We start from the raw sequence: 57,671 nt of genomic DNA, 5'->3' as shown, positions 1-57,671 counted from the left end.
AGGACTCGGCGCGGCGGACGAAGGCCGCGGCGTGGTCCGGCCAGTGGTGGCGCAGCCGCGCCTGGGCGTGCCCCAGCGCGCCCAGCCTGGCCCGCCGCGCCGGGTTCTCCTTCAGGTCCAGGACGGCGTTGAGCACGGCGTCCACGTCCAGCGGCACCACGAGCCCGCAGCCGGCCTCCTCGACCAGCGAGGCGCCCTGCGGGGTCGTGATCACCGGCAGGCCCCGGCCCATGTAGTCCATGATCTTGGTGGGCAGCTCCCGGACCGTGTCGTCGGCCAGCGACAGCCCGGCCAGCGCGCCCTCGGCCATGCGCAGCGCGTGCCGGTTGGGCACGTACCCGAACCAGTCGAGCAGGCCCACCCGCTGGGCGTCGCGCAGCAGGGGCCGCACGTCGCCGGCCGCGGCGCCGATCAGGTCCAGCCTGATGCCGTGCGGGACGAGGCGCTCGGCCAGCCCGATCAGCTCCGTGACGCCGCGCTCGGCCGACAGGCGGCCGATGTGCACGACCCTGGTGTCGCCGGGAGGGGGCGGGTCGGCCGACACCAGGGTCGCTTCGGGGACCACGGCGGGCGTGATCACCTGGTGGCGCCTTCCGGCGCGGGCCAGGCGCTTGGGCGGCACCTGCTCGCGGACGTCCCAGACGACCGGAGGGCGGCGGTAGGGCAGGGCGCGCAGCAGCCGCTGGTCGTGCACGATCAGCAGGTCCGCGCCCCGCAGGCCGCGTCTGAGCGCGCCGCGCGCCCGGCCGTAGGAGGCCTGGCGGGGCACGTCGATCGCGGTCAGCCCCATGGCGGGGGTCACGTTGTAGAAGGTGAACGGCGCGACGTAGGTCACCTCGTGGCCCGCGTCGAGCAGCGCCCGGATCTGCCGGTGCATGATCCGGGCGTCCTCGGGATGATGGACGGTCGTGGCGACACATGCGCGCATGTGTCGATGCTCCGCGCTAACCAGGTCAAAGGCGTTAATGCGGGTGGAACGGCTGCTTAACTTCGGGAGGGGCGGCGATAGAGCCAGGTCAGGCGCGGCTCCAGCACCCACTTGAAGACCGTGCGGGTCTCCGGCAGGCACAGGATGATGGCCAGCGCGAAGCAGCTCGCGCTGATGGCCAGCACGCCCAGCGGCCCGTAGAGCCACGGGAACGACAACCAGCCCATCTCCTTGGCGATCAGCACCGGGATGCCGTGCAGCAGGTAGCAGTAGAGCGTGCGGGTGCCGAGGTCGGTGTACCAGGTCTCCTTCCTGGGCACCAGCGCCAGCACGGCGAAGCACATGGCCAGCGCGCACACGAGCAGCCCGACGCGCAGGCCGAGACCCATGTACCAGGACAGGTCGAGGTCCTGGTAGCTGTTCTTGTAGTAGAACGGGCCGAGCTTGGCCATGGGCGCGATGAAGATGGCCACCGCCGCCGCGCCGAGGATGATGAAGACCGAGACGACCTTGATCCAGCGCCGGTTGAGCAGCTCGAAGTGCTCGGGCTGCAGCACCAGGCCGATCACGAAGAAGGGCAGCAGGCCGAAGAACCGGTCCATGCTGAAGTCGCCCGAGATCTGCGAGAACCCGGCGAACAGGTAGATCGCGATCGCCACCGGGACGGGATATTTCATCCGCTTCCACACCGGGGTGGACAACCGCCAGAACAGCAGCGCCAGCAGGTACCAGTTGAGCCAGGCCGGGTCGATGATCGTCAGGCTCCACTTCTGCCCGAGGGCGAAGCGGAGCGCGGCGTAGCCGACCTCGACGATCACGTACGGCACCAGGAACGTGTCGACCAGCTTGTTGGTCTTGGCGTTGGAGTTCCAGAAATTCCTGGACAGGTAGCCGCTGATCACCACGAACAGCGGCATGTGGAAGACGTAGATGAAGATGTAGGCCGCCCGCGCGGAGTCGGCGGCCAGGGTGGGCACCAGGGAGTGCCCGATCGGCACCAGCGCGATCAGGATGAACTTGACGTTGTCGAGGAACGGGTCGCGCTTGCGCTTGGCGGGCTCGGCCTGCCGCTGCGGCTCCGGCTGCTCCTGACCCCGCTCGCCGGACGCCGGGGCCGCGGTCACCGCCGCCTGCGGCGCGGTGAGCTCGCCGGGGGCGACGCCGGGGACAACACCAGGGGCGACACCCTGGGAGACGCCGGGGGCGACACCGTGGGGATCTGTCGACTCACTCCAGAACGCCTCCTCCGGCAGCGGCCACCGCGCTCCCGTGTTGGCGGGTCCTTGCTCCTCCGGGCTGCGCGGGGGCGTGGCCTTTGGGGAGAATCTGGTGTCAGACACTGGGGAGTCGCTCAGCTTCGCTCGGGGCCGGGGAAGGAGACGGCATCACGCATCCGAAACCTCCCGGGGCCCCGTGTCGCGCTTCGTCGCCGACCCGCAACAGACTATCCGCCCGCGCGGGTCCTGTCGCTCGGAGTGACGCAGAATGCCCGGTTACACAGGGAACTTGGAGCCTCAGGTGCACACGTTCTTCTGCTCGGAGGCGGTGATCGTGTCCTTGTTGACGCTGTCGGGCAGCTTGGTCACCTTGACCGAGTCGAAGTCCTCGCCGACGACGAGCTGGACGATCGGCGTGCCCTTCGTCCCGGCCCCCGCGGTGACCGCGGCCGTCGTGGACGTGTACGGCTGCGCGCCGACGGCCTTCACCTTGCCCGCCGCGGGCTGCGGCTTGGGCAGCACGGAGCCGGCCAGCGCGTCGGCGTAGTCGGGCGCGGTGTCGATCGACTTGGCGTAGCGGATCTCGCTCTTGGCCAGGCTCGCGCCGCCCGTGGCCTCGTAGTTGCCCACCCCGACCACGTTGAAGCCCTGCTTGGCCAGCTCGTCGGCGACCTCGCGGGCCTTGCCGACGGTCTTGGTGCCGTTGAGCACCTGCACCTTCACCTGCTCGGGCTTGAGCGTGACCTTGGGCCTGGCGCTGGCGCTGGCGCTCGGCTGGGCGGTGACCGTGACCTCGGTGTCGGTCCTGATCGAGGTGAACAGCTCGTTGGCGTCGGGCTGCTTCCAGACCACCCGGTTCGGGTCCTCGGGGTCGGGCCCCCACGGCACGGTGGTGAACTTGACCCCGCCCGCGGTCATCTCCCTGGCGCTCAGCGCGATCTGGATGAGCTGCTCGGTGTCGTTGGCCAGCTCGGGGTCCATGGTGACCGACTGGCCCGCCGCCGAGATGAACTCCCTGAGCCGGCCCACGTCGGTGAGCAGGTCGGTGCTGGTGGCCTTGGCCACGACCTTGCTGAGGAAGATCTGCTGGCGCTTGATGCGCTGGATGTCGCTGCCGTCGCCGTATTTGCGCAGGCGCACGTAGCCGAGCGCCTTCTCGCCGTTCAGCAGGCTCTTGCCGGGCGGCAGCACCAGCTTGGAGGCCTTGTCGTTGACGCCCGACTTCAGGCAGATCTCGATGCCGCCCAGCGCGTCGACGATGTTCTTGAAGCCGCTGAAGTCGACCTCGACGAAGTGGTTGATGCGGATGCCGGTGAGCGTCTCGATGGTGGACATCGTGCAGGCGATGCCGCCCGTGTTGTACGCCGAGTTGATCATGTCGCGGCGGGGGGGCATCTCCTGCTTGGTGGTCTCGTTCTTGCAGCGGGGGATCTGCACCATCGAGTCGCGCGGGAAGCTGATCAGGCGGGCCTTGTCCCTGTTGGGGGAGATGTGCATGAGGATGATCGTGTCGGTGCGCTTGCCGCCGGCGTCGGCCGTGCGGGCGAGCTGCTGGCCGTAGCGCGCGTTGCCCGCGCCCGCGCGCGTGTCGGAGCCGACGAGCAGCACGTTGAGCGCTCCGGTGTCGGGCGGGCGCGGGTTGATGATGTCCTTCTTGGCGTCTTCCTGGTTGATGTTGCCGAAGGCGTCGCGATAGGCGGTGTACGCCGTCAGCGTGCCCCCGACCATCACCGTGGTGAGGCCGATGCTGACCCAGGCCAGCACGCGCATCTTCGTCTGGCCGTTCTGCCCGCCGCCCGAGCGGTGGCCGCGCGGCGGCAGGTCCTCCGGCGGCGGTGGCGGCGGCGCGGCGGCGGCCGCCCTGCGGGCCATCCTGCTGCCGGGCTGTGTGACGGCGGTGCGGCGGTCCTGCGTGGAATCGACTACCGGCACGCTCCTGTAGTCAGTCATACGTCCCCTAGCCTCACTCCTTGTGCCGCCGGCTCGGTCGCTCCGCGCCACGAGACTAGGTCACGCACGGCGTGCCCCGAGCCATGATCGCGGGGAACGACCGTGACCCAGGCGTGATGTTTCCGCGGCAAAGCATACTCAGACCCGGACAATGGGTGGAATATCATCGCCAACTCTTTCTAGCTCCCGGACTGTCGTCGCACGTCAGGCCTGATGCTCAGAGCCGCCGCCAGGCAGGCCAAGGGCACGGCCGGCAACACGTACCGGTAGTCGAACTCGGCGGCCGCCGCCGGTGTGATCAACAGCACAACGGCCGTCGACCAGGGCACCAGCCACGCGGGAGCCGCAGCCGGAGTCGCGGTCGCAGCCGCGCGCGGTCCGCCGCGCCTGCGGAGCGCCGCCGCCACCGGCGGCACGAGCAGCACCCCCAGGAGCGCCAGGCCGGGCAGCCGCACCATGCTCTGGTAGGCCCGCAGCCATCCGGAGTACGGCTCGACGATCTCCGTGCCGATCGCACCTTGCTCATAGAGCTTGGCATATTCGGCGCCGACCTGTGCGGGATAGCGGCCAGGCGGTTCCGGCGGGGCCGCCGGGAACTGGTAGTAGCCGTAGATCTCCGCGTCGGGGTAGACCGGCCGGTCCCAGCGGAACGTCCTGCCCAGCTCCGCCAGCACCGAGGCGGCGTAGTCGAGCGGCTGCCTCCTGATCGCCAGCATCGCGAACCTGCCGGCCAGGTCGTCGTTGGCCTTCGAGAACGTGATGCCGGGCAGCAGCACCAGCGGGGAGTCCTCGGCCCAGATGTACTCCTGCGAGGGCGGGCGGCGGTCCGGCGGGCGCGGGTCGCACAGCACCCTCAGGTCGGGCGGCGGGTCCATCCGGGCGCAGTCGGCGAAGGACATCGTACGCGCGTACAGGAAGACGCCGTTCGCGCCCACCAGGCCGACCCGCTGGTAGGTGGCGTGGAACCAGGCGGCGTAGGCCACGATCGGCACCAGCGCGGCGGCCACCAGCAGCCCCGTCCACCTGATCCGGCGGCGCAGCACGAACCAGGCCGCCAGCACCACGATGAGCGGCTGGCCCACCGTCCTGGTCAGCGTGGCGGCGGCCAGCAGCAGCCCGATCGCCACCACCGTGGCGGGCCTGCGCGTGGTGCTCAGCGCCACGGCCGCGACGACCAGGAACATGAACAGCGTGTCCGAGACGAGCAGGTGCTCCAGCTCCACCTGGTACGCGTCGAGCAGCACCGGCACCGCGGCCAGCGTCGCCGCCCACCTGGGGGCCCGGCGCGCGGCCCGGTAGACCAGCACGCCGGTGGCCAGGCCGAGCAGGTGCTGGACCGCCGCCACCGCCAGGAACGAGTGCAGGGGCTCCAGCAGCTTGAGGAAGATCGAGTAGCCGGCCGGGCGCACCAGGTCGGGGCGGGGCCTGAAGACGGTGACGATGTAGGTGTAGGAGTCGGGGAACCACAGGGCCGGGCGATAACCCAGCATGGCCAGGACGCGCAGGGCCGTGCCCAGCGCCAGGACGGCCAGGAACCAGCGGTGCCCGCGCAGCCGGCGCGCCCATTCCCGCGGCAGGCGGCGCAGGCCGCTCCGCGCGGGCTCCGGCTCACCTGGCGCCGACCCCGCCTGTGGTCGGTGGCGCCGGTCGGTCCGCGCGGGCTCCGGGTCACCTGGCGCCGGCCCCGCGTGTGGCTGGTGGCGCCGGTCGGTCGCGGGGTCCGGCTCGCCTGGCACCGACCCCGCCCGCATGTCCTCCCGCTCTTCCGGCACGTCGGTACGCTACCGGCGATCGCCCGCCGCCCGCGCCTCCGTCCCCACCGCCCCACCCGCCCGCGCCGGCGGGCGGGCGAGGTGGACGGAGGGCGGGCCCGGGTTGGATACGCTCGCTCTCCGATGGAACTCGATCGACCCGGCCGGGTGCTCGCCGCGCTGTCCGTGCTGCCCGCGCTGGCGGTGGCGGGCTGGCTGCTCGCGGGGCTGCCCCTGCTGCTGCTCGGCCGGTTCGCGCCGGCGCCCGCCGCGCTGCTCGGGCTGCCCGTGATCGCGCTGCTGTGCTGGGCCGGCACCCGCCGGCTGCCGGGGGTCACGGCCGCCCCGTGGCAGGTCGCCGGGGTGGTCGCCGTCGCCCTCGGGTCGGGCGTGTTCAACCTGGTCATGCACAGCGAGCAGCTCGCCGTCAGGCGCGATCCGGCGACCTACGCCCAGTACGCCGCCTGGATCGCCGGCCACGGCTCGCTACCCATCCCCACCCAGGCCGAGGCGTTCGGGGGCCCCGACCCGGCGCTCGACTTCGCCGGCGTGGGCTTCTACGCCGTGGACGGCGGGGTGGTGCCGCAGTTCATGCCGGGCCCGCCGCTGCTGTTCGCGATCGGCAACTGGCTGGGCGCGCCGTTCGCGGTCCCGGCCGTGCTGGGGGCGCTGGCCGTGCTCACGGTGGCCGGGGTGACGGCCCGGCTGGCCGGCAGCCGGTGGGCGGTGGTGGCGGCGGGGGCCTTCGCCGTGTGCATGCCGATCCTCTACACCTCGCGCACCACGTTCAGCGAGATCCCGTCGCTGATCCTGCTGTTCGGCGGCCTCGCGCTCACCCACGACGCGCTGACCTCCCCCGCCGCCTCGGCCCGGGACAAATGGATGAAGGGGCTGCCGGCGGGGCTGGTGTTCGGGCTGGCCGTGCTGGTCAGGGTGGACGGGCTGCGGGACGTGCTGCCGGTGCTGGCGTTCGCGGGCGTGCTGATCGCGATGCGCCGCTTCCGCCGCCCGGAGGGGGTGGTGGGGCCGCCGCTGCTGGCGGGGCTGCTCGTGGGGGCCGGGATCGGGCTGCTGGCGGCGTACACGCTGGCCCGGCCGTACCTCTCCTATCTGTCGGGGTCGGTGCGGCCGCTGCTGGCCATCTGCGCCGGCGTGCTCGTGCTCACCGCCGCCGGCACGGCCGCCGCCCCCGCCCTGGCCCGCCTCCGCCTGCCCGGCTGGGCCCCCGGCGCGGGGGCGGGGCTGGTCGTGCTGGTGATGGCCGCCCTGTACGCGCGTCCCTGGTTCCAGACCGTGACCCGTGTGCCGCAGACCCCCGAAGACGCCCGCACGGCCCAGATGATCGCCCAGATCCAGCGCGCCAACGGCCTGCCGATGGACGGTCACCGCCTCTACTTCGAGAACTCCCTGCACTGGGTGGCCTGGTACGTCGGCCCCCCGGCGATCCTGCTGGCCACGGTCGCCGCCGCGCTGCTCGTCCGCAGGATGCTGCGTGACGGCGCGTCGTTCGAGTGGCTGCTGCCCCTGGCGGTCGTGGGCTGGACGACGGTCACGACGCTGCTGCGGCCCGAGATCACCCCCGACCATCCGTGGGCCGCCCGCCGCCTGGTCCCGGTGGTGATCCCGGGCATGATCCTGCTGGCCGCGTACGGGCTGGCCAGGCTGCGCCGGCTCTCCGACCGGCACGGCCCGCTCGTGCTGCGCTGGGGCATGGCGGCGGCCGTGCTGCTGGTGATCGTGCCGCCGGCCGTGACGTCGATCGGCACCGCGTTCACGCCGGTCGAGCGGGGCGAGGCGGCGGCCGTCGCGGCGATGTGCGCCAAGCTGCCGCCCGACGCCTCGGTGCTGTCCGTGGAGCGGGTCACCGGCGAGCGGTTCACCCAGGTCGTCCGGGGCATGTGCGGCAGGCCCGCGGCCCTGGTGGAGCGCGGGGGCGCGGGTGACCTCGCGCCGGAGGACGAGGTGCGCCGCCTGGTGGAGCGCGTGCGCGCGGCCGGCCGGGTGCCGGTGGTGCTGGGGGCCGAGGCGGGGCAGGTGTCGCCGTACGGGCCGGCCACGCAGGTCCTGAAGCTGGTCACCCGGCAGGACGAGCGGTCGCTCCTCGAAGCCCCCGACGGCACGTGGTCGTTGCGGATGAACGTGTGGATGGCGGTCGCCTGACCCGGTTCGCGACAGTCGTGCCATGCCGCGCGAAAGCTCCGGCGCGGGCCGCCGGCCTGGCCGTGTTCCAGATGCCGGTCGTCGCATGGGGCAGACTGGTGAGGTGATCCCGGAATCGGGAGCTCCCGCGGGGTCGATGTGGACCCGCCTTTGTGCGGGGCAGAGTACCCTCGACCCCCGTGAGCACGCTTGAGACCCCCAAGAGTGGAACTGCCGTGGAAGAAGCGCCGTACGTCACGATCGTCCTGCCCTGCTACAACGAGCAGGATCATGTCATCGACGAGGTGGAGCGCATCACCAAGGCGATGGACTCAAGCGGCTACACCTATGAGCTGGTCGCCGTCGACGACTGCTCGACCGACGCGACGCTGGAGAAGCTGCGCGAGGCCGCTCCACACTACCCCCACCTGCGCATCCGCGCCTTCCACCGCAACGGCGGCTCCGGCACCGTGCGGCGCATCGGCACGCAGGAGGCCAGGGGCGAGATCGTCGTCTGGACCGACGCCGACATGTCCTACGCCAACGAGCGCATCCCCGAGCTGGTGCAGATCCTGGAGAAGGACCCCACCGTCGACCAGGTGGTCGGGGCGCGCACCAGCGAGGAGGGCTCGCACAAGCTGCTGCGCGTGCCGGCCAAGTGGGTGATCCGCAAGGTGGCCGAGATGCTGGCCGGGCAGAAGATCCCCGACCTCAACTCGGGCCTGCGGGCCTTCCGCAAGTCGGTGGCGCGGCCCTACCTGCGACTGCTGCCTCCCGGGTTCTCGTGCGTCACGACGATCACGCTGTCGTTCCTGATGAACCAGCACGACATCTACTACCTGCCGACCGAATACGCCAAGCGGGCCGGCAAGTCGAAGTTCAGCTTCGTCTCCGACGCCTACCGCTACATCCTCCAGGTGCTGCGGATGATCATGTACTTCAACCCGCTCAAGGTGCTCATGCCGCCCGCGCTGTGGCTGGTGGGCATCGGGTTCGTGAAGGGCGTCTGGGACATGATCCGGCACCCGTTCTACTTCCCGGAAAACACGGTCATGATCTTCCTGTCCGGGCTGCTGATCGGCTCCGTGGCGCTGCTGGCCGACCTGATCGTGCGCTCGCGGGGAGAGTGACGTTGCGCATCGCGATCGTCGGCCCCACCTACCCGTACAAGGGCGGCGGGGCCCAGCACACCACCGAGCTGGCGCACCGGCTGGCGGCGCGCGGGCACGACGTGGTGATCGAGTCGTGGCGGGCGCAGTACCCGTCCTTCCTCTATCCGGGGCAGCAGACGATCTCCGCGCCCGAGGGCACGCCCTACCCGAGGACCGCGCGCCGGCTCGACTGGCGGCGGCCCGACGGCTGGCTGTCCGCCGGGCGGCGGCTGCGCTCGGCCGACCTGGTGGTGCTGGCGGTGCTGAGCCCCGTGCAGGTGCCCCCCTACCTGGGCATCCTGTACGGCATCGGGCGCCGGGCCAGGACGATCGCGCTCTGCCACAACGTGCTGCCGCACGAGCGCAAGCCCTACGACGAGCCGCTGATGAAGGCGCTGCTCAAGCGGGTCGACGGCGTGCTGGCCCACTCCGAGCAGCAGGCCGGGCTGGCCAGGGGGCTCACGGGCAAGCCCGTCAACGTGGCGGCGCTGCCGCCGCACCTGCCCTCGACCTCCGGCGAGAGGTCCGCCGAGCCGGTGCGCCGCAGGTTGCTGTTCTTCGGCATGGTGCGGCCGTACAAGGGGCTGGACCTGCTGCTGCGGGCGCTGCCCGAGGGGATCGGGCTGACGGTCGCGGGCGAGTTCTGGGGCGGGCTGGAGGAGACGAAGGCGCTGATCGCGGAGCTGGGCCTGGGCGACCGGGTGGAGCTGCGGCCCGGATACGTGCCGGCCGGGGACGTGCCCGGGCTGTTCGCCGCCGCCGACGCGCTCGTGCTGCCCTACCGCAGCGCCACGGCCAGCCAGAACGTCTGGCTCGCGCACGAGCACGGCGTGCCGGTGATCGCCACCCGGGTGGGCGCGCTGGCCGACCACGTCACCGACGGCGTGGACGGGCTGCTGGTCGAGCCGGGCGACGCCGGGGCGCTGCGGGCGGCGATCGAGCGGTTCTACGTCTCGGGGGAGCCCGAGAGGTTGCGGTCGGGGGTCAAGGCGGTCGATCCCGAGCCGTTCTGGTCGGCGTACACCGAGGCGCTGCTCGGCGCCTGACGGCCCAGCAGGAACGCGATCCCGGCCGCCGCGGCGTCGGCCAGCGTGAACGCCAGCCGCGACACGATGGCCACCGCGAGCGCGGCCGGCGTGCCGATGACCGGGCCGAGGGCGAGCACCAGCGCGCCCTCCCTGACGCCGACCCCGGCGGGCACGACCACGGTGAGGATGCCGGTGGCCCAGGCGAAGGCGTAGGCCCCGGTCGCCAGCACGTAGAGGTCGGCGCGGCCGGCGACCAGCCAGATGTGCACGCCGTACACGAGCCAGCCCAGCAGCGTCCACGCCACCGCCACGACCACCGTGCGGCCCGGCAGCACGCTCTCCAGCGGCTCCTTGCGCGCCACGCGCAGCGCCAGGTTGAGACCCCAGGTGAGCACCTTGGGGTGCAGGCACACGACGATCACCGGCACGAGCAGCCCGATGTACCACGCCTGCCGCACCGCCTCCAGCGTGCCCAGCGTGGCGGCGGCGATCGAGATCGCCACCCCGAGGCTGATCACCAGCCCGAGCGAGATCGTCGCGAACGTGCGCCGCGGCGGGCTCCCGTGGTCGCGCCCGAGGTCCATCATCGCCGCGTACGCCCACACCGCCCCCGGGATGTACTTCCCGAGCTGCCCCACGAACATGATCCGCCCGGCGATCCGCACCGGCACCCGCGTGCCGAGCCCCGCCAGGATCTCCCGCCAGGCCAGCAGCATGCAGAACTGCCCGGCCAGCACGGCGGCGAACGACCCGAGCACCGCCCACGGCGACATGGCGGCCACGGCGGTGGTGGTCTCGTGCCAGTTCACGGCCAGCCCGTAGCCCAGGAAACCGAGCGCGACCAGGGCGAGGACGATGCGGAGCAGGCGGCGGAACATTGGCTCAGGTTACGCGTGGTCCTCCCGGTGAGGCCAGCTGCTCGTGGGTCCCGGCCGCCGTACCGGAGCCGCGTTTGACGTCGGAGTGGCGCGGAGGTCGGTACGGTGGGGAACCGTGGTGAAGCAACGGGTCGCGCAGCTCGAATACTCGGAGTTCCAGTCCGCCATGCTCGACGAGGCGAAGCGGCGGCGGAAGGCGGCGAAGATCATCGCGGTGCTGGAGCACTTCCACGGGCCGCTCGCCGGGCTGACGGTGGGCGACGTGGGCTGCTCGGCCGGGTTCATCGCCGACGAGCTGGCGCAGGCCGGGGCCGGGCACACGCTGGGCATCGACATCGACGTGCCCGGGCTGCGCAAGGCGGCCGACCGGTTCGGCGAGCGGGTGGCGTTCGTGTGCGGCGACGGCACGGCGCTGCCGTTCCCCGACGGCTCGATCGACGTGCTGGTGTTCAACCACATCTACGAGCACGTGGTCGACCCCGACGCGGTGGTGGCCGAGATGCACCGGGTGCTGTCCGACGACGGGGTGCTCTACCTCGGGCTCGGCAACCGGCTCGGCGTCATGGAGCCGCACTACAAGCTGCCCTTCCTGTCCTACCTGCCGCCCGCGCTGGCCGACCGCTACGTCCGGGCGTTCGGGCGGGCCGACCACTACTACGAGCGGTTCAGGACGCGGCGCGGGCTGCGCAGGATGCTGCGCGCCTTCCACGTGTGGGACTACACCTTCCCCGTGCTGGCCACGCCGACGAAGTTCGCCGGGGGCGAGCTGTTCCCCGGGCTGCCGGGCAAGGTGGTCAAGGCCGTGTTGTCGCGCATGCCGCGCGAGCTGCTCAGGCTGCTGCTGCCGGTCGTGCCGACCTACCTGTGGGTGGCCACCAAGACGCCGCGCCGCCCGGTGGGCGCGCACCTGCCGCAACCTCCCGAGCGGGTGCGCCCCCTGTGAGTCCCCGGGAACCGGCCGTGAACGAACCGACAGCGGACGAACCGGCAGCGCACGAACCGGCGGCGGGCGAACCGGCGGCGGGCGAACCGGCAGCGGGCGGAGGTGGCGCCGAGGCGGTGGGGCGGCGGCGGCCGGTCGGTCGCCGGCTGATCAGATACGGCTTCCTGGCCGTCGCGCTCGGCTTCGGCGTCTACGCGGTGGCCGCGCAGTGGGACGCGGTGGTGGCGGGGTTCGCGAAGCTGTCGTGGCAGGCGCTGGCCGGCTCGCTGGCCGCCGTGGTCGCCGCGCTGCTCGGCGCCATGCTCACCTGGCGCACGCTGCTGGCCGACCTCGGCTCGCCGCTCAGGCCGCGCCCGGCGGCCAAGGTGTTCTTCGTGGGCCAGCTCGGCAAGTACATCCCCGGCGCCGTCTGGCCCGTGCTGGCCCAGATGGAGCTGGGCCGCGAGCTCGGCGTGCCGCGGCCGCGCAGCGCCGCCGCGTTCTTCCTGATGATGCCGATCCAGATCGCCACCGGCCTGCTGGTCACGCTGGTGACGCTGGGCTGGGACCGCTACGGCTGGCTGCTGCTGCTCATCCCGCTGCTGCTGGTCCTGCTGGAGCCCAAGGTCATCAACGCCGTGATCGGCTACGCCCTGCGCCGGCTCAAGCGCGAGCCCCTCGAACGCCCCCTCACCCGGCGCGGCATGCTGACCGCCCTCGGCTGGGCGCTGGCCGGCTGGCTCGCCTACGGCGTGCACCTCTACTTCGTCGCCCCCCAGGGCGGCCTGATCTTCGCGATCGGCGCCTTCGCGCTGTCGTGGTGCCTGGGGATCGTGACCTTCGTCATCCCGGCGGGCGCGGGCGTCAGGGAGCTGGCCATGGTGGCCGTCCTGGCGCCCCAACTTGACGCCGGTGCCGCAATTGCGGTCGCACTTTCGTCCCGCATTGTCATCATCGTGGGCGATCTGGTCTGCGCCGGACTGGCGGGAATTGCGGCGCGTCGCGACTCGGTGTGATTTGGACCACGATTTAGGGGAGGCTGGTCATAAGCTGAACTTTAGAGGGGGACGTACGGTCCCACGTTGATCTTGAGGGGAGAAGATCTTCGTAATGCCTCGAGTGCTCGTCGATGCGGCGGCGGTCCCCGCGGACCGCGGCGCGTTGATCAGATATGTGGACGGGCTCGTGGCCGCGCTCGACCGGGCCGGCGCCGACCTGTCAGTGGTCTGCCAGCGCGCCGAAGCGGAGCGATACCGGCGCCTGGCGCCCTCGGCCCGGGTGATCCCCGGGCCTGTCGCCATCACCAACCGGGCCACCAGGCTGGCATGGGAGCAGACGGGCCTGCCGCTGCTCGCCCGCCAGGCCGGCGCGGAGGTGATCCACGCTCCCTACTACTCCATCCCGCTCGGCTCGGGCCTGCCGACCGTCGTGACGGTGCACGACGCCACCTGGTTCACCGAGCCCGAACAGCACGGCTCGCGGGCCGCGTTCTTCCGCGGCGCCACCCGCACGGCCGTGCGCCACGCCCGGCGCGTGATCGTGCCGTCCAAGGCGACCAGGGACGAGCTCGTCCGCGTGCTGTCCGCCGACCCCACCCGCATCGACGTCGCCTATCACGGCGTCGATCTGGCCCAGTTCCATCCGCCGAGCGAGGCGGAGATCCGCCGGGCCGCGCTGCGGCTGGGGCTGCACGGCCAGCCCTACGTGGCCTTCCTCGGCGCGCTCGACCCGCGCAAGAATGTGCCCAATCTCATCCGCGGCTTCGCCGCCGCCGTGAAGCGGCTGGAAGAGCCGCCCGCGCTGGTGCTGGGAGGCGGGGTGCACGAGGACGACGTGGACGCCGCCTGCCGCGAGGTCGAGGCCACCGTCAGGGTCATCAGGCCCGGCTACCTCGGCGCGCCCGACCTGCCCGGGTTCCTGGGCGGGGCGCTCGTGGTGGCCTTCCCCTCGCGCGGCGAGGGGTTCGGCCTGCCGGTGCTGGAGGCGATGGCCTGCGGCGCGCCGGTGCTGACCACCTACCGCACGTCGCTGCCCGAGGTGGGCGGCGACGCCGTCGCCTACACCGAGCCCGACGCCGACAGCATCGCCGCCGCGCTGGGCCAGCTGCTGGCCTCCCCCGAGCGCAGGCGCCAGTTGCGGGAGGCCGGGCTGGCCCGGGCCCGCGAATTCACCTGGGACGCCTCGGCGGAGGCGCATCTCAGCTCCTATCAACGCGCCATCGAATAGTTCGGTAACCTCACGGAGTGATGGAGAGCTCTTTGCCAGACCTCGAGGCGATCCTCCTGGTCGGGGGGCAGGGCACGCGCCTGCGTCCGCTGACACTGGGCACGCCCAAGCCGCTGCTGCCGACCGCCGGGGTGCCGTTCCTGGCCCACCAACTGGCCCGCGCGCGAGCGTTCGGCGTGCGCCGGATCGTGTTCGCGACCTCGTACAAGGCGTCGATGTTCGAGCCCGCCTTCGGCGACGGGGCGGCTTTCGGGCTCTCGCTCGAATACATAACGGAAGAGACGCCGCTGGGCACCGGCGGCGCGATCCGCAACGCCGCGGAGGCGCTGACCGCCGGTCCGGACGACCCGGTCCTCATCCTCAACGGCGACATCCTGTCCGGCCACGACATCGGCGAGCAGATCCGGGTCCACCGCGAGCGGCAGGCCGCTGTAACGCTCCATCTGACCGAGGTGGACGACCCCTCCCGGTTCGGGTGCGTGCCCACCGACGAGGCGGGGCGGGTGACGGCCTTCCTGGAGAAGACGCCCAACCCGGTCACCAACCGGATCAACGCCGGCTGCTACGTGTTCACCCGGTCGGTGATCGACTCGATCCCGCGTGACGAGGTCGTCTCGGTCGAGCGCGAGACGTTCCCCGGGCTGATCGAGTCGGGGCAGCTCGTGCTCGGCTACGCCGACCGCACCTACTGGCTCGACGTCGGCACGCCGGCCGCCTTCGTGCGCGGCTCGCGCGACCTGGTGCTGGGCCGCCTGTCCTCGCCCGCGCTGCCGGGGCCGACCGGCGAATACCTGGCGCTCGAAGGGGCCAGCGTCTCGCCCGAGGCGAAGGTGCGGGGCGGCACGGCGGTCGGCGCGCGGGCCGTGGTCGAGGCCGGGGCCTCGGTGGTCGGCTCGGTGCTGAGCGACGACTGCGTCATCGAGGCCGGGGCCGTGGTGACCGACTCCGTGGTGGGCTACGGGGCGCGGGTCTGCGCGGGCACGGTGGTGCGCGACGCCGTCATCGGCGACGGCGCGATCGTGGGGCCGGGCAACGAGCTGCAGCACGGCGTGCGCATCTGGCCGGGCGTCGAGCTGCCCGAACGGGCGCTGCGTTACTCCAGCGACGTCTGACGGCCTCCGGCGACGTCTGACGGCTGGCGTTCGGCGCGTTTCGCGCAGCGGTCCGGTCCGGCCCGAGCAGGGGAGGTGTCGGGGCAGACTGGACGCGTGATGGAGCGCAGGTGGGTGCCCGGATGGCCGCTGGACGTGGGGCTGGCCTTGCGGCCCCACCAGCGCGGCGGCGGCGACCCCGCCTGGCGGCGGACCGCCGACGGCGCCGTCTGGCGCACCACCAGGACACCCGACGGGGCCTGCACGCTGCGGGTCAGCGTGCGGGGCGGCGAGGTGTACGGGCACGCCTGGGGGCCGGGCGCCGGCTGGGCCCTGGAGACGCTGCCCGCGCTGCTCGGGGCCGGCGACGACGTCTCGGGCTTCCGCGCCGAGCACGAGGCGCTGGCCGAGGCCGCCAGGAGGCACCCCGGCCTGCGGATCGGCCGCACCGGGCGGGTGATGGAGGCCCTCGTGCCGGCCGTGCTGGAGCAGAAGGTGGTCGGGCGGGAGGCCTGGCGGGCCTGGCGCTGGCTGCTGGCCCGCTACGGCGAGCCCGCCCCCGGCCCGGCCCCCGAGGGCATGCGGGTGGTGCCCGAGGCCGAGGTGTGGCGGCAGATCCCGGCCTGGCACTGGCACCGCGCGGGCGCCGAGGCCGTGCGCGCCAGGACGATCGCCACCGCCGCCTGGCACGCCGGCAAGCTGGAGGCCGCCGCCACGACGCAGGAGCTCGACCGGCTGCTGCGCGCGCTGCCCGGCATCGGGGTGTGGACGTCGGCCGAGGTGCGCCAGCGCGCCTTCGGCGACCCCGACGCGGTCAGCATCGGGGACTTCCATCTGGCCAAGCTCGTGGGCTACGCGCTGACCGGGGAGAAGACCGACGATCAGGGGATGATGCGGCTGCTGGAGCCGTACACCGGGCATCGGCACCGGGCGACCGTCTACGTCGCGCTCAGCGGCCTGCCCCCGCCCGCGCGCGGGCCCCGGATGCCAGCGCGCGACTACCGGTCGTTCTGAGCCGTGGGGGCGCCCCGCCCGCGTCGCGGAGGCGGGGCGCCGCTCCGCGGGTGAAGGGTCAGGTCAGCCCGCGCAGGGTCGTGGCCAGCAGCTCGGGCTCGCGCAGCGGGATGTCGTGGCCGGCGCCCGGTACGCGTACCACCGCCTACCACGCCCCTGAGTGCGGCCGGTGAACTCAGCCCGTCGTACTGTGCCCCTATGAGTTCTGACTCCGCGCTCCGCCGCGCCCTCGCCCGCGCCCGGGACGGCAAGACCCTTGACGTCACCGAGGCGACCGTCCTCCTGCACGCCCGTGACGGACACCTCGACACGCTCCTCGACCACGCCTCCCGCGTCCGCGACGCCGGGCTGCGGGCCGCCGGGCGCGAGGGGGTCATCACCTACAGCAGGAAGGTGTTCATCCCGTTGACCCGGCTGTGCCGGGACCGTTGTCACTATTGCACGTTCGCGACCGCGCCGAACAAGCTGCCCGCGCCGTTCCTGAGCCCCGACGAGGTGCTGGAGATCGCCCGGCAGGGGGCGGCGATGGGGTGCAAGGAGGCGCTGTTCACGCTGGGGGACCGGCCGGAGGACCGCTGGCACCAGGCCAGGGAGTGGCTCGACGCGCACGGCTATGACGACACCTTGTCCTACGTGCGGGCGATGGCGATCAGGGTGCTGGAGGAGACCGGGTTGTTGCCGCACCTCAACCCCGGGGTGCTGAGCTGGCGTGACCTCCAGCGGCTCAAGCCGGTGGCGCCGTCGATGGGGATGATGCTGGAGACGACGTCGCGGCGGCTGTTCGAGGAGAAGGGGCAGCCCCACTACGGCTCGCCGGACAAGGACCCGGCCGTGCGGCTGCGGGTGCTGGAGGACGCGGGCCGCACGAACGTGCCGTTCACCACGGGCATCCTGATCGGCATCGGCGAGACCCTGGAGGACCGGGCCGAGTCGATCTTCGCCATCCGGCGGGTGTCCAGGGAGTACGGCGGCATCCAGGAAGTCATCGTGCAGAACTTCCGCGCCAAGCCCGACACCGCCATGCGCGGCCTGCCGGACGCCGATCTGCAGGAGCTGGCCGCGACCATCGCGGTGGCCCGGCTGGTGCTCGGCCCCCGCGTACGTCTCCAGGCCCCGCCCAACCTGGTGGACGCCGAGTACGAGCTGATGATCCGGGCCGGCATCGACGACTGGGGCGGCGTGTCGCCGCTGACGCCCGACCACGTCAACCCGGAGCGGCCGTGGCCGCAGATCGACGACCTCGCGGCCCGTACCGCGGAGGCCGGCTTCCGCCTGCGCGAGCGCCTGACCATCTACCCCGAGTACGTCAGGGCGGGGGAGCCCTGGCTCGACCCGCGGCTGATCGCCCACGTCTCGGCCCTGGCGGACCCGGAGACCGGGCTGGCCCGCGAGGACGCCGTCCTGGAGGGCCGCCCGTGGCAGGAGCCCGACGGCGGGTTCGCCGCGTCGGGGCGGGTGGACCTGCACGTCGAGGTGGACACCACGGGCCGCACCAGCGACCGGCGCGACGACTTCGACCACGTCTACGGCGACTGGGACGCGCTGCGCGAGCGCCTGGGCGGCACGGCCGCCGCCACGCCCGGCGACGTGCGCCAGGCGCTCAGGCGGGCCGAGGCCGACCCGGCGGGGCTGACGGACGCCGAGGCCGTCGCCCTGCTCGGGGCCGAGGGGGAGGCGCTGGACGAGCTGGCCGCGATCGCCGACGCGCTGCGCAAGGAGGCCGTGGGCGACGAGGTCACCTACGTCGTCAACCGGAACATCAACTTCACCAACGTCTGCTACACCGGCTGCCGCTTCTGCGCCTTCGCCCAGCGCAGGACCGACGCCGACGCGTACACGCTGAGCGTGGAGCAGGTCGCCGACCGGGCGGAGGAGGCGTGGGCGGCCGGCGCGACCGAGGTGTGCATGCAGGGCGGCATCCACCCCGACCTGCCCGGCAGCGCCTACTTCGACATCGCCAGGGCGGTCAAGGCCAGGACGCCGGACATGCACGTGCACGCATTCTCGCCGATGGAGGTCATCAACGGCGCCAGCCGGATGAACCTGCCCGTCCGCGACTGGCTGGAGGCGGCCAAGGAGGCGGGCGTGGACTCGCTGCCGGGCACGGCGGCCGAGATCCTCGACGACGACGTGCGCTGGGTGCTGACCAAGGGCAAGCTGCCGGCCAAGGAGTGGATCGAGGTCATCACGACGGCTCACGAGGTCGGCATCCCCACCACCTCGACCATGATGTACGGGCACGTGGACAACCACCTGCACTGGGTCAGGCACATCAAGCTCATCAGGTCGCTGCAGGAGCGCACCGGCGGCTTCTCGGAGTTCGTGCTGCTGCCGTTCGTGCACACCAGCGCCCCCATCTACCTGGCGGGCGTGGCCAGGCCGGGGCCGACGGCGCAGGAGAACCGGGCCGTGCACGCGCTGGCCAGGATCCTGCTGCACGGCTCGATCAGCAACATCCAGTGCTCCTGGGTCAAGCTCCAGGACGACCTGTGCCGCCAGGTGCTCCAGGGCGGGGTGAACGACCTCGGCGGCACGCTGATGGAGGAGACGATCAGCAGGATGGCCGGGTCGGAGAACGGCTCGTACAAGACGATCAGCGAGCTGCGCGCGATGGTCGAGGTCACCGGCCGGCCGGTCAGGCAGCGCACCACCGAGTACGGCGTGCCGGACGCGGAGCGGCTGGCTGCCTCGGCCGCCAGCGACGGCGTCTGCCAGAGCGTCAGAAGGGTCCTGCCGCTGGCTTAGTTGTAACGTGTTCTAACAAGCACTTGCGCCCGCCCCGCGAGGCGCTGGGAGAATCGTCACTCCCCCGGAGAGAGGGTCCACCGTGCGGTTGGGTCGACATCGCGCAGCGCTCTCCCCCGAGCAGCGCCGCAGGAAGGCGCTGCGGCGCGGCATGCTGGCGGGGCTGGCGGCCGTGGCCATCGTCGCGGCCGGCGGCGTCGTGATCTTCGGTGGCGGCGGCGTGCTGTGCAGCACACGAGAGCCTGTTCTGGTGAACGTGGCCGCCGCCGTCGACGTGGCCCCGGCGGTCATGGAGGCGGCGGGCCGGTTCAACGAGTCGAAGACGGCCGCGGGCGGCCGGTGCGTGCTGGTCCAGGTGACCGAGCAGCCGCCGGCCACGGTCCTGCGCACGCTCATCGGCGACCGGGCGGGCGTGCTGGACGAGCGGCCCGACGGCTGGATCGCCGACTCCTCCGCCTGGATCAGGCTGGCCCGCCAGCAGGGCGCCAGCGCGCTGCCGGCGGAGGAGAGCGTGGTGGCGACCTCGCCGCTGGTCTTCGCCACCCGCGCGTCGCTGGCCCGGCGCTTCTCGGTGGGCGACACCGAGATGAACTGGCGGATGGTCTTCCCCTCGACCGTGCGCGGGCGGCTGACGCCCAACGCCGACGAGCCCGACGTCGTCCGCGTGCCCGACCCGTCGCTGGCCGGGGCGGGCATCGCGACCGTGGCCGCCGCCAGGGACGTCGTCGGCACCGGGCCGGACGCCGACAAGGCGCTGACCGCGTTCGTCCGGTGGGCGCAGGCCGGCTCGGCCCCCGACTACCGCAGCATGCTGGCCGCGGTGGACGACCGCACGTTCTGGCAGCGGCCGGTCGTCATCGTCCCCGAGCAGTCGGTGTGGAACCACAACCTGCGGCCCTCCGCCGACCCGGTCGTGGCCCTGCACCCGCGCGAGGGCACGATCAACCTCGACTACCCGTACGTCGTCACCGCCACCGACCCCGACGTCGCCGAGGCGTCGGCCGCCTTCGCCGGCTGGCTGAAGGGCCCGCGGGCGCAGGAGATCGTGCGGCGGGCGGGGTTCAGGTCGGGCGACGGCGCGCAGGGCCCGATCTCGCGCGGCCCGCAGGTCCCGGCCGCCGCGCCGCGCACCCGGTCGTCGGTGTCGGCGCAGGACATCGACGAGGCGCTGCGCGCGTGGAGCAGGCTGGCCCCGCCGACCAACATCCTGGTGCTGGCCGACACCTCCAAGCACATGGCCGAGCCGCTGGACGGCCGGACCCGGGTGAACGTGGCGCTGGACGCGGCCAAGATCGGCCTGCGGCTCTTCCCCGACTCCACCCGCATGGGCCTGTGGGAGTTCGCCGACAAGGCCGGCGGCATCAGGGGCTACCGCGAGCACGTCGGGCTGGGCCCGATCAACGAGCCGGAGACCGGGCAGGTGATCCGCAGGAGCCGCCTCGACCAGCTCACCAGCACGATCACCGCCCATCCCCGGCGGGACAGCTCCCTGTACGACGCGATCCTCAGCGGCTTCCGCGAGGTCACCACCGAGTACCGCGAGGAGATGAACAACACGCTGCTGGTGATCACGGCGGGCCGGGACGACGGCAAGGGCTCGGACCTGGCGCAGCTCCTCGACCGGCTGCGGCGCGAGTGGAACCCGGACCGGCCCGTGCAGATCATCGTCATCGCGTTCGGGAAGGTGGTGGACCGGGAGAGCCTGGCGCAGGTCACGGCGCTGACGAACGGCTCGCTGCACGAGGCGCGGGAGCCGGGGGAGATCATCGACGTCTTCCTCGCGGCCCTGGCGCGCCGCCTGTGCCACCCCACCTGCAAGCCGACGACCTGAGGAGGCGCGCCTCAGGCGGGCTACGGCGTGAGGAAACGCTCGGGGGTGCGGCGTGAGGAAACGCTCAGGGGTGCGGCGTGAGGAAACGCTCAGGGGTGCGGCGTGAGGGGACGCCGTGCGGGTGTCCCCTCACGTCGGGGTCACGCGCGCTGCCAGAGCGCGGGGACGTTCGGCGGCTCCCAGCCCGCCAGCGCGGTGTGCGACTGGAGGCAGCGGTAGGTGGCGCCGTTGTAGGTGACGGTGTTGCCGGGCGTGTAGGCGGTGCCGGCCTTCCACGTGCCCGAAGGCGTCGTGGTCGTCGGGGTCGGCGTGGGGGTGGGCGTGATGGTCGGGGTGGGCGTCGGGCTCGGCTGGCCGTTGCCGCCACCGATGTTCAGGTCGATGCAGGAGTAGAAGGCGTTGGCCGTGTCGGAGATGTTCCAGATGGCCAGGACCTTCTGCCGGCCGGAGAAACCGGAGAAGTTGACGGTGTGGGAGATGGTGGGCGGCGGCTGCTGCCCGTTGCCGCTGAAGACGGCCACCCGGGTGTTGCCGATGTAGTACTCGTAGTTCAGCGTGGCGTGCCGGGCGGTGAACGTCCAGGTGAAGGTCACCGAGGTGCCCACCGAGGCGACCGGCCAGGGCTTGCTCTCGTCGCTGAGCTGCGCGAACTGCCCGAGGTTGGCGTGGCAACTGCGCAGGCCCTTGGGCCCTTCCACGCTCTGCGGCTCGTAGATGATGTTGCCGCAGTTGGACACCTTGCCCTGGGCGCAGTTGGCCTGACGGCTGGGCGGCGTGAGCACGTAGCCGTGCGCGAACGCCGGGGTGGTGTTGAACACCGTGGTGGCGACCGCCATCACCACCACGGCGACTAACGTGAGGGTCCTTCTCATGAAGTGCTCCTCTACATGGGGGGATGCCTCCAATGTAAAGGAAAGTTTCCTAACGGTAAACGCCCGGTTCACTCCCGGTCAGCGCGTGAGAACGAAGTCCCCCGGGTCGCGCGGGGCCCGCTCGCGCGGCGGCGCGGCCGCGTGGCCGATCGCCACGCAGCCCATCGGGTCCCAGCTCTCGGGCAGGTCGAGCACCTCGCGGACCACCGGCCGGCAGAACATCGTGGACGACACCCACGCCGAGCCCAGCCCCTCGACGGCGAGCTGGATGAGGAAGTTCTCCACCCCGGCGCCCGTCGCCACGACGAACATCTCCCGCTCCGAGGCGTTGCGCCGGTCGTCGCGGTAGGTGTGGGAGCCCTCCATCACCAGGCACGGCACCACCAGGTAGGGCGCGTTGCGCAGCACGTCGCCGCGCCTGATCCGCTTGGCGATCGACTCCTCGGAGAACCCGTCGCCCCGGAGGTCGTCGATCCACGCCTGCCGCATCGCGTCGAGCAGCTTGACCCTGGTCTCGGGCGACTCCAGCAGCACGAACCGCCACGGCGTCGTGTGGTGCGGCGCGGGCGCCGCGATGCCCGCCGCGACCGCCCTGCGCACCGCCTCGGGATCGACCGGGCGCTCCGAGAACTCCCTGATCGTCCGGCGGGCGAAGACGACGTCGCGCGAGCCGTACCGGAACAGGTCCTCGTCGGCCGGTCGCACCAGGGGCGCGACGCCGGGGCCGTCGTCCTCGGTCACCAGGTGGGACAGCCCGCGCACGATCGCCGCGGGCACCCCGCCGAGCTTGCCCTTGACCAGCTCGGCCGCCGCCGCGATCTCGTCGGCCAGCGCCGTGACGGTCGCGCTGAGCGGGTTGCCGTAGGAGTCGGAGGCGCCGCGGAAGTCGTCGAGCGGCCGCACGCCGGCCGCCCCGATCGCCACGTCGGTGAGCCCGTTGCGCCACGGCCGCCCGAACGTGTCGGAGACGATCACCCCGACGCGCCCGCCCAGCCCGGCCCTGATGCGCCGGGCCGAGGCGTCGGGGTCGAGGGGGAGCAGCAGCACCGTGCCGGGCTCGGTGTTGGAGGCGTCGACCCCGGCGGCGGCCATGACGAAGCCGTGCCTGGTCTGGCTGATCACGGTGTCGCCGCGCCTGGCGACCACGCGCTCGGTCTCCTCCTCGATCGCCCGCGTGCGGTCGGGGGCCTGCCGCACCCGGCCCTCGGCCTTGCTCACGATCTTGGAGGTGACCACCACGATGTCGCCGTCGCGCAGCCCGGCGCCGGACAGCAGCGCCGCGATGTCGTCGCCGGGCCGGACCTCGCCGACGCCGGTCACGGGGATCACTTCGACATGGGTCACTTGGCCAGCTCCTGGGCGAGGTCGAGGGCGGTGCGGGCGATGTCGGCGGCGGCGCCGGCGTCGTGCATGAGGATCGGGCGGGCGACCACGCGGACCCCGTCGAGCGCGACCCCGGCGTCCTCCTCGGCCACCAGCCAGCCGTCGATCAGCTCCGAGCCGTAGAGCTCCAGCACGGCCTGGGCGGTCGTCTCCACCCCGATGGCCGTCAGGCAGGCGTCGGCCATGCCGCGCAGCGGCGCGCCCCCGATGATCGGCGAGACGCCCACCACGGTCTTGGGCAGCAGGGCCTCGCGGATGCCGGGGACCTGGAGGATCGTGCCGATGCTGACGACCGGGTTGGACGGCGGCAGGATGACCACGTCGGCCTGCTCGATGGCCTCCAGCACGCCCGGGGCCGGCTTGGCGGAGTCGACCCCGACCAGGGCGAACGACTGGGCCGGCACGGAGGCGCGCAGGCGTACCCACCACTCCTGGAAGTGGATCGCGCGCTTGCCGCGCTCGTCCTCGATCACCACGTGGGTCTCGCAGCGGTCGTCGCTCATCGGCAGCAGCCGCACGCCCGGCTGCCAGCGGGCGCAGAGCGCCTGGGTGATCTGCGAGAGCGGGTAGCCGGCCTCCAGCATCTGGGAGCGCACGATGTGGGTGGCGAAGTCGCGGTCGCCCAGCCCGAACCACTGCGGCTCGACGCCGTACGCGGCCAGCTCCTCCTTGACGACGTGGGTCTCCCCGGCCCGGCCCCAGCCCTGCTCCTCGTCGATGCCGTTGCCCAGGGTGTACATGACGGTGTCGAGGTCGGGGCAGACCCGCAGGCCGTAGAGGGTGATGTCGTCACCCGTGTTGCCGATGACGGTGATCGAGGCGTCGGGCGCGGTGGCGCGCAGGCCGCGCAGGAATCGGGCGCCGCCGATGCCGCCGGCGAGTGACACGATGTGCATGCGGCCCAGTCTTTCACCGGGCCCTGACTTCCCTGTCTCGGGACCTGTTTTGTGCCTTTTGTTGGGGGTGTACTTCCAGGTATAGGGCGATTTGTTAGAGAAGAGGTTGCTGGGACTCCCGGCAGCGGAGTCAGTGATGTGGCAAACTCCCTTCGGGCTAAAGGGTCCGATGGGGGTAGTTGTGAGCAAACTTGACGTCGCCCGGCTGAAGGAGCCGGCCGCCTGGATCATGCTCGTCACCGGGTTGATGAACGTGGTGCTGGCGATCGGCCACGTGCTGATCGGGTCGTCCGGCTCGTCGTCCTTCACGGAGCGCGCGGCCTCGAACTTCTCGGGCCTGACGAGCCCGCTGCTGACGGCGCTGCTGCTCGGCTCCGTGCTGCTGGTCACCAAGGTGGGCGAGCCGTCGCCGAAGGCCAAGCCGATCACGTACGGCGCCGCGGGCGGCCTGCTCCTGGCCACGGTGTTCGGCATGCTGGCGCTGCTGTCCGGCCTGTTCGCCGGCGCGGGCGCGCGCGCCACCATCGAGTACGTGCTGCTCGGCGTGCCCACGCTCGCGCTGACCGCCATCGCGCTGGTCTACCTGCTCCCGCAGGTGCTGCCCGAGCGGCCGGCCGCCCAGGTCTACCACGGCCAGTTCGGCCCCCAGGGCGGCTTCTTCGGCGAGCAGCCCCAGCAGCAGCAGTACGGCCCCCAGGGCCAGCCCCAGCCGGGCCCCGGCTACGGCGGCCCTGGCGGCCCCGGTGGCCCCGGCGGTCCCCAGCCCGGCTTCGGCCAGCAGCAGCCCGGTTTCGGCGGTCCCCAGGACCAGCAGCAGCCGGGCTACGCACAGCAGCCCCCCACGGGCCAGGGCTTCGGCCAGCCCGACCAGCAGCCCGGCTACGGCCAGGCCCCGGCCGACCAGCAGCCGGGGTACGGCCAGCAGCCCCCGTCGGGCGTGCAGGACCCGCAGCAGCCCCACGGCCAGCAGCCCCAGCAGGCCCCCGGCTACGGCCAGCAGCCGCCCTCCACCCCGGGCTACGCGCAGCAGCCGCCCTCCACCCCCGGTTACGCGCAGCAGGCCCCGCAGGCTCCCGGCCACGACCAGCAGCAGCCCGCGGCCTACGCCCAGCAGCCGCCCTCCACCCCCGGGTACGGCCAGCAGCCCCCCAGCTTCGGCGGCGCGCCCGAGCCGCAGGCCGCGGCGGCCTACAGCCCGCAGCCGCAGATCCGGGGCGCACTGCCCGCCGCACCCTCCGACCAGCAGCAGCCCGAGCCCGAGCCCTACGCCCCGCAGGGCTACGGCCAGGGATACACCCCGTCGGACACCTCGCCCGCGACCGCCACGATGCCGCCGGTCCAGGAGTACACCACCCCGCCGGCCGGCGAGTACACCCCGGCCCCGTACGTCCCGGCCGACAGCCAGCCGAACCTGTACGGTCAGCCCAGCCCGAACCCGTACGCGCCCCCCGCGAACGATCAGGCGTTCCCGGCGGCGGCCGCGAGCGAGCAGGCCAACCCGTACGCGCCGCCCCCGGTGAACGAGCAGGCCAACCCCTACGCCCCGGCGTCCGACCCGTACCCCACGGGCGAGACCGCGCCGAACGTGCCCTACCCCCCGGCCCCGGAGCCCCAGTTCGGCCAGCAGCAGCCGTCGTACTACGGCCAGAGCGCCTTCGACCAGCAGCAGGGGGCCCAGCAGCAGCAGGCCGGCCAGCCGTTCACCGGCTACTCGGGCCAGGAGTACGCCGCTCCGCCGGCCTACCAGGAGCCCGACCCGCCCGTGGACCCGCGCTCGCAGCAGCTGATGGACGCCTACCAGCAGGCGGAGACGTACCAGTCGAGCGCCGGCGCCCCCGAGTACGGCGCCCAGCCCGCCGCCAGGCCGTACGACGACCCGTTCGGCCACCCGCAGCAGCCCGCCCAGCCCCAGCACCAGGCCCCGCAGCAGCACCAGCAGCAGCACGGTGGCTACGAGCCGCAGCAGGGCCAGTACCAGCCCACCCACCAGGCCCCGCAGCACCAGCAGCAGCCCCAGCAGCACCAGCAGCAGGGCGGCTGGCCGGAGCAGCAGGGCGAGTCGACGATGCGCCTGGACCCGGCGCAGTTCGGCGGGGGCGCCTTCGGCGACCAGCGCGGTCCCGGGGACGACCCGATCGACCCAACAGCCATATACACCCCCAACGAGCCACGCAGGTAACGGACCGGCAATGAACGGCTAGAGAGAAGGTGGGCCACGGGCGGGCGTCTATCCCGCCCTGGTACGGTTCCGACCGCTGACAGCGTTGAACGAGCCAGGCCGATGCCCTGCCCGTAAGGCGTCGGCCCGGTGCGAACTTGACATGCCGAGCACACCGGGGCGAGATCTGGTCTTTCCCCGGATAGCTGCATGCCGCTTGACGGCACGTGCGGCACACGCGTGTAATTACAACCATGTTGTTACGCCTTCCCGTGGGTGGGTAGTAAGGAAGGCGTCCATGGGGGGCTCCATTGCGGGCGGGCGGCAGGGAGGTGTGCAGTGACCGATCCGGTCATCGCACAGGATCAGCTTGACGCTGAAGAACTCGGCTGGCAGGAGCGTGCGTTGTGCGCGCAGACTGATCCGGAGGCGTTCTTCCCGGAGAAGGGCGGCTCCACCCGAGAGGCCAAGAAGGTCTGCCGATCGTGCGAGGTCCGTGCCGAGTGCCTGGAATACGCACTCGAGCACGATGAGCGGTTCGGCATCTGGGGTGGGTTGTCCGAGCGGGAGCGCAGACGGATCAAACGCCAGGCGGTGTAGTGATAAGGGGGGAAGGGGTCACGCGGTCAGCCGTGTGACCCTTTTCGCATCTTCTGAACGGCTTGCGCATGTATCGTGGGGCCGCCTGATCATCGCCCGGGCCGACGACCCCCAGGAGCCACCCGCCCATGTCCCGACCCCACGTCACCGCGATCGTCGTCGCCCACGACGGTGCGCGCTGGCTCGGGGAGACGCTGCGCGCGCTGGTCAGCCAGAGCCGCAGGCCGGACCGGGTCGCGGGCGTCGACAACGGCAGCAGGGACGGCTCGGCCGACCTGCTGGCCCAGGCGCTCGGCCCCGGCAACGTGTTCTCCCTGCCCCGCTCCACCGGCTTCGGCGAGTCGGTCGCCGAGGCGCTCGCGAAGCTGCCGCCGGCCGGGCGTGACGAATGGATCTGGCTGCTCCACGACGACTGCGCCCCCGACCGGCGCGCGCTGGAGGCGCTGCTGCGCGCGGCCGAGGAGGACCCCAAGGCCGCCGTGCTCGGGCCCAAGCTGCTCGACTGGCTCGACCGCAGGCGGCTGCTGGAGATCGGCGTGACCGTGGGCCGCACCGGGCGCAGGGACACGGGGCTGGAGCCGCGCGAGTTCGACCAGGGGCAGCACGACGGCACCCGCGAGGTGCTGTCGGTGTCCACCGCCGGGATGCTGATCAGGCGCGACGTGTGGGAGCAGGCCGGCGGGCTCGACCCGTTCTTCCCGCTGTTCCGCGACGACCTCGACCTGTGCTGGCGGGTGCGCAACGCCGGGCACAAGGTGCTGGCCGTGACCTCCGCCGTGGCCTGGCACGCCGAGGCGGCGGCCCGCCGGCGGCGGCGCATCGCGGTCAGCGGCGACCATCCGCGCCGCCTCGACCGGCGCAACGCGATCTTCGTGGTCATGGCGAACCTGCCGTTCCGCGCCATGCTCTGGGCCCTGCTGCGGAACGTGACCGGCTCGGCCTTCCGCACGCTGCTGTTCATCGTCAGCAAACAGCCCGCCAACGCGCTGGACGAGGTCGTGGCCATGGCCTCGATCCTGGCGCACCCCTTCCGGCTGATGCGCGCCCGGCGGGCCCGCCATCACGGCCGCAAGAACGGCTACAACCGGATCAAACGGCTCATGACCCCCCGGCGCGCCGCCTACCGGCGGGTCACCGACATGGTGCAGAGCTTCCTCGCCGGCCAGGGCCCGGTCGACGCGGCCGGCCGGCACCACCACTCGGGCGCCGCCTCCGAGGGCGAGGACGCCGCCCCGCCGTCCGACACCGGCGCCTTCCAGCGCTTCCTCGGCCGCCCCGGCGTCATCCTCATGTTCGCGCTGACCGTCGTCTCCCTGGTCGCCGAGCGCTCGGTCCTCGGCGGCGAACGGCTCGGCGGGGGCGCGCTGGTGCCGGTGACCGGCGACGCGGGCGACCTGTGGGCGTTCTACGTCGAGGGCTTCCACGACGTCGGGCTCGGCTCGACCGCCCCGGCGCCCCCGTACGTGGCCGTGGTCGCCGCGCTGTCCACGCTCGCGTTCGGCAAGACGTGGGTGGCGGTGTCGGTGCTGCTGCTGGGGTCGGTGCCGCTGGCGGGCGCGACCGCCTACCTGGCCACGCGGCACCTCATCCCCTCGGTGCCCGCCCGGGCGTGGGCGGCGGGGACGTACGCGCTGCTGCCCGTCGCGACCGGGGCCGTCTCGGGCGGGCGGCTGGGGACGGCCGTCGTCTTCGTGCTGGTCCCGGTGTACGCCTGGCTGCTCGGGGTCATCCTGCTGTCTCCCGACCCGCGCCGGGCCCGGCGGGCCGCGTGGGGGCTGGGGCTGATGCTGGCGGTGGGGACGGCGTTCGTGCCGCTGACGTACCTGCTGGTCGCGGTGCCGGCGGTGCTGGGCGCGCTCGCCGTCACCCGCACGGTCGCGAACGCTGTCGCCGGCGACAGCACGGCCATCGGCTCCCTCGTCGGCACGGACAGCGGCGCCGGCCAGGACGGCCCGCCCGGACGGCGCGGCTCGCGCGGTCCTGGCGGGCTGCGCGGGCTCAGCGCTCTGCGTGGTCTGGGCGGCCCGCACGGCGTGTCCGTGCTCATCGCGCTCGCCCTGCCGCCGGTGCTCCTGCTGCCCTGGTCGGCCGGGCTGGTGACGGACCCGGGCCGGCTGCTCCTGGAGGCCGGGCTGCACGACCCGGCCCTGGTGGACCCGTCCCTCGCCCCCGAGTCGCTGGTCGCCCTCAGCCCGGGAGGGCCGGGGCTGCCGCCGTTCTGGGTGACGGCGGGCCTGCTGGCCGCCGCGCTGGCCGCGCTGCTCATGCGCCGCCAGCGCCTGATCGTCGCCGTCGGCTGGGGCGTCGCCCTGTACGGCATGCTGGCGGCCGTCCTGGTCAGCCGCATCACCGTCGCAGGCGCGCCCGCCTGGCCCGGCGTGCCGCTCGCCGTCGCCGGGACCGGGCTGGTGGTCCTCGTCGGCCTGACCGCCCACCGCCTGGCCGAACTGCGCGCCGGGGGCGGGCTGCGGCGGCTGGGAGCGACCGCCGTGGCGGCGGTGGCGTTCAGCACGCCGCTGCTGGCCGCCGGATTCTGGATCGTCGACGGCGTACGCGGGCCGCTCGTCGGCAACGCCCCCGACGTGCTGCCCGCGCTCGCCGCCGCCCACTCCACCCAGGGGGAGCGGACGCTGGTCATCGAAGGGTCGGCGTTCACCGTGCTGCACGGGCGTACGCCGCTGCTCGGCGAGGCGGAGCTGCCCACCGGATCCGAGGCGCGCGCCCGGATCGGCGGGGCGGCGCAGGGCCTCATCGGCGGTCGCGGCGGAGACGCCGCCACGCTGGCCCAGCAGGGCATCGGGCTGGTGGCCGTGGCGCCGCCGGTCACCCCCGAACTGGCCAGGACGCTCGACTCCCAGCCGTCGCTGGAACGCATGAGCCTGTCGGAGGCGGGCGGCCTGTGGCGGCTGGCCGAGCCGGTCACCCGCGTGCCGGCCCAGCCGGTGAGCGTCCTGCACACGCCGTGGTTGTGCGTCCAGGGCGCGCTGGTGCTGGTGGCGGCGCTGATGGCGGCGCCTGGCCGGCGCCGGCAGGAGAGCGCGGAGGCGCCCGCGATGGCACTGGCGGGCTCGCGATGAGGAAGCCGAGAGCGGGCAGCCGCCGCAAGACCCGCGGCGCGACCGACCCCACCCCGCCGCCCCCCACCTCCGTCGACCAGTCCCCCACCGCCCTCGCCCCCGAACCTTCGGCGGGTCCCGCCTTCGACGCCGCGCCTTCCACGGGCCCGGCCTTCGGCGGTGCGCCTTCCACGGGCCCGGCCTTCGGCGGTGCGCCTCCCACGGGCCCGGCCTTCGACGCCGCGCCTCCCACCGGCCCGGCCTTCGGCGGTGCGCCGTCGCCCGGTCCGGGCACGGGCAGCCCGGCAGCGCGAGGCCGGTCGCTGTTCGAATCGGGCGTGGCCGGCTCGGGGACGCCGGGTCAGCCGCCGTTCGGGACGGGCGCGGACGATCCCGGGACGCCGGGCCGGCCTCCGGGCGGGAGCGGGGCCGCCGGGGAGCGCGGGCGGCGGCATCGGGGCGGGGGCCGGGCCGGGACGTTCCTGGAGCACCGGTTCGGGCTGCTGTCGCTGGTCGTCGTGTCCCTGCTCGTCACGTACGCCATCGCGTACGTCACCAGACCCACCCCTGCCCCGCCCCCGCCGGCCACCCCTATGAAGGTCGCCGTGGAGTCGGTCACCGCGGTCTGCCCGGGGACGAAGGGCGAGCAGGTCAACGTGTACCTGCCGGGCTCGCTGAACAGCGAGACCATGGAGGACGGCAAGCCGTACGTCACCACCGGCCCCGGCGGCCTGGAGGCCGGCTACCTCACCCGCGTCACCAGGGGCGCGGGCCGCGGCCTGGCCGGGGTCCGCTGCACGGAGCCCGCCGCCGAGACCTGGCTGGTGGGCCCGGGGCCGGCCAACGCCGAGGTGCGCCTGCACCTCACGAACGCCGACAAGGCGGCGGCGCTGGTGGACGTCCAGGTGTACGCGGCCGAGGGCCGGGTCTCCGGCGACGCCGGCATCGGCCTGGAGATCGCGCCGGGGGAGCACAGGGAGATCGACCTCAAGACGCTGGCCCCGTCCGCCGACGTGATGGCCCTCAGCGTCACCACCGCCTTCGGCCGCGTCGCCGTGGCCGCCAGGACGACCCTGGAGACCGGCGGCGTGGACTGGCTCCCGCCGGCCGCACTGCCGGCGACGCGCATGGTCGTGCCCGGCATCCCCGGAGGCGGCGGCGTGCGCAGGCTCCTGATCGCGGCCCCCGGCGAGACGGACGCCGTCGTGCAGATCAAGGCGGTGAGCGAGGAGGCCGAGTACGCGATGAAGGGCCGGGAGACGCTGGACGTGCCCGCCGGCAGCGTGGTCGCCCTCGACGTCACCACCGGCGTGGCCGGCTCCGCCGCCGCCCTCGTCCTCACCTCGCCCGCCCCGATCGTGGCCGGCCTCGTCTCGACCGGCACCGGCACCCGCCCGGACGTCGCCTTCACGGCCGGCACCCCGTCCCTGGAGCTGGGCAGCGCCGTGGCCCGCAACGCCACCGGCTCCCAGCTCCTCCTGACGGCGCTCGGCGACCGGCCCGGCAAGGTGCGGGTGCAGGTGATGCCGGGGAAGGGAACGGCTCAGGAGCCGTTCGACGTGGAGATCCCCGCCGGTCGCACGCGGGTGGTGAAACTCAGGGCGAAGGGCGACTTCGCGGTGGTGGTCACGCCGGTGTCGGGGGAGGTGTACGGAGGCCGCCTGGTGGCGGAACGGTCGAGCTCGGGCGTCCTGCTGACCACCCAGCCCCTCTCCCCGGCCCGCACCTGGACCCTCCTCCCGCCCCTGACGGACAGCCCCCGCGTCGTCCTCCCCTGAAGCCCCGCTCGCCGCCCTCCCCGGACGCGACTCCGCCTATCACAAGCCCAGCTCACGGGCCACAAGATGACACATTGTGAATAGTCGAACACCTTATGCGTTCGAACACATTAGCCTGTCGGGCGTCGATCAACCCCGGCAGGAAGGTCCGTATGTCGATCACATGGGCCGTCACGTTGGTGACGGCTGCGAGCTTGGCCGCCGCTCCGGCGGGATGCGCCCCCGTGGGCGTCGGCTCCAGTCACCCCGAAGGCGAGCACGGCTGCCAGAACTCCTGGAGGCCGCCGGTGGCCGTGCGGTTCGCCATCGCGGCCCCGAAGGTCAGGGCCACCCTTCACGTCACGTGTGACCGCAAGGTCATCGCCCACTTCATGGCGAGGATCTCGATCGAGCACAAGGATGGCTTCTTCGCGGACTGGTATGAAGTAGCGCACGACTCCTACTTCGATCCGCCGGGCCTCGGCCATTCCTACGTGCTGCTGGCCCCCGTCTGCCGAGACGGGCTCTATCGCGCGAAAGCCTCCATAGGCGGCCAGTTCGTCAACGGGGAGGCCTTCAAGGTGACGGAGGAGACGAGCAGTGCCCGCGTGGACTGCGAGCGCCCCGAGCCGGTCACCTAGAACGGTGCGGCCGGATCTCCCCGGTATGAGCAGCGAAGGTGGTTGAGCGGGTTCGGCGGCACGACCCCGGCCGCCCAGCACATGGCGGTCTGCGAGTCACCGATGGGGATGTTCGCGGTGGTGTAGACGGGTGGGGTGGTGAGAGGGTCGGCGTCGCCGGGCCACACGCCCCACCCCTGCTGCCACCAGGCGACCCGCCACAACTGCTCCTCGCGCCGCTCCGACAGGAACTCCTCCTCGTCGAAGGGCTCGGGCTTCTGCCACCACCACCGGCGACGGCTCGGCTTGTAGGAGAAGCGCGGCCCGTCGCCACCCTTGCGTCCACGCCTGTGACGGAACATGCCCACAGCATCGCAGAACGTGGCCGCCCTCACCGCCGCTTCGCCCGCCCCCGGCGACGCCGGAATGCGGATGCGCCGGGAGCCTCCCGGATGCGAACCCGGGCCAGGCGGGCTCGCCGCCGTACGTGACGTGATCAGCGGCGGTCGTCGTAGCCCGGGTCGACCGTCTCGGGGGCCAGGCCCAGGAGGGTGGCCACCTGCTCCACCACCGTGTCGTGGACCATCGCGCCCAGCGTGTCCCTGTCTCTGGCACGGGCCTCCAGCGGGCGGCGGTAGACGACGACGGACGCGGGGGACTGGCCGGTCGCGGCGTCCGCGCGGCCGAAGGGGATCGGGTCGGAGTTGAGGCGGGGGCCGTCGCCCAGCTCGCTCAGCGGAGGCACGTCCTCCACCGCGAACTCCACCGCCGAGAGCTGTTTCTCCCAGCGCGGCCTGAGCCGGTCGACCGCGTCGAGCACCAGGTCGTCGAAGCGTTCGCTGCGGGACTTGGCCATGGGGACGTGGGAGGGGGCGAGCGGGCCGCGGAGGCCGCGACCGTGGCGATCGCGCCGTCGGGGACCGCGCTTCTGTGTCACGTCAGCAAGTGTACGGGGCCGGTCCCGCCATCCTTGAGAGGCGACGCCCCGGCCGGCTCTTGGGCTTCTGCGCCGGCTTCCCCGGGCTTCCTCCCCGGCGGGTGTCCTGGCGCGCGGGGCGGTGGTGGGCGGGTTCGCGGTGGAAGGGGTGCTTCCGGGGGGAGCGGGAGGGGGGCGGAGGAGGGAGAACGGTGGGGAGGGGATGGGAGGTTCATGGGGTGGGGGAGGATTGAGCTGGTCAGGCGGCGGGGAAGCCGGGGAGGGAAGTGCCGGGGAAGGGGAGGAGGCTTCGGGGCATGTGGGTGGAAAGCCTGCGACAGGTGTCCGAATTGTGGCGACACGCTCGTTAAGAGCGCTCAGGTAGTGGCGCCTCGCACTCTTACCAGATACGGTCCCTCCGTGAGCCCCGTCCGCCGCTGTTCCCGCACCGCCTGCAGCCAGCCTGCCGTCTTCACGCTCACGTACGTATACGCCGACTCGACCGCTGTTCTCGGCCCCCTGGCGACGTACGCGGAGCCACACTGTTATGACCTGTGCGCCGAACACGCCGAGAGGCTGACCGCTCCCCGCGGCTGGGAGGTGGTGCGGCTGCCGACGGACGGCGCCTCGCCCAGTTCCGACGATCTCGAGGCGCTGGCCAACGCGGTCAGGGAGGCGGCGCGGCCCACGTCGCCCGGCGGCGGTGAGCCGGTCGGGCAGGGCGTCGAGGTCGGCCGTCGCGGGCACCTGCGTGTTCTGAGATCGGCTCAGCAGCATCGCGACCGGTAGGCTCCTGGTGTAAGGCGGAAACGACCTAGGGGCGGAGCTGGAGAGTGGGCGACCTCGCCAAGATCTTCAAAGCGTACGACGTTCGCGGGGTGGTGCCCGACGAGCTGGACGAGCCGACCGCCGAGGCCGTGGGGGCGGCCTTCGTCGAGGTGACAGGGGCCGAGTCGGTCGTGGTCGCGCACGACATGCGCGAGTCCTCGCCGCCGCTGGCCGAGGCGTTCATCAGGGGCGCCCGTTCGCGCCGTGCCGACGTCGTGCACGCCGGTCTGGGCTCGACCGACCTGCTCTACTACGCCAGCGGCAGCCTCGGGCTGCCCGGCGTGATGTTCACCGCCAGCCACAACCCCGCCCGCTACAACGGCATGAAGATGTGCCGCGCCGGCGCCGTGCCGATCGGCGGTGACACGGGGCTGACGGAGATCCGCGACAGGGCGGCCGAGCTGGTCGGGGTGACCGCCACGCCGAGCGGGTCGCTGATCGAGAAAGACCTGCTCACGGGCTACGCCGGCCACCTGCGCCGGCTGGTCGACCTGAGCGGCGCCCGGCGGCTGAAGGTGGTCGTCGACGCCGGCAACGGCATGGGCGGGCACACCGTCCCCGCGGTGTTCGAGGGCCTGCCGATCGATCTCGTGCCGCTCTACTTCGAGCTCGACGGCAGCTTCCCCAACCACGAGGCCAACCCGCTGGAGCCACAGAACCTCCTCGACCTGCAGCGGGCCGTCGTCGACAGCGGCGCCGACCTCGGGCTGGCCTTCGACGGCGACGCCGACCGGTGCTGGGTGATCGACGAGCGGGGCCGGTCGGTCTCGCCGTCGGCGATCACGGCGCTGGTCGCGGTGCGCGAGCTGGCGAAATATCCGGGCTCGACGATCATTCACAATCTGATCACGTCGCTCGGCGTGCCGGAGATCGTGCGCGAGCACGGCGGCGTGCCGGTGCGCACGCGGGTCGGCCACTCGTTCATCAAGGCCGAGATGGCCAGGTCGGGGGCCGTGTTCGGGGGCGAGCACTCGGCCCACTACTACTTCAGGGACTTCTGGTTCGCCGACTCGGGGATGCTGGCCGCGCTGCACGTGCTGGCCGCGCTGGGTGAGCAGGACCGGGCGTTGTCGCAGGTCGTCGCGGCCTACTCGCGCTACCACGCCTCCGGCGAGGTCAACAGCACGGTGTCCGACCAGGCGGAGGCGCTGCGGCGGGTCCGGGAAGCGTTCGCCGGGCGCGGGGAGTTCGACGAGCTCGACGGGCTGACCGTGAGCGGGTCCGGCTGGTGGTTCAACCTGCGGCCCTCCAACACCGAGCCGCTGCTGCGGCTGAACGCCGAGGCGGCCGACGAGAGCAAGATGACGGCGATCAGGGACGAGGTCCTCGCCATTGTGGGAAAGGTGTCAGAGTGAAGATCGACGACTGGCTGCTTGAGATCCTGGCCTGTCCCGCGTGCAAGGCTCCGCTGCGGGCCGAGCACGAGGCCGAGGAGCTGGTCTGCACGGGATGCGGGCTGATCTACCCGGTCAGGGACGACATTCCGGTCCTGCTCGTCGACGAGGCCAGGAAGCCGTGACCTGGGAGCCGGAGCGGCTCGACGACCAGCGTCACCTCGGCGAGGCCGATCCTGGCGGCATGCTTCCGGCCGTCGCCGCCTCCGCGGCGCACATCCGCACCGGCTACCGCAGCGCCGTGGAGGCGCGCGTCGACCGGCTGGCCGGGTTCGGCCGCCCGCGCGCCATCGTGGTCGCCGGCATGGGCGGCTCCGGCCTGGCCGGTGACCTGCTGGCGGCGGTCGTCGGCAAGGGCGCGCCGCTGCCGATCGTGACCCTGCGCTCCTACCAGCTCCCCGGCTGGGTGGGCGCCGCCGACCTGGTCGTCACCGTCTCCGGCTCCGGCACCACCGAGGAGACGCTGTCGCTCGCCACGCAGGCGGTGCGGCGCGGCTGCACGCTGCTCGGGGTGGGCCCGGCCGGCTCCCCGCTGGAGGCCATCGCCACGCAGGCGTCGGCCGTCTACGTGCCGGTGCCGGTGAGCGGGCAGTCCAGGGCCGGCCTGTGGCTGCTGAGCGTGCCCCTGATCGTGGCGGCGGCGGAGCTGCGGCTGGTGCAGGCCGACGCCGACCTGTTCGAGCGGGTGGCCGGGTCGCTGGAGGACATGGCGCACCGGTGCCGGCCCTCCAGCGAGTCGTTCATCAACCCCGGCAAGTCGCTGGCGATGGACCTGGCCGAGAGCGTGCCGATGATCTGGGGATCGTCGCCGGTCGCCTCGGTGGCGGCGTACCGGCTGGTCTGCCAGCTCGGCGCGAACGCGAAATATCCCGCCATATTCGGTGAGCTGCCCGAGGCCGACCACCACCAGGTGGCGGTGTTCGACGGGCCGCTGGCCGAGCGCGACATCTTCGCCGACACGGCGGCGCGGTCGCTGCGCCTCGTCATGCTGCGTGACGTCGAGGAGCACCCCCAGGTGACGCGGCGGCGCGAGGCGTCGCTGCGGCTGGCGCGCGAGCGCGACGTGCCGGTGACCGAGCTCACCGCCGAGGGCACGCATCCGCTGGAGCGGATGGCCTGGCTCATCGGGCTCGCCGACTACGCCAGCACCTATCTGGCGCTGGGATACGGCATCGATCCGAGCTCGGCGTCGGCGATCGCTGAGGTAAAGGCGAGGATTTCCCCATAGGATCCCTTCCGAGCCTTTTTACATGATCTTTATGTCTGGAGAACGCCGGTGAGTGCGAGCGGTGGAACAAAAGCGATCATTGCGGCATTGACCGCGAACTTGGCCATTGCCGTGGCCAAGTTCGTGGCCGCTTTCTTCACCGGGTCGTCCTCGATGCTGGCGGAGGGCATCCACTCGGTCGCCGACTCGGGCAACCAGGTGCTGCTGCTGGTGGGCGGCAAGCGGGCGGCCAGGGCCAGGACCAAGGAGCACCCGTTCGGCTACGGCCGCGAGCGCTACTTCTACGCGTTCGTGGTGGCCGTGGTGCTGTTCACGATCGGCGCGGCGTTCTCGCTCTACGAGGGCGTGCACAAGCTCTCCGACCCGCACAGGGTGGAGGCGCCGATCTGGGCGTTCGGGGTGCTGATCTTCGCGATCATCGCCGAGGCGTTCTCGTTCCGCACCGCGATCAGGGAGTCCAACGCCGTACGCGGCAAGCAGTCGTGGGTCGCCTTCATCCGCCGCTCCAAGTCGCCCGAGCTGCCCGTCATCCTGCTGGAGGACCTGGGCGCGCTGCTGGGCCTGATCTTCGCGCTGTTCGGCGTGACGATGGCGGTCATCACCGGCAACGGCATCTGGGACGGCGTCGGCACCATCATGATCGGCGTGCTGCTGGCCGTGATCGCGATCGTGCTGGCCGTCGAGACCAAGTCGCTGCTGGTCGGCGAGGGCGCCTCGCCCGAGGTGGAGGAGCAGATCCGGGTCGCGCTGGAGAACGCGCCCGAGGTGTCGCGGGTCATCCACATGCGCACGCTGCACCTGGGGCCCGAGGAGCTGCTGGTGGCGGCGAAGATCGCGGTCGAGCACGACGACACGGCGGCCGAGGTGGCGCGCGGCATCGACGAGGCGGAGCAGCGCATCCGCGAGGCCGTGCCGATCGCCCGCGTGATCTACCTGGAGCCCGACCTCGACCGGCAGCGCAGCGCCTCCGCCTCCGGCTGACCGGCGATCCGCGCCCCGCACGGGTCCCGTGCGGGGCCGCGGGGTTCCACCAGGGCTTTCCGCGCAGGACCGAAGCGTCAGCGGTGGCGCAGGAGGCGCAGGGCCTTCTCCTTCTCGAAGTCGAGGGCCCGGCGCGGCACCTGGATGCGGCCGATCCGCACCCCCAGGTCGCGCACGGCCGCCGCCACCGTCGGCTCGCTCAGCACCCGCAGCGCGAACGCCAGCTCCGCCGGCGAGACGTCGAAGCGTTTCTCCAGCTCCACCCCCTGCGCCACGGCGGCCAGCTCCTCCGGGCCGAAGCGCCGGTGCGCCCCCTGCTCGCGTACGGGCGGCAGCAGGCCGAGGGCCTCCCGGTATCGGAGCATTCGTGGGGACATGCCGAGCCGCCTGGCCGCTTCCGTGATGCGCATCCTTACATTCTTACGTCAATTTCGCTGTTTGCGAGATGCGCCCTCGTACGAGCGCCGCCTAGACTCGTCCGCGACAACCACCCGTGACGCGAGGGGAACCCCGATGGACTTCAAGGTCGCAGACCTTTCACTTGCCGACTTCGGCCGCAAGGAGATCCGGCTCGCCGAGCACGAGATGCCCGGCCTCATGGCGGTTCGCAAGGAATACGCGGCCTCCCAGCCCCTGCGGGGCGCGAAGATCATGGGCTCCCTGCACATGACGATCCAGACGGCCGTCCTCATCGAGACGCTGGTCGCCCTCGGCGCCGAGGTGCGCTGGGTGAGCTGCAACATCTTCTCCACCCAGGACCACGCCGCCGCCGCGGTGGTCGTCGGTCCCAACGGCACCGTGGACGACCCGCAGGGCGTGCCGGTGTTCGCGTGGAAGGGCGAGACGCTGGAGGAATACTGGTGGTGCACCGAGCAGGCGCTCACCTGGCCTGACGGCGACGCCCCCAACATGATCCTCGACGACGGCGGCGACGCCACCCTCCTCGTGCACAAGGGCGCCGAGTACGAGAAGGCCGGCGCCGTGCCCCCGGCCACCGCCGACGACCCGGAGGAGTGGCACGTCATCATCGACCTGCTCACCCGCACGGTCGGCGCCGACAAGAAGTGGACCCGGATCGCCGAGAGCATCAAGGGCGTCACCGAGGAGACCACGACCGGCGTGCACCGCCTCTACGAGATGCACAAGAACGGCCAGCTCCTCTTCCCGGCGATCAACGTCAACGACTCGGTCACCAAGTCGAAGTTCGACAACAAGTACGGCTGCCGCCACTCCGTCATCGACGGCCTCAACCGCGCCACCGACGTGCTGATCGGCGGCAAGGTGGCCGTGGTCTGCGGCTACGGCGACGTCGGCAAGGGCTGCGCCGACGCGCTGCGCGGCCAGGGCGCCCGCGTCATCGTCACCGAGATCGACCCGATCTGCGCGCTGCAGGCGGCCATGGACGGCTTCCAGGTCACCACGCTCGACGAGGTCGTGGGCATCGCCGACATCTTCGTCACCTGCACCGGCAACTTCAACATCATCACCGCCGAGCACATGGCGAAGATGAAGCACCAGGCGATCGTGTCCAACATCGGCCACTTCGACAACGAGATCGACATGGCCGGCCTGGGCCGCATCGAGGGCATCGTCAAGAACAACATCAAGCCCCAGGTCGACGAGTGGGTCTTCCCCGACGGGCACTCGATCATCGTGCTGGCCGAGGGCCGCCTGATGAACCTGGGCTGCGCGACCGGCCACCCCAGCTTCGTCATGTCCAACTCGTTCACCAACCAGGTGATCGCGCAGATCGAGCTGTTCACCAAGACCGCCGAATACCCGATCGGCGTCTACACGCTGCCCAAGCACCTCGACGAGAAGGTCGCCCGCCTGCACCTCGACGCCCTGGGCGTCAAGCTCACGGAGCTGACGAAGGAGCAGGCCGCCTACATCGGCGTGCACGTCGAGGGCCCGTACAAGTCCGACCACTACCGCTACTGATCCTCTTCCGAGCAGGGTCGCGGCAGGCTCCGGGAGGCGGTCGCCCGCCTCCCGGAGCCTGCGCCTTTCTTCTTGAACGGCAGTTCCATCCGGTACGGCAGGCCGGGTGACCCGCACGCGCCGACGTCGCCTCCGTCCGTCATGGCCGGTCGTGAAGGCTCACGGGCCGGGCGCCGTGACGAGCGTCATCCTGGCCGTCTCCTTCGCTTTAAGGTTGGCCATGGACCTCAGGGAAAGCGGCGAGCGGCAGATCTCCTGGGCCGCCCGCTCGATGCCGGTGCTCACGGCGATCGGTGAGCGGTTCGCGCTGGAGCGGCCGCTCGACGGGCTGAGGATCGCGGCCTGCCTGCACGTCACCGCCGAGACGGCCGTGCTCATGGGAGCGCTCAAGGCGGGCGGCGCCGAGATCGCGCTGGCCGCCTCCAACCCGCTGTCCACCCAGGACGACGTGGCCGAGGCGCTGCGCTCCTACGACATCGCGGTGCACGCCCGCGCCGGGGTCGATCGGGCGACCTACTACGGGCACATCCACCAGGCCCTCGACGTGGGCCCCGACCTCGTGCTCGACGACGGCTGCGACCTGGTGAACATCCTGCACACCGAGCGCACCGACCTGCTCGACGGGGTCAGCGGCGGCTGCGAGGAGACCACGACCGGGATCATCCGGCTGCGCCAGATGGCGGCCGAGGAGGCGTTGCGCTTCCCGGTGGTGGCGGTGAACGACACCCGTACCAAGCGCATGTTCGACAACCGCTACGGCACCGGCCAGTCCACCCTCGACGGCATCATGCGGGCCACCAACACCATGCTGGCCGGACGCACGGTGGTCGTGGCCGGGTTCGGGTTCTGCGGGCGGGGGGTGGCCGAGCGGGCCAAGGGGTTCGGCGCCCGGGTGATCGTCACCGAGATCGACGCCGTGAAGGCGCTCGACGCCACCCTCCAGGGCTACGAGGTGCGCCCGATGGCGCAGGCGGCGCTGATCGGCGACCTGTTCGTCACGGTGACGGGCAACCGCGACGTGATCAGGGCCGAGCACCTGTCGGTGATGAAGGACGGCGCGATCCTGGCCAACGCCGGCCACTTCGACGTGGAGATCGACGTGCGGGCGCTGGACGAGCTGGCCCACGAGGTCCACCGGGGGGTGCGCCCCAACACCGACGAGTACGTCCTGCCGGACGGCCGGCGGCTGCTGCTGCTCGCCGAGGGCCGCCTGGTCAACCTCACCGCCGCCGAGGGGCATCCGGCGGCCGTCATGGACATGTCGTTCTCCGCGCAGGCCCTGGCCGTGGCGTGGCTGGCCGGCGAGCGCGCGAGCCTGGCCCCCGGCGTCTACGACGTGCCCGGGGAGATCGACCACGAGGTGGCCCGGCTCAAGCTGGCCGCGGCCGGGATGAGCATCGACGTGCTCACCGCCGAGCAGGAGGACTACCTGCACTCCTGGCGCGTGGGCTCCTGACCCCGGCTCAAAGGGTGACCCGGCTCAGAGGGTGGCCCGGCTCAGAGGGTGGCCCGGATCTCCTGACCGGTTCAGGGGGTGGCCCGGATCTCCTGGCCCGCTTCAGAGGGTGGCCCGGATCTCCTGCATGCGGCGGATCTCGGCCGACTGCTCCACGCTGACGTCGGTGGCCAGCTCCTCGATCTTGATGTGCGACCCGCCGGTCAGCACCCGCTCCGACATCTTGATCGCGCCGAGATGGTGGTTGATCATCAGCTCCAGGAACAGCCGGTCGAACTCCTTGCCCTTGGCCGCCCGCAGCGCCTCCATCTGCGCCGGCGTCGCCATCCCGGGCATGCCCTCGTGCCGGGCGTGATGGCCGGGCACGTCCTGCTCCTGCTCCCGCAGCCAGGTGGTCATGTACTGGATCTCCGGGCCCTGGACGTCGTGGATCCGGTCCGCCAGGCCCTTGAGCTTGGCGGAATCGGCCCGGGCCGGGGCGAGCAGCGCCATGTCCACGGCCTGCCGGTGATGCAGGATCATGTCCCGTACGTACGTGATGTCCGCCGCGTTGGCGGTGGGCGAGGGGACGGCGGTGGCCGCCTCGGCCGGTGACAGCGTCCTGGCCTGCTCACCCGGCCGGCCCGGCGCGAGCACGGGCGCCGTCGAGTCGGCCCGGGGAGCCTGCGGCGTGGTGCTGGAGGTGCAGCCGGAGAGGGCGGCGAGCAGACCCGCGACCAGGCCCACGACGACGAAGAGTGCAGCGCGCACTCAGCCTCCTGACTGACTTTGCTCCAGATTGCGCACTCTAAGGGAAATTTCTACCAATTGAAAGAGGTCGAACCGCAACAAAATCTGACACGTTGGACGCTGGCCTGCCAGGCCAAGAAAGGTGAAGATAACTAGGATTTATGCCCCCTTTATAGGAGGTTCCTGAGTGTTCACCCCCCGCAGGGCCCTCGTCCTGGCCGCGGCGCTCGTCGCGCTGGCGGGTGTCATGGCGCCGGCCCAGGCTGCGGACATCCCGGCTCCGGGCGAGATCGTCATGAGCCCCAACATCAAGCACGTCACCAACGTGCCCAAGCCCGAGGCATTGCCCGACATCCACACGGACATGGCCTTCCAGGGCAACTATGCCTATGTCGGCAACTACTCCGGGTTCTCCATCTACGACATCAGGAATCCGAAGAGAACGTCGCTGGTCAGCTCGGTCGTCTGCCCCGGCGGCCAGATGGACGTCAGCGTCTACGGCGACCTGCTGTTCGGCTCCGTGGACTCCTCGCGCAACAACGACTCGTGCAGCAGCACCGGGCAGAGCGCGACGATCAAGGAGTCGTGGGAGGGCATCCGGATCTTTGACGTCTCGAACAAGGCCAACCCGACCTACGTCAAGTCGGTCGAGACCAACTGCGGCTCGCACACGCACACGCTGGTGCCCGACCGCCGGCGGCAGAACGTCTACATCTACGTCTCCTCCTACGGCCCGAGCGACACGTATCCGGACTGCAAGACGCCGCACGACCTCATCTCCATCATCAAGGTGCCGCTGCGGAACCCGGCGGCCGCCTCGGTCATCGCCACGCCCAACCTGTTCCCCGACGGCGGGTTCCCGGGCGTGCCGGGGCAGTACCCGGACGGCAAGGCGGCCACGAGCGGCTGTCACGACATCACGGCCTACCCGGAGAAGGGCATCGCCGCGGGCGCCTGCATGGGTGAGGGCGTCCTGCTCGACATCCGCCACCCCGAGCGGCCCAGGGTCACCGCGACCGTCCGCGACGAGGTGAACTTCGCCTTCTGGCACTCGGCCACCTTCAACAACGAGGGCACGAAGGTCGTCTTCACCGACGAGCTGGGCGGCGGCGGCGCCCCGACCTGCAACGAGGCCATCGGGCCGAACCGGGGCGCCAACGCCTATTACGACATCGTGCGCGGGCAGCTCCAGTTCAGGAGCTACTTCAAGATCGCCCGGCACCAGGACGACCGCGAGAACTGCGTCGCGCACAACGGCTCGCTGATCCCGGTCAAGGGCCGCGACATCATGGTGCAGGCGTGGTACCAGGGCGGCATCTCGGTGGTCGACTTCACCGACTCGGCCAACCCGCAGGAGATCGCCTACTTCGAGCGCGGCCCCGACGACACCGCGCCCGCGCTGTCCGGCGGCTTCTGGTCCGCCTACTACTACAACGGCTACATCTACGGCTCGGACTTCAACCTGGGCCTCGACGTACTGAAGATCAACGACTGGCGGACGAACAAGGCCAACGGCGTCAGGATGCGCGACCTGAACGCGCAGACGCAGGCGTCGTACCCCGAACGCGGGCACGGCCACGGCTACTGATCCATCGGGCGGCGGGGATCCGGACCGGGTCCCCGCCGCCCGCCTTTTCGCATCCGGCGTCCACGTTCCGGACCGGATCAACGTGATCAAGGAGGCACCCGAGTGTCATCAAGGCGCCGTTCCATCGTCGTGGCGGCCGCGGCCTTCGTCTTAGCGCTGGCGGGTATGCCCGCGCAGGCCGCCGACATTCCGCCACCCGACGCCGTGGTCATGAGCCCCAACATGACGCACGTGCTCAACGTCCCCAAGCCCGCCCCGATCGCCGCCACCATCAACACCGACATCGCCTTCCAGGGCGACTACGCCTACGTCGGCAACTACGGCGGCTTCTCCATCTACGACATCAGCAACCCGCGCAAGGCGAAGGTCGTCAGCTCCGTCGTCTGCCCGGGCTCGCAGATGGACGTCAGCGTTTACGGCGACCTGCTGTTCGCCGCCGTGGACTCCTCGCGCAACAACGACTCGTGCAGCAGCACCGGGCAGAGTGCGACGATCAAGGAGTCGTGGGAGGGCGTCCGCATCTTCGACGTCTCCGACAAGACCAATCCGCGCTACATCAAGGGCGTCGAGACCGACTGCGGCTCCCACACCCTGACCCTGGTGCCGGGCAAGGGCCGTGACCGGCACAGGAACGTCTACATCTACGTGTCGTCGTACCTGCCCGAGGCGAACTTCCCCGACTGCCGGCCGCCGCACGACAAGATCTCGATCATCAAGGTGCCGCTGCGGAACCCGGCTGCCGCCGAGGTCGCCGCCACCCCGGTCGTCTTCCCCGACGGCGGCAACGAGACCCAGCCCGGCCTGCTCGTGCCGACCAGTGGCTGCCACGACATCACCACCTTCGCCGAGAAGGACATCGCGGCGGGCGCGTGCATGGGCGACGGCGTGCTGTTCGACATCTCCGACCGGCTGAACCCCAAGGTCACCGCCAGGACCACCGACCCGAACTTCGCGTTCTGGCACTCGGCCACGTTCAGCAACGACGCCAGGAAGGTCGTCTTCACCGACGAGCTCGGCGGGGGCGGGGCGGCGACCTGCAACGAGGCCACCGGGCCGAACCGCGGGGCCGACGCGATCTACGAGATCAAGCGGGGCAAGCTCGTCTTCAAGAGCTACTTCAAGATCTCGCGCCACCAGGACGACAGCGAGAACTGCGTCGCGCACAACGGCTCGCTGATCCCGGTCAAGGGCCGCGACATCATGGTCCAGGCGTGGTACATGGGCGGTCTGTCCGTCATGGACTTCACCGACTCCGCCAACCCGAGGGAGATCGGCTACTTCGAGCGCGGTCCCCGCTCGGCGGGCGGCGGCGGAGGCATCTGGTCCGCCTACTACTACAACGGCTACATCTACGGGGCCGACTTCCACGAGGGCCTCGACATCATCAAGATCAACGACCCGCTGACGGACGGCGCCAGGCACGTCCGCACCGACCGGCTGAACGTGCAGACGCAGGAGTCGTACCGAAGCTGGGGCCACGGCTGACGGGCCGGCCATGGTGACGCGCCCGCCCGCTGACCGCGCTCACTGAGGCGGCGCGAACCCGCCCGGGGTCGCCTTCGGCGGCTCCGGCGCGGGTGCGGCCGGCGGACCCGGCTGCGGGTGCGCGACCGGCGGCGGCGCGTACGGCCCAGGCTGAGGCGGTGGCGGCGCGTACGGTCCGGGCTGAGGCGGTCCCGGCTGGGGCGGCGGTGGCGCGTACGGTCCAGGGTGAGGCGGCCCCGGCTGGGGCGGCGCCATCCCGTACGGTCCCGCCTGCGGCTGGGCCGTCGGGGGCGGGGCCATCGCGTGAGGTCCTTGCGGGGGCGCGGCGCCCATGCGCCGGGCGAAGCGCTCCTGCTCCCGCCGCCGGCGCTCGGCCAGGACGGCGCTCAGGTAGGCGTGCGCCGGCACCCCCGCCGGAGCCGCCGGCGAGACGAAGGCCGCCACCTGGGTCGCGATCCGCGCCCCCATCTCGTGCTGCACCTGGGGCGACAGGTCGTGCCAGCGCGACAGGTACTGGCGGGCGGCCTGCGACACCTCGTCGGGCAGCTGGGAGAGCTCCAGCGTGGCCGCCCAGGCCGCGAGCTGCGGCGGCATCGCGATGAACTGCCCCGAGTCGCGCGGCGCCCGGTCGGAGATCACGATGGTGCCCGCGAACACGTCGCCGATCCGCTTGCCCCGCTGCGAGACCAGCGACGCGATCAGCGCCGGCGCCCCCGAGAGCAGCCAGAACTCCAGCACCCCGGCCAGCCCCCGGAACAGCGCCTGCCTGAACCGCTCGGGGCTGCCGTCGTCGCTGACCACCCGCAGCCCGAGCGCCAGCTTGCCGAGGGTGCGCCCCCTGGTCAGGGTCTCGCAGATCACCGGATAGCCGACCAGCGTCAGTACCACCAGCACGATCATGACGGCGGCGAACATGGCGGGGTCGGTGACGGCCGCGAACGCTCCTAAGAGCGCGTAGGCCGCGAGCAGCACGGTGAACTGCACGGCCATGTCGATGATGATCGCCAGGGCCCTGGTGGGCATCTGCGCCACCCGCACCTCGACGACGACGGCGTCGCCGGTCACAACCTCTGACATATGTGGAGCCTAACGGCTATGCGCAGGTGATTGAGCGGCCAGAATGTTCGGGTGGACATCGATGCGTTCGTCACGGCACACCGCCCCGTATGGGACCGGCTCGACCACCTCGTCAAGCACCGCTCGTCACTGACGGGCACCGAGGTGGACGAGCTGGTGGAGCTGTATCAGCGGGTGGCCACGCATCTGTCCATCGTCCGCTCGTCGTCCCGGGACCCGATGCTGGTCGGGCGGCTGTCGGCGCTGGTGGCCCGGGCCAGGTCGGCGGTCACGGGCGCGCACACCCCGGCCTGGCGGGAGCTGACGCGCTTCTTCACGGTGTCGTTCCCGGTGGTGGCCTACCGGGCGCGGTGGTGGTGGCTGGCGAGCGCGCTGGCGTTCCTGGTGGTCGGGTGGGTGATGGGCGCGTGGGTGGCGGCCAACCCCGACGTGCAGGCGGCGATCGCGACCCCCGACGAGATCACCCAGCTCGTCAACGAGGATTTCGCCGACTACTACTCGGAGAACCCGGCCGCCTCCTTCGCCAGCCGCGTGTGGATCAACAACGCGTGGGTCTCGGCCCAGATGATCATGTACGCGGCGCTGCTCGGGCTGCCGATCCCGTACCTGCTCTACGTCAACGCCGAGAACGTCGCCGTCTCCGGCGGCCTGATGGCCTCCCGCGACAAGCTGGACATCTTCTTCGGGCTGATCCTGCCGCACGGCCTGCTGGAGCTGACCGCCGTCTTCCTGGCGGCGGCCGTGGGCATGCGCCTGGGCTGGACGGTCATCGACCCCGGCCCGCGCCGGCGGGTGGAGGCGCTGGCCGAGCAGGGCCGGGCGGTGATGAGCGTGGCCATGGGGCTGGTCGTGGTGCTGTTCGTGTCGGGGCTCATCGAGGCGTTCGTGACGCCGTCGGGGCTGCCGACGTGGGCGCGCGTGGGCATCGGCGTGCTGGCCGAGGCGGCCTTCCTCGCGTACGTGATCGCCTTCGGCCGGCGCGCCACGCGCCGGAACGAGACCGGCGACATCGAACGCGCCCCCGACGTCGCCCCCACCGCCTGAGCCCCTGAGCCCCTGAGCCGCCCTGAGCGGCTCCTGCCGCGAAGGGGCCGCAGTCATCAAAGAGCCAGGCCGGCAAAGAGCGGGGCCGCCAAAGAGCGGGGCCGCCAAAGAGCGGGGCCGCCAAAGAGCGGGGCCGGGCGCCTCAGAGCCGGCCGGCGGCCTTCAGTGCCAGGTACGCGTCCGCCAGCGCCGGCGCGATGTCCTCCGGCGGCGCGTCCACGACCTCCACCCCGTGCCGCCGCAGCCGGGCCGTGATGCGCCTGCGCCCGAGCTGCGCCTGCTCGGCCGCCGCCGCGTCGTAGACCTCCTCGGCCGTCGCCCGCCGCCCCGCCATGGCGGCCACCGACGGGTCGGACACCCCGGCCACCAGCACCAGGTGCCGCGCCGACAACTGCGGCAGCACCGGCATCAGGCCCTCGTCCATGGCGGCCGGGTTGAGGTCGGTGAGCAGCACGACGAGGCAGCGCCGCTTGGCCCGCGACAGCACGGCGGCCACCATGCCCTGCGCGTCGGCCTCGATCAGCTCCGCCTCGATCGGCGCCATGGCGTTGACCATCGACGACAGCAGCTCGGTGCGGGAGGCCCCGCCCACCCAGGCGCGCACGGCCCGGTCGTAGGCCAGGAAGTCCACCTGGTCGCCCGCCCTGGCGGCCAGCGCGGCCAGCAGCAGCGCCGCGTCCATCGACCAGTCCAGGCGCGGCCAGCCCGGCGCGGGCCGGGGGTCGGGCCGGACGAGCAGGCCGCCGCCGTTGGCCTCGGCCCCGGCGAGCTGGATCGGCGCGGCGCCCACCCGCCCGGCCGAGGTGCGGCCGGTGTCGAGCACGATCAGCACGCGGCGGTCGCGCTCCGGCCGCCAGGTGCGCACGACCACGTCGTTGCGGCGCGCGGTGGCCCGCCAGTCGATGGAGCGCACGTCGTCGCCGACCACGTACTCGCGCAGCGAGTCGAACTCGGTGCCCTGCCCGCGCACCAGCGCCGGATGCCGCCCGTCGAGCTCGCGCAGCCTGGCCAGCCGGGAGGGCAGGTGCTTGCGCGACAGGAACGGCGGCAGCACCCGCACCGTCCACGGGGCCCGGTGATTGCCCTGGCGCGCGGCCAGGCCCAGCGGGCCGACCGAGCGGACGGTGACCGCCGTCGAGGTGCGGTCGCCCCGCCGGGTCGGGGTGAGCGTCAGGGTGATCCTGCGGCGCTCCCCGGCCGGCACGTTCAGCTCGGCGACCCGGGGGTGCGCGCCGGCGGAGGGTTGCCAGGCGTCCCTGAGCAGGCCACGTACGCGCCTGCCGCTGGGGTTCTCGACCACCAGCTCCACCGTGGCGCGCTGCCCGAGCCGCACCAGCGTGTCGCCGGAGCGGTGGAAGCGCAGCGGGCGCACCGGCCCGGCGAAGACCAGGTCCACCACGATCCCGGCGGCCAGGAGCAGGCAGACCCCGGCCAGCGCGGCCCCGGGCCGCGGCGCGACCAGCACCACCACGATGCCGATCGCCGCGACCAGCCCGGCACGTCCCGTCAGAGCCATCGGCCCCTCACGCTTCCCGCCGCGCCCGACCGGCGCCCCGTCACGACGGCCGTGCCGCCCGTGCCGCCCGTGCCGCCCGTGCCGCCCGCCCGCCGGCGCCGCACCACGATCCCGGTGCTCTTCGTCGCGGTCATCAGCGCGGGACCGGGACCGAGGACAGGATGCCGTCGAGCAGGCCGTCGGCGGTCGCGCCCTCCAGCTCCGCCTCCGGCCGGAGCTGGATGCGGTGCCGCAGCGCGGGCCTGGCCAGCGCCTTCACGTCGTCGGGCGTGACGTACGGGCGCCCGGACAGCCACGCCCACGCCCGCGAGGCGGCGAGCAGCGCCGTGGCGCCGCGCGGGGACACGCCGAGCTGCAGCGAGGGGGAGTTCCGGGTGGCGCGGGCCACGTCCACGATGTATCCGAGCACCTCGGGCGCCACGTGCACCTGCGCGACCGCCTCCCGCCCCGCCGCGAGGTCCCCGGCCGTGGCGACGGGCTTGATCTCGGACAGGTCGCGGGGGTCGAAGCCGCGCGCGTGCCGGTCGAGCACCGAGATCTCCTGCTCGCGCGGCGGCAGCGGCACGGTCAGCTTGAGCTGGAACCGGTCGAGCTGGGCCTCGGGGAGCTGGTAGGTGCCTTCGTACTCGACGGGGTTCTGCGTCGCGCACACCACGAACGGGTCGGGCAGCTCCCTCGCCGCGCCCTCCACGCTGACCTGCCGCTCCTCCATCGCCTCCAGCAGCGCCGCCTGCGTCTTCGGCGGCGTACGGTTGATCTCGTCGGCGAGCAGCAGGTTCGTGAAGATCGGCCCCTCGCGGAACTCGAACTCCGCGGTCTTCGCGTCGTAGATCAACGACCCGGTGACGTCGCCCGGCATCAGGTCGGGCGTGAACTGCACCCGCTTGAAGTCCAGCGCCAGCGCCGCCGCCAGCGTGCGCACCATCAGCGTCTTGGCCACGCCCGGCACGCCTTCCAGCAGCACGTGCCCCCGGCACAGCAGCGCGATGACCAGCCCCGTCACCACCGCGTCCTGCCCGACCACGGCCTTGGACACCTCGGCGCGCAGTGCGCCCAGCGCCTCCCTGGCCGCGTCGCCCGCGCCCGTCGCCGCGCGGTAGGTCTCATCAAAGTTCACTGATCTGCCTCTCCATGAAGTCCAGATGTCCGGCCAGCGCGACGAGTCCCCCGTCGTCGGCCGGTGGCGGGCCGTACAGTGCGGCGTCCACCGACTGCGACTCCTGCCCGGTACGGGCCGCGAGCGCCGCCACGACCTCGTGCCGCCCCGCCCCGGGGCCGAGCCCCAGCCGGGGCGTGAGCCGGTCGATCGTGCCCGCGCGCAGCGCGTCGGCCGCGCGTTCCCTGGCCCGCCTGGCCCGGTAGAGCCGGCCGCGCCCCTCGACGGTCTCGGAGGCCCTGACGATGACCGGCAGCCTCTCCGCCACCACCGGGCCCAGCCGCCTGCCGCGCCAGAACGCGGTCACGGCCAGGGCGACGATCGCCATGTAGACGGCCCAGCGGATGCTGCCGGGCATCAGCTCGTACATCGACCTGCCCGACTCCCCGGGCAGGTCGGCGGCGGGCGGGGTCTGCGGGCGCACCAGCCAGGTGACGGGCCTGCCCGTGCCGATGAGGTTGAGCGCGAGCGCCGCGTTGCCGTCCTCGGCCAGGCGCTGGTTGGTCATGAAGGAGCCGTCGCCGACCGCCGTGACGACGCCGGTCTCCGTCCGGTAGGTGACCAGGGCGTGCCCGTCGCCCGCCGGGTAGCAGCCGGTCGCGCCCGGCGGCCCCGTCAGCGCCAGGCCGCCCATGTACGCGCTGCCGGCGGCCCTGGCGGCGGGCAGCCCGCACTCGGGCTCGCGGGAGCGGGTGCGGGCTCCCGGCTCGATGTCCACCTCGCCGGCCAGGGCCTCGATGCCGAAGAAGTCACCGACGACCAGGCGGTCGCCGGGGATCGCGGCCAGGCCGTCGGTGTCGAGGTAGGCGGTGTCGGTGACCAGCAGCAGCCGGTCGCCCGCGGCCGATTTCGCGGCGGCGGCCTGGACGGAGTCGACCCGCTCGACGGTGACGCCCCGGTCGCGCAGCAGCTCGGCCAGCGCCCTGGCGCCCACCAGGGAGGTGTCGGCGGGGTCGAGGGCGCGGGCCGGCTTGCCGCCGGAGCCGAGCAGCACGCCCAGCACGGCGATGAGCACGACGATGACGCCCAGGAGCACGATCATCCGGCTGGACCGCCAGGCGGAGCGGGCGGTGGGGGAAGTGGAGAAGGACTCCCCGGCGCCCCCGCCCGGCCGCGCGAGCACGCTCATGCCCGGCCTCCGCTCGCGGCGGCCGCGAGGCGGGCCGCAGGCGTTGCCACACTCATGTCCGGCCTCCGTTCGCGGTGGCCGTGTGGCGGGCCGCGGGTGTCGTCACGCTCATGCCCGGCCTCCCTCGGTGGCGCCCGTCAGGGGGACGGGGCGGGTCTGGCGCAGGCGTTCGTCGAGGGAGGCCATCGTCTCGTATGCCTGCCGGGTCCCCGTCACCCCGCCGTACGTCACGTCGTCGAACGAGCGGGCGGCCGCCGCCAGTTCCCCGGCGAACGCCGGCAGCGACACCGCGGCCTCGGCGGCCAGCTCGTCGGCCGTGCGCCCCGGCATGCCGTCCACGAGCGCGCGTTCCTCCAGGTCGCGGGCGATGGCCCGGAGCCGCTCCTGGACGGCCTGGGTCCACCGGCCCTCGGCGGCCAGCCGCTCGGCCGCCTGCCGGTGCTCGGCCGCGGTCATCGCGCGCTCGCCGAACAGGCCGCCGGGCGCGAGCGCGTTCTCGCGGGCGGTCTTGCGCAGCCGCCACACGATCAGCGCGATCACCCCGAGGATGATCAGCGTGATGAGCACGGCCGCGATGACGCCGCCCGCCGTGCCGCCCCCGGTGGTGGTGTCGATGAGGTCGCCGAGGAACTGCATGACCCGGCGGTAGATCTGGTCGAGCAGGGATTCCTTGTCGTAGGCGGGATCGAGGAGCTCCTCCGCGGCCTTGCGCGCGGCCTCCTCCCTGTCGATCGGGCTCACGACCTGGCGGAGTTGGACGGGTGCCACAGCTCGTCGGCCGAGGCGTGCACCCAGCCCTGGCGCTGCTGCTCGATCGCGGCCGTCTGCAGCACGAGGTCGAAGGCCTCGCCGCGCATGCGGCGGTCGGCGTAGAGCAGGCCGGCGACGCCGGCCTCGAACGGATAGGTGATCATCGCGCCCAGCGTGGCGCCCACCGTGATCAGCACGGCCGCCACGACGGTCGTGGCGATCGTGTCCGCGCCCAGCATGCCGAAGAGCGTGCCGGCCAGCGTGAACGGCACCGTCAGGATGCTGGAGACGAGGCCGACGAGGACGGACGTGAGCAGCAGGATGCCGAACACCCGCCAGAAGTCGCCGGTCACCAGGTTCCACGAGCGGCGCATGGCGTCGACCGGGCCCCGGCCCTCCAGCACCACGGCGGCGGAGGCGAAGGCGAAGCGGGTCCTGAAGAACAGGTAGTAGGCGATGTAGGCGATGATGAACAGGATCGTCAGCCCGGCGATCCAGCCCAGGTCGGAGCGCGTGGCGTTCATCGAGACGGCCACCAGGAGCAGCACGAAGACGACCATCGGCACGAGCATGATGACGGCCATCAGCCCCACCACGCCGAACAACGCCGGCACCCGGCCCTTGACGAGCCGCCAGGCCTCGCCCGCCGAGATGGTGCCGCCGAAGACGGCCCGGCCGAGTATGCGGGTCAGCACGCCGGTCAGCAGGGTGACGACGACGAACTGGATCGCCATGGAGATCAGGGTGCCGCCGTACTGGCCGAGCAGGCCGTACAGGCTGTTGAGCTCGCTCTCGGCGGAGAGGACCGCGTCGGGGTCGGTGTAGAGGTCGCCCATGGAGTTGAGCAGGAACGTCTGGCCCACCGCCAGCGGGACGGCGGCCAGCAGCGCGGCCACGGCCGACAGGCCGAGCACGGCCTTGGGGTTGGACCGGATCAGCTTGATCGTGCCGTCGAGGATGTCGCCGAGGCCCAGCGGGCGCAGCGGGATGATGCCCGGCCGCAGCGCCGGCGGATGCGGCTGGTAACCGTAGGGGGGCTGGTGCTGCGGCGGGGGCTGGTGCGGCGGATAGGGTGCGGGGGCCGGGGGCCCGTAGGGTGGCTGCTGGTGCGGGGGCTGCTGCGGGGGCGGTCCGTAAGACTGCCCGTAGGGCACCTGCTGCTCGGGTTGCCCGGCGCCGGGCGCGGTCCACGGGGAGGCCGGCGGGGCGCTGTAGGGCGGGGGCTGTTCGGCCGACCAGCCTGATGGCGTCTCGGGCGTGGGACCGTGACCGTCTGACATATCCCAATCCTGGCACGCTGTGCGGGGCATTGGTGTCACAGAGCGGATTCGCCGCCTCATCTTGCCCGCATTCCCCAGCGAATCCGGGCAAGCTTCCCGTCCAGGGATGGCCGAAAGTCGCCTTGTTACCGCAGACTGAGATTGCGATCGCGGGGGCGGACCTAAAATTCGCCTTTTGCCGGGCTCAAGTCACACTCATGGGCCGACCAAGGGTAACCTTCAGCGATCGTGCGGGTATGTCCCACAATGCGTAGAACGAATGAGGGGCCATGAAAGGTCGCGTGCTGGTCGTCGACGACGACGCCGCTCTCGCCGAGATGCTGGGGATCGTGCTGCGAGGGGAAGGCTTCGAGCCGTCATTTGTCTCCGATGGCGACAAGGCCCTCGACGCGTTCCGGGATACACGCCCGGACCTGGTGCTGCTCGACCTGATGCTGCCGGGAGCCGACGGCATCGACGTCGCGCGCAGGATCAGGGCTGAGTCGGGGGTTCCGATCGTCATGCTCACGGCCAAGAGCGACACGATCGACGTCGTGCTCGGTCTGGAGTCGGGCGCGGACGACTACATCGTCAAGCCGTTCAAGCCGAAGGAACTGGTCGCCAGGGTGCGCGCGCGGCTGCGCCGTACCGACGAGCCGACCCCCGAGATCCTGCAGATCGGCGACATCACCATCGACGTGGCCGGCCACTCGGTCAAGCGCGGCGAGGAGACCATCAACCTCACGCCGCTGGAGTTCGACCTGCTGGTGGCGCTGGCCCGCAAGCCGCGCCAGGTCTTCACCCGCGAGGTCCTGCTGGAGCAGGTGTGGGGCTACCGGCACGCCGCCGACACGCGGCTGGTCAACGTCCACGTGCAGCGGCTCAGGGCCAAGATCGAGAAGGACCCCGAGCACCCCGAGATCGTCGTCACGGTCCGCGGCGTGGGCTACAAAGCCGGCCCCGCCTGACCTCCGCTCCCCCCGCCATGCCCCCGACCAAGAAGAGATCCCGCAGACGGGCGCTCCGCCGGATCCTCGGCGGAGCGCGCCGCCGGCTGCTCCGCGCGGCGGGCAGGATCCGCAGCGTCTGGCGGCGCTCGCTGCAGCTCCAGGTGGTCACCAGCACGCTGGTGATCTCGGTGATCGTGGTCGTGGTGCTGGGGACCTTCCTGTTCGGCGAGATCAACAGGTCGGTGGTGAGCAGCAGCCAGCAGGTCGCCAACAGCGACGCGTTCGCCGACCGGCTGCAGATCGCCGACGCGCTGTCCCCGGAGACCGATGATCCGGCCAAGAGCGCGGAAAGCGGCAAGAAGGGCACGGGCACCCTGCTCGACGAGGTGATGGAGGCCATCACCGGGTCGGGCGAGAACGGCTCGGGCAAGCGCTACGAGGTGCTGGTGCTCAACCTGACGACCCCGGGCCAGTCCCGGGCGTCGGGCCGGGTGGTGCCCGCCAACGTGCCGACGCAGCTACGGCTCAACCTGCAGCGCAGCATCCGCGACTCCAAGTGGGACAAGCCGGTCGGCACCATCCAGCGGATCAGGTTCCCCGGTGACGCCCGGGCGACGCTGACGTACGTGGTCGGCGGCGTCGTCCACCTGAACACCTTCGACCAGAACTACGAGGTCTACCACTTCTTCCCCTTCGACGAGGAAGAGGAGCTGCTGCTCAACGTCCGGCTGGCCATCGTCGTGGTGGGCCTCGGGCTCGTGCTGCTGCTGGCCGCCATCGCGTACCTGGTCGCCCGCCAGGTCGTCACCCCCGTGCGCCTGGCGCGCCAGGCCGCCGAGCGGCTCGCCTCCGGCAAGCTGGACGAACGGCTCAAGGTGCGCGGCGAGGACGACCTGGCCCGGCTGGCGAACTCGTTCAACGAGATGGCCGCCAACCTCGCGCTCAAGATCCACCAGCTCGAAGAGCTCTCCCAGGTCCAGCGGCAGTTCGTCTCCGACGTCTCCCACGAGCTGCGCACGCCGCTGACCACCGTGCGCATGGCCGCCGACCTGCTCTACGACGCCCGCGAGGACTTCGAGCCGATGGCCGCCCGCTCGGCCGAGCTCATGCAGGCCCAGCTCGAACGGTTCGAGTCGATGCTGGCCGACCTGCTGGAGATCAGCCGCTACGACGCCGGCGCCGCCACCCTCGACCTCGACTCCGTCGATCTGCGCGACGTGGTGCTGCGCGCCATCGGCGACTCCGAGGCGCTGGCCGAGCGCCACTCCACCCGCTTCGAGCTGCGGCTGCCCAACGAGCCCTGCATGGCCGAGGTCGACAACCGGCGGGTCGAGCGGATCCTGCGCAACCTGCTGTTCAACGCCATCGAGCACGGAGAGGGCAGGGACATCGTGGTCACCCTCGCGGCCGACAGGGACGCGGTGGCCGTCGCCGTGCGCGACCACGGGATCGGGCTCAAGGCCGGCGAGGACACCATGGTCTTCGACCGGTTCTGGCGCGCCGACCCGTCGCGGGCCAGGACCATCGGCGGCACCGGGCTCGGCCTGGCGATCTCCCGCGAGGACGCCACGCTGCACGGCGGCTGGCTGCAGGCGTGGGGGCAGCCCGGCGAGGGGTCGCAGTTCAGGCTGACGCTGCCCAGGACGGCCGGGGCCGACCTGAAGGGCTCGCCGCTGTCGCTGGTGCCGCCCGAGATCGAGATGCGGCGCACCTGGCGTACGGCGATGACGCCCGTGCTGCTGCCGGCCTCCGGAGACGGAGCGGGCCATGACGATGACTAGCGCGACCGGCGCGAAGCCGCCGGCCGTGGGCGGGTTCCGGCTGCGGCGGCCGGCCGTCGCGAGGAGCCGGGTGCGGCGGCCGGCTGTCGGGCGGAGCCGGGTGCGGCGGCTGGCCACGGCCGCCGCGATCGCGGCCGCCGTGGTGCTCGGCGGCTCCGGCTGCACCGTGATCGCCCCGGGCGGCCCGTTCACCGTGAACGACGAAGGGGGCGGCGACCCGCTCACCAAGCCGTTCCAGCGCATGATCGCCATCGGCCCGCAGCGGAGCTGGGGCCCGGAGGAGACGATCAGGGGGCTGCAGGCCGCCATGGCCGCCTACCCCGACGACCCGACGGTCATGAAGGCGTACCTGACGCCCGAGGCGTGGTCGAAGTGGAACGCCGAGGGGCCGGTGACGGTCATCGAGAACGCCTACGACGTGGTGGTGCCGCCCCTGGACGAGACCTCGGAGACCGTGACCAAGGTCAGCATCAAGGGCCGCTGGGTGGCGCGGATCAACGAGGACGACTCGTACACGCCGACGGCCGGGGAGTGGGACCGCGAGTTCGAGCTGCTCAAGAACCCCCAGGGCGGCGGCTACCGGGTCAGCGCCCTGCCGCCCGGCCTGGTGCTCACCGACGCGGACGTGCAGCGCGCGTACCGGCCGACGAACCTCTACTACCTCAACCGCACCCTGCCCGACACGCCGGTCGTCGACCGGGTGCGGCTGCGGCTGAAGACCACGGAGACGTTCGCGCAGACCGTGCTCGAACGCCTGCTCCAGCCGCCCACCGAGGCCCTGCGGGGCGCGGTGACCACGAGCTTCCCGTCCGGCACCGAGCTGCGGTCGATCAGCTCGGGCGAGGACCGCGTGGTGATCGACCTCTCGGGGCCGCTCGACCTGCGCGACCTGAGCACCGAGGCCGCGCTCCGGGCCCAGATCCGGTACAGCCTCAACCAGAACGAGGTCGCCAACGGGCGCATCATCGAGATCCAGGTGAACGGCGAGTCGTACTCCATCGACCGGCCCAACTCCGAGGACACCTGGCTGGAGGAGGGCGGCGACACCGCCTACTACATCCACCGGGGCGCGCTCCACTACCTGGGCAAGGACGGCCCGGTGGGCGCGGTGGCCGGCGCGGCGGGGGAGCCGCGCGAGGGCTACGGCGACTTCGCCGTCTCCCGGGGCGGCACGCCGCTCGTCGCGGCGAAGACCTCGACCGGCATCTCCGTGGTGGGGATCGCGCAGGACGCCACCTGGCAGGAGGTCATCAAGGGGAGCGAGCTGACGGCGCCCTCCTGGCACCTGGACGGCTCTTTGTGGACGTACGACACCGGGAGGTCCGCCCTGCTGCGCTACGACCCCGGCAGCGGGCGGGAGGCCGAGGTGATCTTGTCGCCCAAGCTGGACGGGCTCGACGTCACCCGGCTGCGCATCGCCAGGGACGGCGTCAGGGTGGCGGTGATCACCGGGGAGAACACCGTCCAGATCGGCGCGCTGACCGGCGAGGGCACGCGGCGCACGCTGGGCAACCTGCAGATGCTGACCACGACCGCGGTGGGCGACAAGATCATCGACATCGCGTGGCGCGACGACGAGCACCTGCTCGTGCTGGTCAAGGGCAAGGCCGGGCAGCTGCTCAACGAGATCAACGTGGGCGACGGGGAGACGACCGGGGTGCCGCTGCAGGATCGGCTGGAGTCGATGGCCGCGCTGGAGGACCGGGTGCTGGCCGAGGTCAAGACGGCCGATGGCGGGGTCAAGATCATTGAGCTGAGCCAGGACCAGCAGACCTGGACCCCCAGACTCGAATCCAACGGCGGCACCCCCCTGTTCCCCCTGGGCTGAACCCGCCCGGCTTCCGGCGGAACTGTCGGTGGCGGCGGGCATGGTGGGGTGCGTGCTCGGCGCCGTACTGGATCTGGTCCTTCCACCCTCCTGCGCGGGCTGTGGCGCCAAGGGGGCGTCGTGCTGCCCGCGCTGCTTCGCCGCCCTGACCGCCCGGCCGGCCAGGCGCGTCCCCACGCCCGCCCCGCCCGGCCTGCCCGACTGCTGGTCCGCCGCCCCCTACGAGGGCGCGGTGCGCCGGACGATCGTGGCCTACAAGGAGCGCGGCATGGTGACGCTGGCCGGGGCGCTGGCGGAGGCGATCGCGCGTACGGCCCTGGCCGCCATCGCCCACGTGGAGGGGCCGGGGCGTTCCGAGGGACGGGGGCGTTCCGGGGAGAGGGGGCGTTCCGAGAGGTGGGAGCGCTCTGAGGGGGCCGGGT

Annotated in this window: 47 protein-coding genes (2 of these 47 running past the window's edge); 29 read left to right on the top strand and 18 right to left on the bottom strand. The window is 72.3% G+C overall.

Features of this window, described 5'->3' with window-relative positions:
• The 4 genes from IO39_RS12470 to IO39_RS12455 form a co-directional block, all read right to left on the bottom strand.
• A protein-coding gene (locus tag IO39_RS12470; RefSeq protein WP_043620718.1) for a glycosyltransferase crosses the window boundary here: on the bottom strand, positions 1–928 show its 5' portion. It extends 35 nt beyond the left edge of the window; the window shows 928 of its 963 coding nt (coding positions 1–928); it begins with the start codon at positions 926–928; its stop codon lies beyond the left edge, outside the window.
• A gap of 56 nt (positions 929–984) precedes the next feature.
• On the bottom strand, positions 985–2,268 hold the full coding sequence (locus tag IO39_RS12465; protein WP_169789057.1) for an acyltransferase family protein: 1,284 nt from the start codon (positions 2,266–2,268) through the stop codon (positions 985–987).
• A 174-nt stretch (positions 2,269–2,442) separates the two neighbouring features.
• Positions 2,443–4,077 carry an LCP family protein gene (locus tag IO39_RS12460; protein ID WP_245641935.1) on the bottom strand — a complete coding sequence of 545 codons (1,635 nt, stop codon included), beginning with the start codon at positions 4,075–4,077 and terminating at the stop codon, positions 2,443–2,445.
• Positions 4,078–4,274: 197 nt separating this feature from the next.
• A complete protein-coding gene (locus IO39_RS12455) occupies positions 4,275–5,867 on the bottom strand; it encodes a glycosyltransferase family protein (RefSeq protein WP_245641934.1) in 1,593 nt (530 codons plus the stop codon).
• Positions 5,868–5,990: 123 nt separating this feature from the next.
• On the opposite strand from IO39_RS12455, the gene IO39_RS12450 reads away from it, so the two are divergent.
• The 3 genes from IO39_RS12450 to IO39_RS12440 all read left to right on the top strand — a co-directional run bounded on the left by IO39_RS12450 (position 5,991) and on the right by IO39_RS12440 (position 10,182).
• Complete coding sequence (locus IO39_RS12450; protein WP_043620712.1) at positions 5,991–8,006, top strand: hypothetical protein; 2,016 nt, start codon at positions 5,991–5,993, stop codon at positions 8,004–8,006.
• A gap of 179 nt (positions 8,007–8,185) precedes the next feature.
• Positions 8,186–9,115 carry a glycosyltransferase family 2 protein gene (locus tag IO39_RS12445; RefSeq protein ID WP_043620709.1) on the top strand — a complete coding sequence of 310 codons (930 nt, stop codon included), beginning with the start codon at positions 8,186–8,188 and terminating at the stop codon, positions 9,113–9,115.
• Between the two features lie 2 nt (positions 9,116–9,117).
• Positions 9,118–10,182, top strand: a complete 1,065-nt coding sequence (locus IO39_RS12440; protein WP_043620706.1) for a glycosyltransferase family 4 protein — start codon at positions 9,118–9,120, stop codon at positions 10,180–10,182.
• On the opposite strand, the gene IO39_RS12435 is transcribed toward IO39_RS12440, so the two are convergent.
• Positions 10,083–11,042 (bottom strand): lysylphosphatidylglycerol synthase transmembrane domain-containing protein, encoded by a 960-nt coding sequence (locus tag IO39_RS12435; protein ID WP_043620704.1) that lies wholly within the window; start codon positions 11,040–11,042, stop codon positions 10,083–10,085. The genes IO39_RS12440 and IO39_RS12435 overlap by 100 nt on opposite strands.
• A gap of 115 nt (positions 11,043–11,157) precedes the next feature.
• Between IO39_RS12435 and IO39_RS12430 the strand changes: the two genes are divergently transcribed.
• The 7 genes from IO39_RS12430 to IO39_RS12400 all read left to right on the top strand — a co-directional run bounded on the left by IO39_RS12430 (position 11,158) and on the right by IO39_RS12400 (position 20,871).
• Positions 11,158–11,985 (top strand): class I SAM-dependent methyltransferase, encoded by an 828-nt coding sequence (locus IO39_RS12430; RefSeq protein ID WP_043620701.1) that lies wholly within the window; start codon positions 11,158–11,160, stop codon positions 11,983–11,985.
• Positions 11,986–12,002: 17 nt separating this feature from the next.
• Positions 12,003–12,980 carry a lysylphosphatidylglycerol synthase domain-containing protein gene (locus tag IO39_RS12425; protein WP_245641933.1) on the top strand — a complete coding sequence of 326 codons (978 nt, stop codon included), beginning with the start codon at positions 12,003–12,005 and terminating at the stop codon, positions 12,978–12,980.
• A gap of 94 nt (positions 12,981–13,074) precedes the next feature.
• Complete coding sequence (locus IO39_RS12420; RefSeq protein ID WP_043620698.1) at positions 13,075–14,190, top strand: glycosyltransferase family 4 protein; 1,116 nt, start codon at positions 13,075–13,077, stop codon at positions 14,188–14,190.
• A 32-nt stretch (positions 14,191–14,222) separates the two neighbouring features.
• Entirely contained in the window at positions 14,223–15,302 is a 1,080-nt protein-coding gene (gene manB / locus IO39_RS12415; RefSeq protein ID WP_245641932.1) for a mannose-1-phosphate guanylyltransferase, read from the top strand.
• Positions 15,303–15,401: 99 nt separating this feature from the next.
• Positions 15,402–16,295 (top strand): DNA-3-methyladenine glycosylase family protein, encoded by an 894-nt coding sequence (locus IO39_RS12410; RefSeq protein WP_211266998.1) that lies wholly within the window; start codon positions 15,402–15,404, stop codon positions 16,293–16,295.
• A 198-nt stretch (positions 16,296–16,493) separates the two neighbouring features.
• On the top strand, positions 16,494–19,040 hold the full coding sequence (locus IO39_RS12405; RefSeq protein ID WP_043620693.1) for a bifunctional FO biosynthesis protein CofGH: 2,547 nt from the start codon (positions 16,494–16,496) through the stop codon (positions 19,038–19,040).
• An 88-nt stretch (positions 19,041–19,128) separates the two neighbouring features.
• Positions 19,129–20,871, top strand: coding sequence for a substrate-binding and VWA domain-containing protein (locus IO39_RS12400; protein ID WP_439331473.1), 1,743 nt, complete (start codon positions 19,129–19,131; stop codon positions 20,869–20,871).
• Between the two features lie 140 nt (positions 20,872–21,011).
• Here the strand turns inward: IO39_RS12400 and IO39_RS12395 are convergent, their stop codons facing one another.
• The 3 genes from IO39_RS12395 to cofD form a co-directional block, all read right to left on the bottom strand.
• Complete coding sequence (locus IO39_RS12395; protein WP_043620687.1) at positions 21,012–21,743, bottom strand: lytic polysaccharide monooxygenase; 732 nt, start codon at positions 21,741–21,743, stop codon at positions 21,012–21,014.
• A 78-nt stretch (positions 21,744–21,821) separates the two neighbouring features.
• Positions 21,822–23,087: a coenzyme F420-0:L-glutamate ligase gene (locus IO39_RS12390; protein WP_043620685.1), complete on the bottom strand. Its 1,266-nt coding sequence runs from the start codon at positions 23,085–23,087 to the stop codon at positions 21,822–21,824.
• Positions 23,084–24,022 carry a 2-phospho-L-lactate transferase gene (gene cofD / locus IO39_RS12385; RefSeq protein WP_043620681.1) on the bottom strand — a complete coding sequence of 313 codons (939 nt, stop codon included), beginning with the start codon at positions 24,020–24,022 and terminating at the stop codon, positions 23,084–23,086. Before cofD ends, IO39_RS12390 begins: the two co-directional genes overlap by 4 nt.
• 181 nt (positions 24,023–24,203) lie before the next feature.
• On the opposite strand from cofD, the gene IO39_RS50550 reads away from it, so the two are divergent.
• The 5 genes from IO39_RS50550 to IO39_RS12360 all read left to right on the top strand — a co-directional run bounded on the left by IO39_RS50550 (position 24,204) and on the right by IO39_RS12360 (position 32,234).
• On the top strand, positions 24,204–26,201 hold the full coding sequence (locus IO39_RS50550; protein ID WP_052422801.1) for a hypothetical protein: 1,998 nt from the start codon (positions 24,204–24,206) through the stop codon (positions 26,199–26,201).
• A 318-nt stretch (positions 26,202–26,519) separates the two neighbouring features.
• Positions 26,520–26,780 carry a WhiB family transcriptional regulator gene (locus tag IO39_RS12375; protein ID WP_020546325.1) on the top strand — a complete coding sequence of 87 codons (261 nt, stop codon included), beginning with the start codon at positions 26,520–26,522 and terminating at the stop codon, positions 26,778–26,780.
• A 128-nt stretch (positions 26,781–26,908) separates the two neighbouring features.
• Positions 26,909–29,857, top strand: a complete 2,949-nt coding sequence (locus tag IO39_RS12370) for a glycosyltransferase family 2 protein (RefSeq protein ID WP_043620678.1) — start codon at positions 26,909–26,911, stop codon at positions 29,855–29,857.
• The gene (locus IO39_RS58860; RefSeq protein ID WP_084772735.1) at positions 29,854–31,614 is read left to right on the top strand and encodes a DUF5719 family protein; all 1,761 of its coding nucleotides are present in this window, start codon (positions 29,854–29,856) and stop codon (positions 31,612–31,614) included. The genes IO39_RS12370 and IO39_RS58860 overlap by 4 nt, the downstream gene beginning before the upstream one ends.
• A 152-nt stretch (positions 31,615–31,766) precedes the next feature.
• Complete coding sequence (locus IO39_RS12360) at positions 31,767–32,234, top strand: hypothetical protein (protein ID WP_043620676.1); 468 nt, start codon at positions 31,767–31,769, stop codon at positions 32,232–32,234.
• Here the strand turns inward: IO39_RS12360 and IO39_RS12355 are convergent.
• Together IO39_RS12355 and IO39_RS12350 are read right to left on the bottom strand one after the other, a co-directional pair.
• Entirely contained in the window at positions 32,231–32,575 is a 345-nt protein-coding gene (locus IO39_RS12355) for a hypothetical protein (RefSeq protein ID WP_043620674.1), read from the bottom strand. The genes IO39_RS12360 and IO39_RS12355 overlap by 4 nt on opposite strands.
• Positions 32,576–32,709: 134 nt before the next feature.
• Positions 32,710–33,069: a metallopeptidase family protein gene (locus IO39_RS12350; protein WP_211266996.1), complete on the bottom strand. Its 360-nt coding sequence runs from the start codon at positions 33,067–33,069 to the stop codon at positions 32,710–32,712.
• Between the two features lie 480 nt (positions 33,070–33,549).
• Here IO39_RS12350 and IO39_RS12345 point away from each other — a divergent pair, with 480 nt between their 5' ends.
• From IO39_RS12345 to IO39_RS12330, 5 genes are read left to right on the top strand one after another with little or no spacing between them, the layout of a single operon-like run.
• Positions 33,550–33,918 (top strand): DUF3499 domain-containing protein, encoded by a 369-nt coding sequence (locus IO39_RS12345; protein ID WP_043620669.1) that lies wholly within the window; start codon positions 33,550–33,552, stop codon positions 33,916–33,918.
• 44 nt (positions 33,919–33,962) lie between these two features.
• Positions 33,963–35,312, top strand: coding sequence for a phosphomannomutase/phosphoglucomutase (locus IO39_RS12340; protein WP_043620666.1), 1,350 nt, complete (start codon positions 33,963–33,965; stop codon positions 35,310–35,312).
• The gene (locus tag IO39_RS52510; RefSeq protein WP_084772731.1) at positions 35,309–35,476 is read left to right on the top strand and encodes a Trm112 family protein; all 168 of its coding nucleotides are present in this window, start codon (positions 35,309–35,311) and stop codon (positions 35,474–35,476) included. The genes IO39_RS12340 and IO39_RS52510 overlap by 4 nt, the downstream gene beginning before the upstream one ends.
• A complete protein-coding gene (locus IO39_RS12335; RefSeq protein ID WP_043620663.1) occupies positions 35,473–36,579 on the top strand; it encodes an SIS domain-containing protein in 1,107 nt (368 codons plus the stop codon). The genes IO39_RS52510 and IO39_RS12335 overlap by 4 nt, the downstream gene beginning before the upstream one ends.
• Before the next feature lie 48 nt (positions 36,580–36,627).
• A complete protein-coding gene (locus IO39_RS12330; protein ID WP_043620660.1) occupies positions 36,628–37,560 on the top strand; it encodes a cation diffusion facilitator family transporter in 933 nt (310 codons plus the stop codon).
• A gap of 77 nt (positions 37,561–37,637) precedes the next feature.
• Here IO39_RS12330 and IO39_RS12325 read toward each other — a convergent pair whose 3' ends face one another.
• The gene (locus tag IO39_RS12325; RefSeq protein ID WP_043620657.1) at positions 37,638–37,970 is read right to left on the bottom strand and encodes a MerR family DNA-binding transcriptional regulator; all 333 of its coding nucleotides are present in this window, start codon (positions 37,968–37,970) and stop codon (positions 37,638–37,640) included.
• Positions 37,971–38,073: 103 nt separating this feature from the next.
• Between IO39_RS12325 and ahcY the strand changes: the two genes are divergently transcribed.
• Together ahcY and IO39_RS12315 are read left to right on the top strand one after the other, a co-directional pair.
• Positions 38,074–39,501: an adenosylhomocysteinase gene (gene ahcY / locus IO39_RS12320; protein WP_043620654.1), complete on the top strand. Its 1,428-nt coding sequence runs from the start codon at positions 38,074–38,076 to the stop codon at positions 39,499–39,501.
• Between the two features lie 220 nt (positions 39,502–39,721).
• Complete coding sequence (locus IO39_RS12315) at positions 39,722–40,957, top strand: adenosylhomocysteinase (RefSeq protein ID WP_043621285.1); 1,236 nt, start codon at positions 39,722–39,724, stop codon at positions 40,955–40,957.
• A 102-nt stretch (positions 40,958–41,059) separates the two neighbouring features.
• On the opposite strand, the gene IO39_RS12310 is transcribed toward IO39_RS12315, so the two are convergent.
• Positions 41,060–41,707, bottom strand: coding sequence for a DUF305 domain-containing protein (locus tag IO39_RS12310; protein ID WP_043620650.1), 648 nt, complete (start codon positions 41,705–41,707; stop codon positions 41,060–41,062).
• 166 nt (positions 41,708–41,873) lie between these two features.
• Between IO39_RS12310 and IO39_RS12305 the strand changes: the two genes are divergently transcribed.
• Together IO39_RS12305 and IO39_RS12300 are read left to right on the top strand one after the other, a co-directional pair.
• Positions 41,874–43,274 (top strand): LVIVD repeat-containing protein, encoded by a 1,401-nt coding sequence (locus IO39_RS12305; RefSeq protein WP_043620647.1) that lies wholly within the window; start codon positions 41,874–41,876, stop codon positions 43,272–43,274.
• A 102-nt stretch (positions 43,275–43,376) separates the two neighbouring features.
• Positions 43,377–44,759 (top strand): LVIVD repeat-containing protein, encoded by a 1,383-nt coding sequence (locus IO39_RS12300; RefSeq protein WP_043620643.1) that lies wholly within the window; start codon positions 43,377–43,379, stop codon positions 44,757–44,759.
• Between the two features lie 39 nt (positions 44,760–44,798).
• Here IO39_RS12300 and IO39_RS12295 read toward each other — a convergent pair whose 3' ends face one another.
• Complete coding sequence (locus tag IO39_RS12295) at positions 44,799–45,836, bottom strand: RDD family protein (RefSeq protein WP_043620640.1); 1,038 nt, start codon at positions 45,834–45,836, stop codon at positions 44,799–44,801.
• A 51-nt stretch (positions 45,837–45,887) separates the two neighbouring features.
• On the opposite strand from IO39_RS12295, the gene IO39_RS12290 reads away from it, so the two are divergent.
• On the top strand, positions 45,888–46,880 hold the full coding sequence (locus IO39_RS12290) for a stage II sporulation protein M (RefSeq protein WP_043620636.1): 993 nt from the start codon (positions 45,888–45,890) through the stop codon (positions 46,878–46,880).
• A 142-nt stretch (positions 46,881–47,022) separates the two neighbouring features.
• Here IO39_RS12290 and IO39_RS12285 read toward each other — a convergent pair whose 3' ends face one another.
• From IO39_RS12285 to IO39_RS12265, 5 genes are all read right to left on the bottom strand, one after another.
• Positions 47,023–48,396 carry a DUF58 domain-containing protein gene (locus IO39_RS12285; RefSeq protein ID WP_043620633.1) on the bottom strand — a complete coding sequence of 458 codons (1,374 nt, stop codon included), beginning with the start codon at positions 48,394–48,396 and terminating at the stop codon, positions 47,023–47,025.
• Positions 48,397–48,529: 133 nt separating this feature from the next.
• Positions 48,530–49,513 carry an AAA family ATPase gene (locus tag IO39_RS12280; RefSeq protein WP_043620629.1) on the bottom strand — a complete coding sequence of 328 codons (984 nt, stop codon included), beginning with the start codon at positions 49,511–49,513 and terminating at the stop codon, positions 48,530–48,532.
• Positions 49,503–50,681 carry a DUF4350 domain-containing protein gene (locus IO39_RS12275; RefSeq protein WP_043620626.1) on the bottom strand — a complete coding sequence of 393 codons (1,179 nt, stop codon included), beginning with the start codon at positions 50,679–50,681 and terminating at the stop codon, positions 49,503–49,505. Before IO39_RS12275 ends, IO39_RS12280 begins: the two co-directional genes overlap by 11 nt.
• Positions 50,682–50,789: 108 nt before the next feature.
• A complete protein-coding gene (locus IO39_RS12270; RefSeq protein WP_052422800.1) occupies positions 50,790–51,422 on the bottom strand; it encodes a DUF4129 domain-containing protein in 633 nt (210 codons plus the stop codon).
• Entirely contained in the window at positions 51,419–52,711 is a 1,293-nt protein-coding gene (locus IO39_RS12265) for a DUF7847 domain-containing protein (RefSeq protein ID WP_245641930.1), read from the bottom strand. Before IO39_RS12265 ends, IO39_RS12270 begins: the two co-directional genes overlap by 4 nt.
• Positions 52,712–52,980: 269 nt before the next feature.
• Here IO39_RS12265 and mtrA point away from each other — a divergent pair, with 269 nt between their 5' ends.
• The 4 genes in view from mtrA to IO39_RS12245 are tightly spaced (at most 52 nt apart) and all read left to right on the top strand, a layout consistent with a single transcriptional unit that may run on beyond the window.
• On the top strand, positions 52,981–53,658 hold the full coding sequence (mtrA, locus tag IO39_RS12260) for an MtrAB system response regulator MtrA (RefSeq protein ID WP_043620615.1): 678 nt from the start codon (positions 52,981–52,983) through the stop codon (positions 53,656–53,658).
• Between the two features lie 17 nt (positions 53,659–53,675).
• Complete coding sequence (gene mtrB / locus IO39_RS12255; protein WP_043620612.1) at positions 53,676–55,421, top strand: MtrAB system histidine kinase MtrB; 1,746 nt, start codon at positions 53,676–53,678, stop codon at positions 55,419–55,421.
• Positions 55,408–57,249, top strand: a complete 1,842-nt coding sequence (locus tag IO39_RS12250; RefSeq protein WP_157548236.1) for an LpqB family beta-propeller domain-containing protein — start codon at positions 55,408–55,410, stop codon at positions 57,247–57,249. Before mtrB ends, IO39_RS12250 begins: the two co-directional genes overlap by 14 nt.
• A 52-nt stretch (positions 57,250–57,301) precedes the next feature.
• Positions 57,302–57,671: the 5' portion of a ComF family protein gene (locus IO39_RS12245; protein ID WP_063765263.1), read on the top strand. It continues 395 nt past the right edge of the window; only the first 370 of its 765 coding nucleotides appear in the window; its start codon is at positions 57,302–57,304; its stop codon lies beyond the right edge, outside the window.

This window comes from Nonomuraea candida (assembly GCF_000725485.1).
GTDB lineage: Bacteria > Actinomycetota > Actinomycetes > Streptosporangiales > Streptosporangiaceae > Nonomuraea > Nonomuraea candida.
This window is presented reverse-complemented; position numbering and strand designations above follow the sequence as displayed.

What these genes read in the sequence shown, in the direction of transcription:
- IO39_RS12325 (WP_043620657.1), bottom strand. Translation starts at nt 37,970, where the DNA reads ATGCGCATCACGGAAGCGGCCAGGCGGCTCGGCATGTCCCCACGAATG.
- IO39_RS12295 (WP_043620640.1), bottom strand. Translation starts at nt 45,836, where the DNA reads ATGTCAGAGGTTGTGACCGGCGACGCCGTCGTCGTCGAGGTGCGGGTG.
- mtrA (WP_043620615.1), top strand. Translation starts at nt 52,981, where the DNA reads ATGAAAGGTCGCGTGCTGGTCGTCGACGACGACGCCGCTCTCGCCGAG.
- cofD (WP_043620681.1), bottom strand. Translation starts at nt 24,022, where the DNA reads ATGCACATCGTGTCACTCGCCGGCGGCATCGGCGGCGCCCGATTCCTG.
- IO39_RS12420 (WP_043620698.1), top strand. Translation starts at nt 13,075, where the DNA reads ATGCCTCGAGTGCTCGTCGATGCGGCGGCGGTCCCCGCGGACCGCGGC.
- IO39_RS12275 (WP_043620626.1), bottom strand. Translation starts at nt 50,681, where the DNA reads ATGAGCGTGCTCGCGCGGCCGGGCGGGGGCGCCGGGGAGTCCTTCTCC.
- IO39_RS12410 (WP_211266998.1), top strand. Translation starts at nt 15,402, where the DNA reads ATGGAGCGCAGGTGGGTGCCCGGATGGCCGCTGGACGTGGGGCTGGCC.
- IO39_RS12370 (WP_043620678.1), top strand. Translation starts at nt 26,909, where the DNA reads ATGTCCCGACCCCACGTCACCGCGATCGTCGTCGCCCACGACGGTGCG.
- IO39_RS12315 (WP_043621285.1), top strand. Translation starts at nt 39,722, where the DNA reads ATGGACCTCAGGGAAAGCGGCGAGCGGCAGATCTCCTGGGCCGCCCGC.
- ahcY (WP_043620654.1), top strand. Translation starts at nt 38,074, where the DNA reads ATGGACTTCAAGGTCGCAGACCTTTCACTTGCCGACTTCGGCCGCAAG.
- IO39_RS12355 (WP_043620674.1), bottom strand. Translation starts at nt 32,575, where the DNA reads ATGTTCCGTCACAGGCGTGGACGCAAGGGTGGCGACGGGCCGCGCTTC.
- IO39_RS58860 (WP_084772735.1), top strand. Translation starts at nt 29,854, where the DNA reads ATGAGGAAGCCGAGAGCGGGCAGCCGCCGCAAGACCCGCGGCGCGACC.
- IO39_RS12360 (WP_043620676.1), top strand. Translation starts at nt 31,767, where the DNA reads ATGTCGATCACATGGGCCGTCACGTTGGTGACGGCTGCGAGCTTGGCC.
- IO39_RS12405 (WP_043620693.1), top strand. Translation starts at nt 16,494, where the DNA reads ATGAGTTCTGACTCCGCGCTCCGCCGCGCCCTCGCCCGCGCCCGGGAC.
- IO39_RS12265 (WP_245641930.1), bottom strand. Translation starts at nt 52,711, where the DNA reads ATGTCAGACGGTCACGGTCCCACGCCCGAGACGCCATCAGGCTGGTCG.
- IO39_RS12285 (WP_043620633.1), bottom strand. Translation starts at nt 48,396, where the DNA reads ATGGCTCTGACGGGACGTGCCGGGCTGGTCGCGGCGATCGGCATCGTG.
- IO39_RS12250 (WP_157548236.1), top strand. Translation starts at nt 55,408, where the DNA reads ATGACGATGACTAGCGCGACCGGCGCGAAGCCGCCGGCCGTGGGCGGG.
- IO39_RS12395 (WP_043620687.1), bottom strand. Translation starts at nt 21,743, where the DNA reads ATGAGAAGGACCCTCACGTTAGTCGCCGTGGTGGTGATGGCGGTCGCC.
- IO39_RS12450 (WP_043620712.1), top strand. Translation starts at nt 5,991, where the DNA reads ATGGAACTCGATCGACCCGGCCGGGTGCTCGCCGCGCTGTCCGTGCTG.
- mtrB (WP_043620612.1), top strand. Translation starts at nt 53,676, where the DNA reads ATGCCCCCGACCAAGAAGAGATCCCGCAGACGGGCGCTCCGCCGGATC.
- IO39_RS12435 (WP_043620704.1), bottom strand. Translation starts at nt 11,042, where the DNA reads ATGTTCCGCCGCCTGCTCCGCATCGTCCTCGCCCTGGTCGCGCTCGGT.
- IO39_RS12350 (WP_211266996.1), bottom strand. Translation starts at nt 33,069, where the DNA reads ATGGCCAAGTCCCGCAGCGAACGCTTCGACGACCTGGTGCTCGACGCG.